Below are 57,671 nucleotides of genomic sequence, written 5' to 3'. Positions count from 1 at the left end.
GGTCGTCCACGGTGACGGCGCCGAGCAGGTGGTTCTGGTCGTCCACCACCGGCCCGCAGACCAGGTTGTAGGCGGCGAAGTAGCGGGTCACCGCGGCCAGCGGAGTCTCCGGCGTCAGCGTCAGCAGGTCGGTGTCCAGGATGCCGCCGACCAGCTCGGCGGGCGGCTCGCGCAGCAGCCGCTGCAGCGCCACGCAGCCCAGGTAGCGACCGGTGGGGGTGGCCGTCGGCGGGCGCGCCACGAACACCATCGACGACAGCGCGGGCGTGATGTCGGCGTCGCGGGCCCGGGCCAGCGCCTCGGCGACCGCGGTGTCCGGCGTCAGCACCAGCGGATCGGAGGTCATCAGGCCGCCGGCGGTGTCGGGGGAATGCGTCAACAGCCGTCGTACCGGGTCGGAGTCGTCGGGATCCATCCGGGTCAGCAGCATCTCGGCGTCGGTCGGGGTGAGCACGCCCAGCAGGTCGGCGGCGTCGTCGGGATCCATCGCCTCGAGCACGTCGGCCGAACGTTCGGTGCCCAGCTGTGACAGCACCTCGGCCTGATCCAGCTCGGGCAGCTCCTGCAGGATGTCGGCCAGCCGCTCGTCGTCGAGCGCCTTGAACACCTCGTAGCGCCGCTTGGGCGGCAGCCCGCGGATGGCGTCGGCGACATCCACGGCCTTGCGGCCCTCGAACTGGTCGAGCAGCTCGGCGACCCCCTGGCCCGGCAATGCCAGCGCCGACGGGGTCAGGCCGTGCACGTTGTGCCAGTCAACGACGTGCACGGGGCCGCGCCGCCCCAGCCGCCGTTGGCTGCGGACGGCGACCCTGCTCACCATCCAGTCCCGGGTGCGGGTCTGCTCGATGCCCAGGTCGGTGATCACGACGTCGGACTTGGCCAGCTCCGGCAGGTCGGGGTCGCTGACCTTGACGGGAGTGTCCAGGATCTGGCCCATCGCCAGCACCTCGCCGGGCCGCTGCTCGAAGTGGCGCAGCGACACGTTGCCGCTGGTCAGCGTCACCGCATTGGGCTCGATCGCGGCGACCCGCAGGATCGGGATGAAGATGCTGCGGCGGGTCGCCAGATCGACCACCAGCCCCAGCACGCGCGGCTGCTGACGGACGATGCTGATGCTGATGACGACGTCTCGGACGCGTCCGAACGATTCGCCGAGTGGACCCAGCACCAACATCCGCGCCAGGCGCGCGACGTACACCCTGTTGACCGATCCCATGGTGATAGAGCCTAAGCAGCGCAGACGAACGCTACGTATACGAGCGCCTGGCGACCGCCACGATGAAGATCAACACCATCAATGCGATGGACAACCCGCTGATCACGATGCCGGCGATGGCCAGGCCGTGGCCGTCCTGGTTGGTCTGCTTGATCTGGTTGAGCGCGACGATGCCCAGGATCAGGGACACGATGCCGACGAGCTGGCAGCACAGCAGGCTGAAGATCGAGGTGACCAGCGAGCCGATCGCCATCCCGTTGGTGCCGATCGGCGCGTAGTAGCCGGCCGAATAGGGGTAGCTGGCCGACGGCGCGATGTAGGGCGGGGGCGGCGGCGGAGGATACGGCTGATACTGCGGGCCGCCGTACCCGGCCGGGTTGGGCGGCGGGTAGCTGGGCGGCGACGGGTATTCGCCGGTGGGCGGGTAGTCGACCGGCGGCGGTTCCCAGGGCTGTTGCTGCGGGGACGGGTTCACGGCGCCGCCCCACCTGGTCTGGTCCGGATCTCCCGACCCCCCGGGCGGCCGGTTGGCCGGATCGTCATGGCCACTGGTGCCGAAACCGCCTGTCATGCTGATCAACTTAGCTCATGCGCCGGGTGTGAGGTACGTCGAAAAGCGTCGGCCGCAGCGCCGAATCCGCAGGTTAACGCGGGCCTCACGCGACGTCATTAGGGTGGAAACGATGCAGGTGTAACGATGGCGGGAGCACAGGAGGATGTGGACCGATGACTAGCCCTTTCCAGCCCGGCCAAGTTCCCGGCCCGACGAGCGGTCCGGCGGCCGGTCGCGGGGTCCCCGGATTGCCCACCCCGCCCAAGGGTTGGCCCGTCGGGTCCTATCCCACCTACGCCGAGGCGCAGCGCGCCGTCGACTACCTGTCCGACCAGGATTTCCCGGTCCAGCAGGTGACGATCGTGGGCGTCGACCTGATGCAGGTGGAGCGGGTCACCGGCCGGCTGAGCTGGCCCAAAGTGCTGGGCGGCGGCGTGGTGAGCGGTGCGTGGCTGGGGCTGTTCATCGGGTTGCTGCTCGGCATGTTCAACCGCAACCTGTGGGCCGTGCTGCCCACGGGCCTGATCGCCGGGGTAGTATTCGGCCTGATCACGTCCGCGGTTCCGTATGCGATGGCCCGCGGCACCAGGGACTTCAGTTCGACCATGCAGTTGGTGGCCGGGCGCTACGACGTCCTCTGCGATCCACAGAACGCGGAGAAGGCGCGGGATCTGCTGGCGCGCCTGGCGATCTGACGTGCGGCGCGCGCGCCGGGCGGCTGCGCTGCTGCTGGCGACGCTGACCGTCGCCGCTTTGGTGTCGGGGTGCGGCTCTGGTGGCGGCGGGCTGGTGCTCAACTTCTACACGCCGGCCACCGACGCCGCGACGTTCACCGAGGTGGCCCGGCGGTGCACCGCGCAGTTCGGCGGCCGGTTTGCCGTCCGGCACGTCAGCCTGCCCCGGGGGCCCGACCAGCAGCGGCTGCAGCTGGCCCGGCGGCTGACCGCCGACGACCACAGCCTGGACGTGATGGCCATGGATGTCGTCTGGACCGCCGAGTTCGCCGAGGCCGGGTGGGCGCTGCCGCTGTCCGACGACCCGGCCGGACTGGCCGAGGCCGACGCGACCGTCGACACCCTGCCCGGCCCGCTGGCGACCGCCGCGTGGCACCACCGGCTGTACGGCGCGCCCGTCACAACCAACACCCAATTGCTGTGGTACCGCACCGATTTGGTGCACCAGGTACCGGCCGACTGGAACGAGATGGTGGCCGAGGCGGCTCGGTTGCACGCCGCGGGGCAGCCGAGCTGGATCGGCGTGCAGGCCAACCGCGGTGAGGGCTTGGTGGTGTGGTTCAACACGCTGCTGGTCAGCGGCGGCGGGCAGGTGCTGTCCGAGGACGGCCGGCACGTCACCCTGGCCGACACCCCCGCACACCGCGCCGCCACCGTCGCCGCGCTGCGGATCATCAAGTCGGTGGCCACCGCGCCCGGGGCCAACCCGTCGATCAACCGGGCCGAGGAGGACAGCGCGCGGCTCGGCGTGGAGCAGGGCCGCGGCGCGCTCGAGGTCAACTGGCCGTACGTGCTGGCCTCGCTGCTGGAGAACGCGGTCAAAGGCGGCGTGCCGTTCCTGCACCTCAACGAGGATCCCGCGCTGGCCGGCAGCATCAACGACGTCGGGACCTTCACTCCCACCGAGGAACAGTTCCGCATCGCCTTCGAGGCCAGCCGCAAGGTGTTCGGCTTCGCGCCGTACCCGGGCGTGTCGCCAGAGCGGCCCGCCAAGGTGACCATCGGCGGGCTGAACCTGACGGTGGCGCGCACCACCCGGCATCGGGCCGAGGCCTTCGAGGCCGTCCGGTGCCTGCGCAGCGCGGCCAACCAGAAGTACGTGTCGATCGCCGGGGGGCTGCCCGCGGTGCGGACCTCGCTCTACTCCGATCCGCAGTTTCAGGCGAAATACCCGATGTACGAGGCGATTCGGCGCCAGCTCACCGATGCCGCGATGCGCCCGGCGACGCCCGCCTACCAGGCCGTGTCGCTGCGGCTGGCGGTGGCGCTGAGCCCGGTCACCGCGATCGACCCGGAGCGCACGGCCGACGAGCTCAGCGTGCAGGTACAGAAGGCGATCGACGCCAAGGGGCTGCTGCCGTGAGTGCCTCGAGTTCGTCCAGCGAGCGACGGTTGGCGTTTTTGCTGGTCGCCCCCGCGGCGACGCTGATGCTGGCGGTCACGGCGTATCCGATCGGCTACGCCGTGTGGCTGAGCCTGCAGCACAACAACCTGGCCACCCCGAACGACACTCGCTTCGTCGGCCTGAGCAACTACCAGACGGTCCTGACCGACCGGTATTGGTGGACCGCGCTGGCGGTGACGCTGGCGATCACGGTGGCGTCGGTGACGCTCGAATTCGTGCTGGGCCTGGCGCTGGCGCTGACGATGCACCGCACCCTGATCGGCAGGGGCCTGGTGCGCACCGCGGTGCTGATCCCGTACGGGATTGTCACGGTGGTCGCCTCGTACAGCTGGTACTACGCCTGGACGCCGGGCACCGGGTACCTGGCCAACCTGCTGCCGCACGGTTCCGCGCCGCTGACCGAGCAGATCCCATCGCTGGGCATCGTGGTGCTGGCCGAGGTGTGGAAGACGACGCCGTTCATGTCGCTGCTGCTGCTGGCCGGGCTGGCGCTGGTGCCCGAGGACCTGTTGAAGGCCGCCGAGGTCGACGGCGCCGGCGCCTGGCGGCGGCTGACGCGGATCACCCTGCCGATCATCAAGCCGGCGGTGGTGGTGGCGCTGCTGTTCCGGACGCTGGACGCGTTCCGCATCTTCGACAACATCTACGTGCTGACGGCGGGGCAGAACAACACCGAATCGGTGTCGATCCTGGGCTACGACAACCTGTTCAAGGGTTTCAGCGTGGGGCTGGGCTCGGCGATCAGCGTGCTGATTTTCCTGTGCGTGGGCATCATTGCGGTGGTGTTCATCAAGCTGTTCGGTGCGGCGGCGCCGGGGGCCGGCGCCGGCGGGCGCCCATGAGCACCGTACCCGTGCGGCGCGTGGCGTTTTGGGCCGTGGTCGACGCTCTGGTGCTGGTGTACGCGCTGCTGCCGGTGCTGTGGATCCTGAGCCTGTCGCTCAAGCCGTCGTCGTCGGTGCGCGACGGCAGGCTGATCCCGTCGTCGGTGACCCTGGACAACTACCGCGGCATCTTCCGCGGCGAGTTCTTCAGCAGGGCGCTGATCAACTCCGTGGGAATCGGGCTGATCACCACCGTGATCGCGGTGCTGCTCGGTGCGATGGCGGCGTATGCGATTGCCCGGTTGGACTTTCCGGGCAAGCGGCTGCTGATCGGGGCGGCGCTGCTGATCACCATGTTCCCCGCCATCTCGCTGGTCACGCCGTTGTTCAATATCGAACGCGCCGTGGGTCTTTTCGATACCTGGCCGGGGCTGATCCTGCCCTACATCACCTTCGCGCTGCCGCTGGCCATCTACACGCTGTCGGCGTTCTTCCGCGAGATCCCATGGGATTTGGAGAAGGCCGCGAAGATGGACGGCGCGACGCCGGGGCAGGCGTTCCGCAAGGTGATCGTCCCGCTGGCCGCGCCCGGGCTGGTGACGGCCGCGATCCTGGTGTTCATCTTCGCGTGGAACGACCTGTTGCTGGCGCTGTCGCTGACCGCCACCAACGCGGCCGTGACCGCGCCGGTGGCGATCGCGAACTTCAGCGGCAGTTCGCAATTCGAGGAGCCGACGGGGTCGATCGCGGCCGGGGCGATCGTGATCACGGTACCGATCATCGTCTTTGTTCTAATCTTCCAACGACGCATAGTCGCCGGGTTGACCTCCGGCGCCGTGAAGGGATAGCGGATGGCCGAGATCGTGCTGGAGCACGTCGGGAAGAGTTATCCCGACGGTCACACCGCGGTGCGTGACCTGAGCCTCACCATCGCCGACGGCGAATTCCTGATCCTGGTGGGACCGTCCGGCTGCGGCAAGACCACGACGCTGAACATGATTGCGGGGCTTGAGGATATCTCGTCGGGCGAGCTGCGCATCGGCGGTGAGCGGGTCAACGAGAAGGCACCCAAGGACCGCGACATCGCGATGGTGTTCCAGTCGTATGCCCTGTACCCGCACATGACGGTGCGGCAGAACATCGCGTTTCCGTTGACGTTGGCGAAGATGAAGAAGGCCGAGATCGCCGCCAAGGTCGCCGAGACCGCTCGGATTCTGGACCTGGTCGCGCTGCTGGACCGCAAGCCGTCGCAGCTGTCCGGTGGGCAGCGGCAGAGGGTGGCGATGGGGCGGGCAATCGTGCGGCAGCCCAAAGCGTTTCTGATGGACGAGCCGCTCTCCAATCTGGACGCCAAGCTGCGGGTGCAGATGCGTGGCGAGATCGCCCGCCTGCAGAAGCGGCTGGGCACCACGACCGTCTACGTCACGCACGACCAGACCGAGGCCATGACGCTGGGCGACCGCGTGGTGGTGATGCACGGCGGGGTCGCGCAGCAGATCGGCACGCCCAGTGAGCTTTACGAGCGTCCGGGGAATCTGTTCGTGGCGGGCTTCATCGGCTCGCCGGCGATGAACTTCTTTCCCGCCACGCTGACCGCTTCGGGTGTCGCGTTGCCGTTCGGTGAGGTGACGCTGGCGCCCGAGACTCTGCAGGTGATCGCGGGGCACCCGGCGCCGCGCAACGTCATCGTCGGGGTGCGGCCCGAGCACATCGCGGATGCGGCGCTGATCGACGACTATCAGCGGATCAAGGCGCTGGTGTTCCCGGTGACCGTCGAGTTGGTCGAGTCGTTGGGCGCCGACGAGTACGTGTACTTCGCGACCTCCGCGCCGGCGGTGCATGCGGCCCAGCTCGACGACTTGGCCGAGGAGTCCGATGCGGACAAAAGCCTGTTCGCGGCACGGGTTCCCGCCGAATCCAGGGCCGCCCTCGGGCAGCCCCTCGAATTGGCCGTCGACCCCGCGAAGGTCGCCGTCTTCGACGCCGACACCGGGGTGAATCTGACGGTGCCCGCTTCGTGACGCTGGACGCGGTGCGTGCGCACCTGCGAGCGCATTTCGACGTCGAGCCCGATTCGGCGAGCGTGACGTTTCTGGGCACCGAGCCGATAGAGGTGCTGCGCTTCCCGACGGCTTCGGTGGTGCACTACGTGTCGCTGGGCTGCTCGCGCCACGCGATGGTCGATCCGGCGGCGGTGGTCGCCGATCCGTTGCGCGGCCCGCGCGCCGAAGTCGTTCTGCGGCTGCGCGATTCCGGCGCGGTGCGCGGGCTGGCGCGCAGCCTGGCCGTCGTCGCCGCCACCCCGGCGGTCGAGGGGGTGGTGCTGCGCGCCGACGGGCTGATCGACCTCGGCACGCCGATGTGGAAGGGCGCTGCGTTCACCGCGGTGTTGTTGGGTTTGAGCGACGTTCCCGATCTGGCGCTTCCGCCGCCGCGGGAGCCGGTGCGCTTTCTGTCGCTGACCCCGCTGTCCGCGACGGAGGCGGCGTGGGTGCGGCTCAAAGGCGCCGAGGCGATGCGGCAGACGTGGCGCGACGACGGGGTGGATGTGCTGGACCCGCGTCGGTGAGTTCTGGGGCGTGTGTGCTTTTGCCCGCCTCACAGCGACACTGCTGTGGGGCGCGGGTTTTCATCGCGTGAGTCGACGGCGGCGGGCACGGACCGTGGCCCCCCGGTGCGTCGAGTCTGCGGTGGCGGCGCCGAGCCTGCGCTCAGGGCGCGGTCGAGCGTGAAAACGACGCCCTCAGCGCAGATTCGACGACGACGGCGGGTTTAAAGCCAGCCGCGCTTTCGGAAGCTGAAGTACAGGAACACGCAGACCAGCGACATCAGGGTGATCACCGTCGGGTAGCCCCACTGCTCGTTGAGCTCGGGCATGAATTTGAAGTTCATGCCGTAGATCCCGGCGACCATGGTCGGCACGGCGATGATGCCGGCCCAGGCGGAGATCTTGCGCATGTCGCTGTTCTGCTGCATGCCGGTGCGCGCCAGCGCGGCCTGCACCAGCGTGTTGAGCATGTCGTCGTAGGCGGCGATGTGGTCGGCGGCCTCCGTCTGGTGATCGGCGACGTCGCGCAGATAGCGCCGGACCTCCTTGGAGATCAGGTCCTTGTTCTCCGTCTGCATGCGCTGGAACGCCCCCGACAGCGGGCTCACGCAGCGGCGCAGCTCGACGACCTCGCGCTTGAGCAGATAGATCGGCTCGACGTCGACGTTGCGGGCGGGGGCGAAAGCCACCTCCTCGGCGCTGTCGACGTCGAATTCCATCAGGTTGGTCACCTCGACGTAGTGATCCACCACGTAGTCGGCGATGGCGTGCATCACCGCGTACGGTCCCAGCCGCAGGTGCACCGGGTCGTTGTCCATCCGCTTGCGCACGTCGGCCAGCCCGCCGTGTTCGCCGTGGCGGACCGTGACCACGAAGTCCTTGCCGACGAAGATCATGATCTCGCCGGTCTCCACGATCTCGCGGGCCAGCACCACCGACTCGTGCGGCACGTAATTGACGGTTTTCAGCACCAGGAACAGGGTGTCGTCGTAGCGCTCCAGCTTGGGCCGCTGGTGGGCGTGCACGGCGTCCTCGACCGCCAACGGGTGCAGCCCGAAGACGTCGGCGACTTCCTGCATGTGCGACTCGTCGGGCTCGTGCAACCCGATCCAGACGAACGCGCCCTGGCCCGTCAACTCGATCTCGCGCACCGTGCTCAGCGCCTGCGCGTAGGAGTATTTGCCGGGCTGCCGCCGGCCGTCGACGTACACCCCGCAGTCGATCAGGGGCTGGGCGGGTCGGGGCTCGGGATGGACGTGCTCCGTCGAATTCTTCGGACGGGCGACGGGTCTCAGCGCCTCCGGCAGCGCGTCAAAGCCAGGGAACACATCAACCTCCTCCGATCGCCGATGCGAGCTGACCGAGCGGTGCTTCATGCTACGCGGCTTGGCGTAATGCGGCCTGTGAAAAGCCGGCCGCCCGCGGTGCGCTAGTTTCGACCCGAGCAGAACTGTCCAACGAAGGAGCATCCCGACGTGAGCGCAAGTCCTCTGAAGGTCGCCGTCACCGGCGCTGCCGGCCAGATCGGCTACAGCCTGTTGTTCCGCCTGGCCAGCGGCTCACTGCTGGGCCCCGAGCGCCCGATCGAGCTGCGCCTGCTCGAGATCGAGCCCGCGCTCAAGGCGCTCGAGGGCGTCGTCATGGAGCTCGACGACTGCGCGTTCCCGCTGCTGGCCGGCGTGGAGATCGGCGCGGACGCCAACAAGATTTTCGACGGGGTCAACCTGGCGCTGCTCGTCGGCGCGCGGCCGCGCGGCCCCGGCATGGAGCGCGGCGACCTGCTGGAGGCCAACGGCGCGATCTTCACCGCCCAGGGCAAGGCGCTGAACTCCGTCGCCGCCGACGACGTCCGCATCGGCGTGACCGGCAACCCGGCCAACACCAACGCGCTGATCGCGATGACCAACGCGCCTGACATCCCGAAGGAGCGGTTCTCCGCGCTGACCCGGCTGGACCACAACCGGGCGATCAGCCAGCTGGCCGCCAAGACCGGCGCCAAGGTCACCGATATCAAGAAGATGACGATCTGGGGCAACCACTCCGCCACGCAGTACCCGGACATCTTCCACGCCGAGGTGGGCGGAAAGAACGCTGCCGAGGTGGTCAACGACCAGGCCTGGATCGCGGACTACTTCATTCCCACCGTCGCCAAGCGCGGCGCGGCGATCATCGACGCGCGCGGTGCGTCGTCGGCGGCGTCGGCCGCGTCGGCGACCGTCGACGCGGCGCGGTCGTGGCTGCTGGGCACGCCCGACGGCGACTGGGTGTCGATGGCCGTCGTCTCCGACGGGTCCTACAGCGTGCCGGAGGGGCTTATCTCGTCGTTCCCGGTGACCACCAAGGACGGCAACTGGTCGATCGTGCAGGGGCTGGAGATCGACGAGTTCTCCCGCGCCAAGATCGACGCCTCCACCGCGGAGCTGGCCGACGAGCGCAAGGCCGTTACCGAGCTGGGGCTGATCTAGCCGGGGCCGTCTGGCGAGCGTGCACGCTCAGCGCCGACTGTGAGTTCCCTACCCGGCGCGGCGGCCGGATTGTTTTTCGACGACTTCGCCTACACCGGCTCGGGAGGTTCCCGGCTGGGCGAGCGCGGCTGGACGGTGCGTTCGGGCATCGGCGGCCCGGGTATCCCCGGCGCTCGTTGGTCGACGGGCGCCGTCAGCTTCCCGACGATGAACGGGAACCCGGTGCTTCGGCTGGAATCGGTTACCGACGGCACCGCGGCGGGCACCGTCCACGCCGAGGTGTATCAGCGGCGCAAATTCCGCGAGGGGACCTATGCGGCACGAATCCGGTTCAGCGATGCTCCGGTGTCCGGTCCCGACGGGGACCGGCTGGTGCAGGCGTTCTTCACGATCAGTCCGTTGGCCCACGACATGGATCCCGACTACAGCGAACTCGACTTTGAATACCTGCCCAATGGCGGGTGGAACGAGCCGGTCAGCGCCCTCTACGCCACATCATGGGAGACCTACGGCACCGACCCCTGGCGGGCCGTCAACGCCCAAACCGCGGTCCGGGCAAGTTACGGCGGCTGGCACGACCTCGCGATCCAGGTCGCCGATAGCCGAATCAGGTACTACGTCGACGGACGGCTCTTTGCCGATCACGGCGAGCCCTACTATCCCGAAAGCCTGATGTCGATCAACATCAGCCAGTGGTTCATTGCGGGCGGCCTGCTGGACAGTGCCGCGCCACGCGCATACCGCGTGCATGTCGACTACGTCTACTTCGTCAAGGATCACGTCCTGGCTCCCGCCGAGATCGCGGGCCAGATCGCACGCTATCGCGCCGCCGGTATCACTCACGTCGACACCGTCTGACCACTTCGCGGGCGTCGTCTCTAGACCCGGATGATCGTCAGGCCGGCGACTCCGTCCAGCGGATCGAAGTCGTCGTCCTGGGTGACCACCGGCAACCGTCGTGAAGCGGCAATTGCCGCGATCCACAGATCGCTCACCCGGACCCGACGACCGGTCTCCGCCAGGTGGATCCGAAGTCGCGCCCACATCCGGGCTGCCTCGTCGTCGACCGGTAGAGCGACAAGGTCGGCGATCGCGTCCAGTGTCGCCAGTCGCTTAGCGCGAACGTCCGCCGTCGCGGCTGCGAGCACGCCGAGGTTGAGTTCGGCCACCGTCACTACGGTCGTCGCGACTTCGTCAGGCACCGGCGACGCGGCAAGCCGGCGACCGCTCTCGCGCGCGATGAATACGGACGTATCGAGCACACCGGCGGAAGTCATAGGTCGTCGGTGGTGTCACCCGCGAGCTCGGCGAGCTCCTGACGCAGGGCCGGGTCGGCTTGGGCGCGGCCGAGCCTGTGCAGCAATTCGTCGCGACTCAACCACCTGTGCCGGGTCGATTGACGTGCGGATATCGTGGCCGCCGCGGTAGCGATTCCCGGATTGGGAGGTCGGCTTAGTACCCTGGGGGCCGTGTCGGAAACGTTGGAGAGCCCGCAGGTCGTCATCACCGACGAAGAGATCTTTGAGGCCCACGTAGGCGGCAAGCTTTCGGTAGGACTGACGGCGCCGGTGGACAGCCAGCGCGCCCTGTCCATCGCGTACACGCCCGGCGTCGCCCAGGTCAGCCGCGCGATCGCCGCCGACCACACCCTGGCCGCCCGCTACACCTGGGCGAACCGGCTGGTGGCGGTGGTCAGCGACGGCAGCGCGGTGCTCGGTCTCGGTGACATCGGGCCGGCGGCGTCGCTGCCGGTGATGGAAGGCAAGTGCGCGCTGTTCAAGGAATACGGCGGGCTGGACGCGATCCCGATCGTGCTGGACACCAAGGATCCCGACGAGATCGTCGAGACCCTGGTGCGGCTGCGGCCGACGTTCGGTGCCGTCAACCTCGAGGACATCTCCGCGCCGCGCTGCTTCGAGATCGAGCGACGCGTCATCGAGGCGCTGGACTGCCCGGTCATGCACGACGACCAGCACGGCACCGCGATCGTCGTGCTGGCCGCGCTGATGGGCGCCAGTAAGGTGCTGGGCCGGGACATGTCGACGCTGCGGGTGGTGGTCTCCGGAGCCGGGGCCGCCGGCGTCGCTTGCACGAATCTTCTTCTGGCCAGCGGGGTTTCGGACATCACGGTGCTGGACTCGCGGGGCATCGTGCGCACCGGCCGCGACGGCATGAACAGCGTCAAGGTCGACCTGGCGCGGCGCACCAACCCCGCCGGTCGCAGCGGCGGACTCATCGAGGCCCTCGACGGCGCCGACGTGTTCCTCGGCGTGTCCGGCGGCGTCGTCCCCGAAGAGCTGATCGCCACGATGGCGCCCGACGGGATCGTCTTCGCGCTGTCCAACCCGGACCCCGAGATCCACCCCGAGGTGGCCGCCAAGCACGCCGCCGTGGTGGCCACCGGCCGCAGCGACTTCCCGAACCAGATCAACAACGTGCTGGCGTTCCCCGGGCTGTTCCGCGGCGCGCTGGACGCCGGAGCCCGACGGATCACCCAACCGATGATGGTGGCCGCGGCCGAGGCGATCTTCTCCATCGTCAGCGACGACCTGGCGCCCGACCGCATCGTGCCGAGCCCGCTGGATCTGCGTGTCGGGGAAGCGGTCGTGGACGCGGTGGTCCGCGCGGCCTTGTCCTGAGGCGCGTGAAACTCGGCAGGCTCTTGCTGGCCGCCGCTCTGGTGTTGGCCGGTTGTGGGTCCGGCGGGCGTGCCGCGCCGGACGTGGTGGTCGGGTATTCGGGCCCGCCGCTGCTGGCGGACATCTACGTCTCGGCGTTGCGGGGATACGGCTTCCCGGCACACAGCGAAGCCGCCGCCGATCCGATGGCTGAGCTGGACTCCGGCCGGTTCACCGTGCTGCCGTCGTTCACCGGCCAGGTGCTGCGGCGGCTGAAGCCCGGCGTCGCGGTGACGACCGACAGCCAGGTCTACCGGGTGATGGTCTCGATGCTGCCGGAGGGAATCGTCGCCGGTGACTACACCATTTCCGCCGATGACAAGCCCGCGCTGGTGGTGACTCCGGCAACCGTCGCGGCGTGGGGTGGCCGCGACCTTTCCGCGTTGCGTTGCGACGGGCTGGTGGTCGGGGCGGTGGCGGGCGCTTCTGCTCCGCCTTTCGTCGGTTCGTGCCGCATGCCGGCGCCGCGCTCGTTTGTCGACAGCGCGGCGCTATTCGCCGCTCTGCGGGTGGGGGAGGTTGCGGCGGCCTGGACGACGACGGCCGCGGCGGGGATTCCGGGCGATTTGGTGGTGCTGTCCGATGTCAAGCCGCCGCTGATCCAGGCCGAGAACGTGGTGCCACTGTATCGGCGCAACGCTTTATCGACGCGGCAGTTGCTGGCGCTCAACGAGGTGGCCGGTGTGCTGGACACCGCGGCGTTGGCCGACATGCGCCGGCAGGTCTTGGCGGGCGCCGACCCGCAGGCCGTGGCCGACGCGTGGTTGAGCGAACACCCTCTGGGGCGAAGCTAACTGCTGCTGGGCCGAATGTGCTCTGAGGGCGAGTTTTGGGCGTCGGGTTCATGCGGGCGCCCGGTTTCGCGCTGGCTTCACGCTCAGCGAGGGGCGGGGCTCGCGGTGGCGGACTGACGCGGTGGCGGCGTCGAGCATGCGGCTGAGGTCACGCTCGGCGAGTTTGGGGCGCCGTGAGCGCAGGCTCGGCCAGGGGCCAGGGGCATTCTGATAGCCGAACAAGTTGCTGATTATGGGCGTGTTTCGATATTGGCCGCCCAGCGCCTTCGGGTCCCGCTGTCGATTGATGCGGCTACAAAATAATCTGTGCTACAACGCAATTCGCAAATTGACCGACAAATCTTTTCGGCATTGCGGTGTTCGCTGGCCCGGTGGGCTGGTCCTTGAGGTCGCGGATCGCCGTTAGCGTGGTCTGGTCGGGCTGACCGAAAGGGACGCGCAACAACCGAATTAGGAAGGCCAGCCATTGAACAGCCATTTTCTTTGCGACACCACGATGGTGTTCTTGTCACTCGGCGTCATCGGCGCGGGCATTTTGGGCGCCAACGTTTTTGGTGATTCCACGGAGCGTGTTACCCAATCCTTATCCAAGCCAGTATCTTTGAACGACCCAGACCTGCCTGCCCCGCCGCCGCCACCACCGGCGTATCCCGCCGTGCCGATGCCGCCGGCACTGCCGGCGCCGCAAGTACCGCCGGCGGGATCGTAGGCATCGGGTCGGCACGTCGCGACGGCCAGAGGGCGTTCAAATAGCCGCCGAATGCGGACTTGATACATGTCACGCAACCAAATGCGTGCGAAAAGTCCACATTTGGCGCCACGCCTAGAGGCGCCGGACGCCTAGTGCCCCAGCGTGGGCAACATCCGGCTCAGGACGGGGCCGAACAGCCGCTGATACCCGGAGCCGGTCAGCCGGACCAGGATGTCGAGGATCTTGGCGTCGGCGCCGACGAGCACGCGGGCCCGGTTCTTGCGCACCGCGTCCAGGATGATGCGCGCGGCGGCCTCAGGGCTGGTGCGGGCGAGCCGCTTGTCGAACAGCTTGGCCAGCTGCTCGGGGTCGAGCCCCTCGACGGCGGTGGCGTTGCGGGCGATCGCGGTCTTGATGCCGCCGGGGTGCACCGTGGTCACGCCGACGGGATGGCCGGCGGCGACCATCTCCTGGCGCAGCGCCTCGGTGAAGCCGCGGACGGCGAACTTGGCGGCGTTGTAGGACGCCTGCCCAGGCACCGCGAACAGCCCGAAGACACTGGACACGTTGACCACATGGCCGTCACCGGAGGCGATCAGGTGCGGAAGGAACGCCTTGGTGCCGTTCACCACGCCCCAGAAATCGACGTCCATCACTCGTTCGATCTCCTTGAACGAGCTGACCTCGATGTCGCCGGTGTGGGCGATGCCAGCGTTGTTGTAGATCTGGTTCACCTTGCCGAAGTGCTCTTTGACGGCGTCGGCGTAGAGCAGGAAGGCCTCACGCTCGGTGACGTCGAGCCGGTCGGACTTGACCGACGCGCCGATCGCCTTCAGCCGCGCCTCGGTCTCCGCCAGCCCCTCGGTGTTGACGTCGCTGATGGCGACCTTGGCGCCCGACCGGCCCAGTTCGATGGCCAGCGCCTGCCCGATACCCGAGCCCGCGCCGGTGATCACGGCGACTTTTCCGGCGAACCCCTGCATGAGCACCCTCCTCGTTTCTGCTCCGTCGAGGTTAGCTGTTACCGGCGGTCCCCCCTACTGGCGGGTGCCGATCCCGCGCGAGAAGACGCAATAGCCCCTCGTTTCCGCAGGGGCTATTGCTGGGGGCACCTCCCGCTTGCGGGGGACCTGCTCGCCAAGCTAGGCGAACGCGGTGTCCAGGATCTCCTGCTGCTCGACGGCGTGCACCTTCGACGAACCCGACGACGGCGCCGACATCGCCCGACGCGAGATGCGCTTGATGCCGCTGAGCTTGTCGGGCAGCAGTTCGGGCAGCTCTAGGCCGAACCGCGGCCAGGCGCCCTGGTTGGCCGGCTCCTCCTGGACCCAGAAGAACTGCTTGGCGTTCTCGTAGCGGTCCAGCGTGTCGCCGAGTCGCCGCCGCGGCAGCGGGGCCAGCTGCTCGATGCGCACGATCGCGATGTCGTCGCGGCCGTCCTTGGCCTTGCGGGCGGCCAGCTCGTAGTAGATCTTTCCGCTGGTCAGCAGGATCCGGCTGACCTTGCTGCGGTCGCCGTCGCCCTCCTCGTAGGTGGGCTCCTCCAGCACCGAGCGGAACTTCGTCTCGGTGAAGTCCTTAATGTCGCTGACCGCGGCCTTATTGCGCAGCATGGACTTCGGCGTAAACACGATCAGCGGGCGGCGCACGCCGTCCAGCGCGTGCCGTCGCAGCAGGTGGAAGTAGTTGGCCGGGGTCGACGGCACCGCGATCGTCATCGAACCCTCGGCCCACAGCTGCAGGAAGCGTTCGATGCGGCCGGAGGTGTGGTCCGGTCCCTGGCCCTCGTGGCCGTGCGGCAGCAGCAGCACGACGGTGGACAGCTGGCCCCACTTGGCCTCGCCGGAGCTGATGAACTCGTCGATGATCGACTGCGCGCCGTTGACGAAGTCGCCGAACTGCGCCTCCCACAGCACCACGGCCTCCGGGTTGCCCACGGTGTAGCCGTACTCGAAGCCCACCGCGGCGTACTCCGACAGCGGCGAGTCGTACACCAGGAACTTGCCCCCGGTGGGGGTGCCGTCCTTGTTGGTGGCCAGCAGCTGCAGCGGCGTGAACTCCGCACCGGTGTGCCGGTCGATGATCACCGAATGCCGCTGCGAGAAGGTGCCGCGCTTGCTGTCCTGTCCGGAGAAGCGCACCAGCTTGCCCTCGGACACCAGCGAGCCCAGGGCCAGCAGCTCGCCGAACGCCCAGTCGATCTTGCCCTCGTAGGCCATCTCCCGGCGCTTTTCCAGCACCGGCTGCACCCGCGGGTGCGCGGTGAACCCGTCGGGCAGGGCCAGGAAGGCATCCCCGATGCGGGCCAGCAGCGACTTGTCGACCGAGGTGTCCAGCCCCGCCGGGATCATCTGGTCGGACTCCACCGACAGGCTGGGCTGCGCGCCGTGCTTCTCCAGCTCGCGGACCTCGTTGAACACCCGCTCCAGCTGGCCCTGGTAGTCGCGCAGGGCGTCCTCGGCCTCCTTGATCGAGATGTCGCCGCGGCCGATCAGGGCTTCGGTGTAGGCCTTGCGGGCGCCGCGCTTAGTGTCGACGACGTCGTACATGCCGGGGTTGGTCATCGACGGGTCGTCACCCTCGTTGTGCCCGCGGCGGCGGTAGCACAGCATGTCGATGATCACGTCTTTGCGGAACCGCTGCCGGAAGTCGACGGCCAGCCGCGCCACCCAGTCGCACGCCTCGGGGTCGTCGCCGTTGACGTGGAAGATCGGCGCGCCGATCATCTTGGCGACGTCGGTGCAGTACTCGCTGGAACGGGAGTATTCCGGCGCGGTGGTGAAGCCGATCTGGTTGTTGACGATCAGGTGGATGGTGCCGCCGACGCGGTAGCCGGGCAGGTGCGCCAGGTTCAGCGTCTCGGCGACCACGCCCTGGCCGGCGAAGGCGGCGTCGCCGTGCAGCATCAGCGGTACCACCGAGAAGGCCTTCTCGTCCGCGCTGTCGTCGGCGCCGTGGTCCAGCAGGTCCTGCTTGGCCCGGACCAGGCCCTCCAGCACCGGGTCGACGGCCTCTAGGTGCGACGGGTTGGCGGTCAGTGACACCTGAATGTCGTTGTCGCCGAACATCTGCAGGTACACGCCGGTGGCGCCCAGGTGGTACTTGACGTCGCCGGAGCCGTGCGCCTGCGCGGGGTTCAGGTTGCCCTCGAACTCGGTGAAGATCTGCGAGTACGGCTTGCCGACGATGTTGGCCAGCACGTTGAGCCGGCCGCGGTGCGGCATGCCGATGACGACCTCGTCGAGGCCGTGCTCGGCGCACTGGTCGATGGCGGCGTCCATCATCGGGATGACGCTTTCGGCACCCTCGAGCGAGAACCGCTTCTGCCCGACGTACTTGGTCTGCAGGAAGGTCTCGAACGCCTCGGCGGCGTTGAGCTTGCTCAAGATGTACTTCTGTTGGGCCACAGTGGGTTTGACGTGCTTGGTCTCCACCCGCTGCTCGAGCCACTCCTGCTGTTCGGGGTCGAGGATGTGGGTGTACTCCACACCGATGTGGCGGCAGTAGGCGTCGCGCAGCAGGCCCAGCACGTCGCGCAGTTTCTTGTACTCCGCGCCGGCGAAGCCGTTGACCTTGAACACCCGGTCGAGGTCCCACAGCGTCAGGCCGTGCGTCAGCACCTCGAGGTCGGGGTGGCTGCGGAACCGGGTGGTGTCCAACCGCAGCGGGTCGATGTCGGCCATCAGATGCCCGCGGTTGCGGTACGCCGCGATCAGCTCCATCACGCGGGCGTTCTTGTCGACGATCGAGTCCGGGTTGTCCGTGCTCCAGCGCACCGGTAGGTAGGGAATGGACAGCTCGCGGAAGATCTCGTCCCAGAAGCTGTCGGAGAGCAGCATCTCGTGGATGGCGCGCAGGAAGTCACCGGATTCGGCGCCCTGGATGATGCGGTGGTCGTAGGTCGAGGTGAGGGTGATCAGCTTGCCGATACCCAGTTCCGCGATGCGTTCGGCGCTGGCGCCCTGGAACTCGGCCGGGTACTCCATGGCGCCGACGCCGATGATCGCGCCCTGGCCGGCCATCAGCCGCGGCACCGAGTGCACGGTGCCGATGGTGCCGGGGTTGGTCAGCGAAATCGTCACTCCGGCAAAGTCTTCGGCGGTCAGCTTGCCGTCGCGGGCGCGGCGCACGATGTCCTCGTAGGCGGAGACGAACTCCGCGAACCGCAGCGTCTCGCAGCCCTTGATGCCGGCCACCACCAGGGCACGCTTGCCGTCCTTGCCCTGCAGGTCGATGGCCAGGCCGAGATTGGTGTGGGCCGGCGTGACCGCCGTGGGCTTGCCGTCGACCTCGGCGTAGTGCCGGTTCATGTTCGGGAACTTCTTGACCGCCTGCACCAGCGCGTAGCCCAGCAGGTGCGTGAAGGAGATCTTGCCGCCGCGGGTGCGCTTGAGCTGGTTGTTGATGACGATGCGGTTGTCGATCATCAGCTTGGCCGGAATGGCCCGCACGCTGGTGGCCGTCGGCACGTCCAGCGACGCGGACATGTTCTTGACCACAGCCGCCGCGGCGCCGCGCAGCACCTGGACCTCGTCGTCTGCGGCGGGTGCGGGGGCGCTGGATTTCGCGCGCTCGGCGGCGCCGTTGCCGGCGGCCGGCTTGGCGGCCGGGGCCGCGGCGGGTTCGGCCTTTGCCGCGGGGGCGGGCTTGGCGGGCTCAGCCGGGGCTTTCGGCGCGGGGGCGGGCTGGGTCTTCGGCGCGGTGGGCGGGGCCAGTTGGCCGTCACCGGCCGGGGCCGGTTCGGCTGCGGCGTCCGGGTTGTAGTCGACGAGGAACTCGTGCCAACTCGGGTCGACCGAGGACGGGTCGTCGCGGAACTTGCGGTACATCTCCTCGACCAACCACTCGTTCTGCCCGAACGGTGAACTTACGTTGCTCACGGCCGCTGCTCGCCTCAATTCTTTTGTCGTGCAGTGTCGCTAGGGGGTATCAAACCGGCCTGGTAGGGGGGCCGCCCCATAAAGGCTAGCGCTTTGCCAACGTTTAGCGAGAGAGACCGAGCAACCGCGCGCTAGCCGGCCCAGCCGGCCTCGTGGACGGGCGGCAGCAGGTGCAGGGTCACCGGCCAACGCGCCGGCGGGAGACCGAACGCCTGGCGGGCATTCTTGACGATCTTCCTGCCCACAATGCGGTTGCCGGCACCGCCGATCGCGGCGCCGACGCCGACCGGCAGCATCTTGCCGAACAGCAGCGCGCCGCGCTTCACGGTGTATCGCTTGACGGCGTATTTGAGCATCCGCGTGTTCAGCCGCGACAGCGTCGACATCGGCAGCGAGGCCATGCCCTCCGCCAGCCAACCGCCGTTGGTGCGGCCGGGGCCGATGAGCTCGCCGATGGCGCGCTTGCTGTCGTCGCCGACCAGCACCGCCAGCACCAGCGCGCGCCGGCGCTCGTAGTGATCCAGCGGGATGCCGTACACGTCGGCCGTCGCCAACACATACAGGGCGGTGGCTTCCAGGAAGAACACCGTCTCCCCGGCGCCGGCGGACAGCGCCGCCAGCGTGCCGACCCCGGGGAACGTCGCCGCCGAACCCACCGCCGCGCCGCTGGCGGTCAACGCCGCCAGGTAGCGCTTTTCCAGCTTGTAGGCGATCTCGGCGGGGCCGGCGGCCGGGTGCGCGCGCCGCAGCCGCGCCACATAGGCCTGCGCCGCCGGGGCCTGCACCCGCGAGCTGCGCTCGATGACCTGCGCCAATGCCCGCGCAGACGCCTTGGGTTTGCCGTCTGTGGTGGCCGGCAACTCGTCCGGCTTGGACCTGCTGCGTCGGGCGCTCATATTGCCTCTCCTGGGACGGACTGCTCCCTTGTTAATCCCTAGGCTAACGCGCGACGGGCCGGCCGAGTGCCCGCGCGGCGTCAGCCGTCGAACCGAGATAGGGTCGGGGGCGACGCGGGCCGTTGTCGGTCCGCATTCGTGGGCACCTACCCCCTCTTGCCTGCCGATGTCGCTGGGCGGTCCCTGCTCGGCGTCGACAGCGAAATGGACGGTGGACGCATTGACCACGGCTCGACGTCGCGGCACGAAAAACCCGTGGAACACGCTATGGGCGATGATGATCGGGTTCTTCATGATCATGGTCGACTCGACCATCGTCGCGATCGCGAACCCGACCATCATGGCCGCGCTGCATACCGGCTACGACGACGTCGTCTGGGTGACCAGCGCGTACCTGCTGGGATTCGCGGTGGTGCTGCTGGTGGCCGGCCGGCTCGGTGACCGGTTCGGCCCCAAGAACGTCTACCTGATCGGCCTGGTCGTCTTCACCGCCGCGTCGATGTGGTGCGGGCTGTCGGGCAGCGTCGCCATGCTGATCGCGGCCCGGGTGGTGCAGGGTGTGGGGGCCGGGGTGCTCACCCCGCAGACCCTGTCCACGATCACCCGCATCTTCCCGCCCGCGGGGCGCGGCGTGGCCGTCAGCGTGTGGGGGGCCACCGCGGGCGTCGCCAGCCTCGTGGGCCCGTTGGCCGGTGGCCTGCTGGTCGACGGGCTGGGCTGGGAGTGGATCTTCTTCGTCAACATCCCGGTCGGCATCGTCGGGATCGCACTGGCATTGTGGCTGGTCCCGGCGCTGCCGGTGCAGTCGCACCAGTTCGACCTGCTCGGCGTCGCGTTGTCCGGGGTGGGCATGTTCCTGATCGTCTTCGGCCTGCAGCAGGGCCAGCGCGCGCACTGGGGCCTGTGGATCTGGGCGGTGCTGGTGGCCGGGGCGGGGTTCATGGCGGCGTTCGTCTACTGGCAGTCCGTGCACACCGGCGAGCCCCTGATCCCGCTGGACATCTTCGCCGACCGCGAATTCAGCGTGTGCAGCGTCGGCGTCGGCCTGGTGGCCTTCGCGACGACGGCGATGATGCTGCCGCTGACCTTCTACGCGCAGGAGGTGTGCGGGCTGTCGCCGACGCGTTCGGCGCTGCTGATCGCGCCGATGGCGGTGGCCAACGGGGTGCTGGCGCCGTTGGCCGGCCGAATCATCGACCGACACCATCCGGTGCCCGTCCTGGGCTTCGGCTTTTCGGCGTTGACGATCTCGCTGACGTGGCTGTCGTTCGACATGGCGCCTGGCACGCCGATCTGGCGGCTGGTGCTGCCGTTCTTCGGCGTCGGCACCGGGATGGCGTTCGTCTGGTCGCCGCTGACCGCGACCGCCACCCGCAACCTGCCCGCGGAGGTGGCCGGCGCGAGCTCCGGGGTGTACAACGCCGTGCGGCAGCTGGGCGCGGTGCTCGGCAGCGCCGGCATGGCCGCCTTCATGACGACGCGGATCAGCGCCGAAATGCCTTGGCAGGTCGAGCGAACCGGACTGCTGCTGCCCGAGTTCCTGCGCGAGCCGTTCGCGGCGGCCATGTCCCAGTCGGTGCTGTTGCCCGCGTTCATCGCGCTGCTGGGTATCGTCGCCGCGCTGTGCCTGGTCCGGCCGTCGGCGCGGGATTACCAGGACGACCGGGACGATGTGGAGGAGCCCGTCGGCGAGGACTACGACGACGACCCGTACGTCGAGTACCTGCTGGTGCGCGAACCGGACGTCGGCGGACGCCCGCCTGCGCGCACGGCGGCCGTCGCGCCCGCGCGACCCGGGCCGAGGCCGTCGCCGCAGGGCAGATCGATTAGCCTGGCCCACAACGGATCTCACGCCGATGGCGCGCCGCAGGTCGCGCCCGCGGTGACGCAGCGGATCTGGCTCGGCGATCGGTTTGCGCCTCGGTCCGCGTCCCGCCCGCCCTGGGTCGAGGGGGCGCGTGCCACATTTCGAAGCGTTGCCCGGTGAGACGTTGGCTCAGGATGGGCGCAGCAGACGCGGCGCCCGGCGACCGGCAGTCGTCAGGCTTCGCCGCCTAAGTTCTGCGTATTAGTGGCGTTTCCCCGGAGGATCGTGTGAAATTCGCAAGTACGGACGCGACATCTCGCCGCGTTTGGCAGACTATGTGCACCGCGGCAACTGATACCGCCACGGATGATCGACAGGGGGCCCGGGAACATGTTGCAGGGGGGCCGGGACGAATGACCAACAAGCTTCCGGAGCAGGCGAAGCGGTGCACACCGCGCTGATTCTGTGGCCTTTCAGCGCCGCCGCGGCGGCGCGAGCGGCGAGCATCATTCCTGGGGACGAAGCCTGGGAGACCACTCCGACGGCGGAGGCAGCGGTGCACGAGACCAGGCGCACCACGCTGCAACTGCTTCCGGAGACGCGCACTGCCCTCAAGCGGCGCGCTCTGGATGGCGAGACCACGATGGGGCACCTGATTCGTGCCGCCATCAACTCGGCACTGAAGGATCCGTCGGGCCTTGCTGAGGCATCGAAGGTGCGGCGTGGGACTGGCGTCGGCGTGCGGACCACGCTGGACCTGCCCCGCGGTGTGCATCGAACGCTCAAGCGGTTGGCGGCCGACGAGGATACGAGCCTGCAGGCGCTTATCGTGGCCGCCATCCTGCAGGCGCACCCCGACCTGGGCTAGGGGCACTTCGCCCGAGTAACGGCGACCTCCACAGGCGTCTGACTGATACCGGCTCGCGTGGCGCACCGCGTGCCGATACGGCCACGGCCTGGCGACTCGGAATAAAGGCCGAAATGGCGTTCTTAACTCTGGGTGAATAGATTCCTCAATGCCCTGGAAAGGCATCTTTATGGGGACACTGAAATGCATATTTATGGAAATATATACGCGCGTCAAGATGCGCGGGCATCGGCCCGCCTACCTGTGCCGCAGACTACCCCACCAAGGGCCTTCTACCTGGGATTTCTTGGCTGATACGGCTCTTCAGGGGTAAGGGAACCGCGCCGGCTGAAAACGCCGATTGAAATGTTGCCAAATCCGCCCCAAACCAAATCTGGCAGGCGTAAAGTCCCGACCGCCTGTCTTTAGGGACATTTGTGGTTTGGCCACCATTCGGGGGATTGGAGTGTGCAACATGTCGTCTAACCTGCTCGCAGCACCTGAGGCTTTGGCCGCAGCATCGGCTGAGCTGACCGGGATCGAGAACGCGATCAGGCAAGCTACGGCGGCCGCAGCTGCACCGACAACCGGGATCCTGCCGTCCGCACTCGACGAGGTGTCGGAGGCGATCGCCCGCTTGTTCGGCACGTACGGTCAGGATTTCCAGTCGCTGAGCGCACAAGCGGCGCAGTTCCATGCCCGGTTTGCGCAGTTGTTGTCCTCGAGTGGGACTGCGTATGGGCTCGCGGAGGCGGCCAACGCGGCCGCGCTGCCGACGGCCGCGGCTCAGGACCCGTTGACAGAGTTGGTCGGTCTCGCGCAGCCCTATGGGATTTTCTCGCCAGTCCAGGCGATTACGGGCCGCGCGCTGTTCGCCAACGGCGCCAACGGGACCAGTGGTGCTGCTCCCGGGGCGAGTGGCACGGCCGGTCAAGACGGCGGGTGGATCGTCGGCAACGGCGGTAATGGAGGTAACGGTGCCGCCGGTGCGAGCGGCGGGGCCGGCGGCGCGGGCGGTAACGGCGGGCAGGCAGGTCTGTGGGGTGCCGGCGGCGACGGCGGGAGCGGCGGGGCCGGCGGCCAGGGCACCGCCGCGACCGGCGGGTTCGGTGGGACTGGGGGTCGCGGCGGGACCGGCGGGGCAAATGGGTTTATCGGCGGTGGCGGCGGCGGTAACGGCGGCATGGGCGGCGCCGGCGGAGTCGGGGGCGGACCTGCGGGAGTCGGCGGTATCGGTGGCGGCGGCGGCGACGGCGGTGCCAACAGGCAGCTGTTCTCGTTCAATGGTCATGGCGGGGACGGCGGGGCCGCCGGGACCGGTGGGGCCGGTGCAACCGGGGTGGCGGGCAACGACTCCGCCACCGCGCCCACCGCGGGTGCTACGGGCGGCATGGGTGGCGCTGGCGGCGCCGCCGGTGACGGTGGGGCCAACCAGGCGATCCTAGGCGGCACCAGTGGTTCCGGCGGCCAAGGCGGTGACGGTGGCCAGGGCGGCACCGGCGGCGCAGGCGGCAACTACACCGGCGCTACCGGCGACGGTGCCGACGGCGGCCAGGGCGGCCAGGGCGGTATTGCCGCCGGGCCCGGTGGGGCTGCCGGTGTCAACCAGGCGGTGCTGTTTGGCAACGCCGGTGCGGCGGGTCACGGTGGCACCGGTGGCACCGGCGGCACGGGTGGGGCCGGTGGCGAGGGCAGCGCCCGCGGCCACGGCGGGACCGGCGGCGCCGGCGGCGCCGGCGGGGCGCATAGCGTCGGCAACGGCGGAAGCTTCGGTGCCGGCGGCGACGGAGGACAGGGCGGAGCGGGCACCAGCTCCGGTACCGGTGCGACCGCAGGGGCCGCCGGGGCCGGTGGGGCGGGCGCTGCCGCCACCGCCACCGGGCCCGGGTACGGCGGTGGCGGCGGCGGTGGCGGCGGTGGCGCCTTTGTCCAGGGCGGTAATGCCACCGGCACGGCCACCGGCGGAAACGGCGGGAGCGGCGGCGCCGGCACAGCCACCGCGACCGGCGGGCATGGCGGGGCCGGAGGCGCCGCCAGCATCACCGCCGACAGCGGAGGTTCCGTCGCCGGCGGCAGCACCGCCACCGGCGGCAAAGGCGGTGCCGGCGGCGCCGACGGCGCTATCGGCGGGGCCGGAGGCGACGCGGCGGTCCGGTCCGATGGCGGTGGATCCGTCACTGCCGGTATCGCGAAGGGCGGCGACGGCGGGGCCGGCATCAACGCTGGTATCGGTGGTGCTGGCGGAGCGGCGTCGGTGGAGGCCAGCGGTACGGGTAGTACCGCGACCGGCACCGCCACCGGCGGTGCCGGGGCTGCCGGTGTCGACGGCGGCCAGGGTGGTGCGGGTGGCCGCGGCGTCGTGTGGGGCGGTTACGGGAATGCCGGTGATCCGGGCATCGCCAGCGGTACCGCTACTGGCGGTGCCGGTGCTATGGGCACCGGCGCCGGCAGCATCGGCGGTGCCGGCGGCAACGCGTATGTCGTCGCCGCCAGTGGATACACCCACGCAGCCAGCGCCAGCGGTACGGCCCTCGGCGGCGCCGGGGGTGGTGCCTACAGCGGCGGCGTCGGCGGCAAGGGCGGCACCGGCTTGGTCGACGCCGGCGCTGGTGGCGCCTACAGCGGCGGCACCGTCACTGGCGGTTACGGCAAGGGCGGGGCCGGCGGTAAGGGCTTCGACGGCGGCCGTGGTGGTGACGGCGGCAGGGGCGGGGTCTTCGGCGAGTACGGCACGACCACTGAGAACAGCAAAGCCATCGGTGGCGTGGGAGGCAACAGCGGCGCCGGCATCGGTAATGGCCGCGGCGGCAACGGCGGCTATGGCTACGTGTTGTCGGCCACCGACGTCTCGGGCGGCAGCGCCCTCGGTGGCGACGGCGGGTTCGGTGGGGCCGGCGGCCAAAACGGTGCGATCGGCGGCGCCGGCGGCGGCGGGGGCAACTCGCACCTGTGGTTTGGCACCGACAACACGTCCCACGGCGGCGACGGCGGGCTGGGTGGTGCCGGTGGCGACGGTCTGGGCCACGACGGCGGCGCGGGAGGCGCGGGCGGCAATGCTGATGTGAACGGCTACGGCCCCGTCAACTCCATCACTGGCAGCACCGCGCACGGCGGCGGCGGCGGAGCCGGCGGGAATGGCACCGCCAGCGCGGCCGGCGGCCAGGGGGGCACCGGCGGTGAGGCCCTTGTCGATGCCACCGGTGGAGGCGTCGTCTCGACCAGCACCGCCCAAGGTGGGCTCGGCGGTGCCGGCGGCACCAACGGTGCTATCGGCGGGGGCGGCGGCAACGCGGCCGTCACGGCAGACAGCGGTGGCTCGGTCACTGGCAGCACCGCGACCGCCGGCGCAGGCGGTGCCGGCATCGACGGCGGCATGGGCGGCGCCGGAAGCGACGCCACCATCTCCGCCAGCGGCGTCGGCAGCTCCGTCACGAGCGGTCATGCCATTGGCGGGGCCGGCGGGTATGGCGACGGCTCGGGCAGCATCGGCGGCGCCGGGAACTACGCGACCATCTCCGCTAACGGCGTCGGCAGTACGGCTGGCGGGACCGCCCAAGGCGGCGCCGGCGGCTACGCCAAGCTTGGCGGCGCCGGAGGTCTCGGGGGTTACGGCCTGATCCATACCACTGGCGATCATGGCACCGCTGAAGGCACCGCCACGGGTGGCGCCGGCGGGTATGGCGTTGACCACGGTATCGGCGGCGCCGGCGGCGGTGGCTTAATTCAGGCGTCTCAGGGCGGGTACGCCAACGGGACCGCGACGGGCGGCCTCGGCGGGACCGCATCCGGTGCCGGCAGTGTCGGCGGTGACGGTTTTGACCCCATCTATGGCAGCGGCTTCGTCCAAGCCGGCTACGGCGCTATCGTCGGCGGCAACTCGACCGGCACCGGAATCGGCGGCAACGGCGGCAATGCCACCGGCGGCGGCCATGGTGGTCACGGCGCGTACGGAGGGGTGTTGACCGGAGGGACCGACGGGGTGGCTAGTGGCACCGCCACCGGTGGCGACGGGGGAGCAGCCAGCGCCAGCGGTGCTACCGGCGGTAACGGTGGTGGGGCCCAGGTCACGGGCTTGTTCGGTAGTGCCAGCGGTGACGCGACCGGCGGCAACGGCGGTGTGGGTCGCGGCGGCGACGGCGGTGATGGCGGTTACGCATGGACTGCCGTCAATACCGACAGCAGCCCGCAAGGCACCACGATTGTGAACGGCCACTCATTCGGCGGTAACGGCGGTGACGGTGGTCTCAACAACGGCCTTGCGCATGGCGGGGCTGGCGGTGACGCTGTCGCGGGCAGGCTGGTGCCCGCCGGCGGCACCGACTCCACCAATATCACCGTTCACGGCGGAAACGGCGGTACCGGCGGTAACGGCGGCACCTACGTCGACCCGTTGAACCCCGGCACCGGCGGTGTCGGCGGAAACGGTGGGGAAGGACAGTCACTGGGACTGACCAACGCCACCGCCGGTGACGGCGGACCCGGTGACGTCGGCGGACCGACGGGTGCGATTGGAGGGGGTGGAACCACGGGCGCAAGCGTGTTCAACCCCTAGTAATCGTCATGGGGCGCAGCGGGATTCGGGCCTGCTGCGCCCCACGGGTACGGTCAGGGCGGTAATGCGGGGTCGAGGCATTTCATCGATGCTCCCTATCGGTCGGGGTCTTTTCCCGTCAATACACTTGCGGTCCGAAATCCAGACGCCTCAACTCGCACGTCCTCCTGGACATCGATCGGCCGGGTCCCGCAGGCAACATCACCGGCAGAGTAAGAGAGGGACCTGTGTCAAGCATTCACTTCATCTCGGGTCTGCCGCGATCGGGTTCGACGTTGCTGGCCGCGTTGCTGCGGCAGAACCCGCGGTTCGAGGCGGGCATGTCGGGCCCGCTGGCCGGCCTGTTCGGTGCCCTGCTGCGGGAAATGAGTGGACTGAACGAGTTCTCGGTGTTCATCGACGACAGGAAGCGCGAGCGAATCCTGCGTGGGTTGTTCGACAACTTCTATGCCGAGTGCACCGCCGAGGTGATCTTCGATACCAGCCGCGCTTGGTGTGGGTGGATGGCGGCCATCGTGCGGCTCTTCCCGGACGCGAAAGTGATTGCGTGCGTTCGTGAACTGCAGTGGGTGGTCGACAGTGTCGAGCGGTTGATTCAACGCAACGTCTTTAGTCCGTCGTCGATTTTCAACTACAGCGCTGGGGGCACGGTCTACACCCGCGCCAAGAGCCTGGTAGCACCCGAAGGCATGGTCGGCGCACCCTACGACGCGTTGAAGCAAGCCTGCTACGGCGCGCAACGGGATCACCTATTGCTGGTCCAGTACGAAACGCTGAGCACCGACCCGGCCAAGGCCATGCGGGCCATCTACTCGTTTATCGGCGAGCCGGTGTTCGACCACGATTTCGGCAATGTCGACTACGACGTCAGTGAGTTCGACGCGCGGGCCGGCACGCCGGGACTGCACACCGTGCGGACCACGGTCGAGGCCGACGTGCGCGAGTCGTTGCTGCCACCGGACCTGTTCAGCCGTTTCCTGAACGACGCCTTCTGGCGTGATCCGCAGAAAGTTCCGCCGCGGCTGCAGATCGTATGAGTCCGGTGGGGCCTGCCTGCGGCGGCTGCCGGCGGCCCCCCGGTCGGCACTCCGCCTGACGTGTGAATTACGTATGCAATTGTTTATGTTGTATTCAACGAGTTTGCTGTGATCTTGGTTTCTGGTGGCGCTGGCACGCGCATTTGGTTGTAGCGCTAGGCATTGCGCCGCGATGGTGGACGGATTCATGTTGAATACATGGGACTTTCCGCGCCTCGTCGGGTGAAGGGGTGCAGGGGCCGCCGCCGATCCCGTCGTCAATGACACGCAGCCGCTTATTTGCCTAATTTGCCCCCCAAGTCAATTCGGCGAGCGTACAGTCCCGAGCCTCAGGCCTTAATTTGGTCGTGTCACGCTGCGGTGATTGGAGCCTAAAGATGTCGTCTTTCCTGGTTGCTGCTCCGGAAGCGCTGGTTTCGGCGTCGTCGGATTTGAGTGGGATCGGGGAGGCGCTGCGGACGGCTGCTGCGACCGCGTTGCCGTCGACGACGGGGGTGGTGCCGGCGGCGGCGGATGAGGTGTCGGGGGCCATCGCGCGGTTGTTCGGTGGGTTCGGGGCGGAGTTTCAGGAGTTGCAGGCGCAGTCGTCGGCGTTTCATGCGCGGTTCGCGGCGTTGTTGACTTCCGGTGGGTCGGCGTATGCGGCGGCGGAGTCGGCGGCCAGCACGGACCTGTTGACGACGCTGGTCGATCTGGCGCAGCCGTTCGGGATCCTGTCGCCGGTGAAGGCGATCACGGGGCGTTCGCTGTTCGTCAACGGCGGCAACGGGGCGGCGGGCACGAGCGGCGGCGCGACCGGGGGTGCCGGCCAGAACGGCGGCTGGCTGATCGGCAACGGTGGCACCGGCGGCACCGGTTACAACTCGACGACCGCGGGCGTGGCCGGCGGTACAGGTGGCGCGGGCGGGCAGGCGGGCCTGTGGGGCGCCGGCGGCTCGGGCGGCACGGGTGGTTCCGGTGGTGCGGGCGCGCAGGGCGGTCACGGCGGGGCCGGCGGGGCCAACGGCGTGTTCGGCGGCGGTAACGGCGGCGTGGGCGGCATGGGTGGCACCGGCGGTACCGGCGCCCTGGGCGGCACCGGCGGTACCGGTGGGGCGAATGCCCAGTTGTTCTCGCTGAACGGTTCTGGCGGTAGCGGCGGCATCGGCGGCACGGGTGGCGCGGGTGCCAATGGTCTCGATGGGGGCATGACGGCGGCCCAGCTGACGGGCGCAACCGGTGGCGGCGGCGGTGCGGGCGGTGTCGGTGGGGCCAACAGTTCGCTGTTCGGTGGGTCGGTGGGCAGCGGCGGTCACGGCGGCACCGGCGGCGTGGGCGGCAACGGTGGTGCGGGTGCGGCCGGGGTGACCGGCGGTGATGCGGGCACCGGTGGCGACGGCGGGCAGGGCGGCAACGCGGGTGGTGCCGGCGGCGCGGCGGGCACGGGTGGCGACGGCGGTGCGGGCGGTAAGGGCGGCACCGGAGGTAGCAGCGCGTCGCAGGCGGCCGACGGCGGTACCGGCGGTAACGGCGGCAATGGCGGTTTGAAGGGCAGCGTCGGCAGCGGCGGCGCAGTGGGTGGGGGTGGCGCCGGCGGCACCGGTGGCACGGGTGGCGCCGGTACCGACGCCGCGGCGGGCAGTGGACTGAACGGCGGCTACGGCGGCGGCGGTGGCGAGGGCGGCAACGGCGGCAAGGCGGCCGACGCGACCGGGATCGCGGGCGCCGGTGGGGCGGGCGGTGTCGGTGGTGTCGGCGGCGCGGGCGGTTCCGGGTCGAGCGGTACCGCGGTGGACGGCGGCTTCGGGGGCTTCGGCGGCAAAGGTGGCGGCGGGGGCGGGGGCGGTGACGCCGGGACGATCGGTACGGGCGGGATCGCCGGCAAGGGCGGCGCCGGTGCGGCCGGCGGCGTCGGTGGTGCCGGCGGTAACGCCGACGCGGGCTACGTGGCGGGCGACGGCGGCCTGGGCGGCCGCGGCGGTGACGGCGGTCTCGGCGGCAATGGCCCCAGCGGCGGGACGGGTGGTAAGGGCGGCAACGGTGCCATGGGCGGCGCCGCCGGGATCAGTGCCGACGGCTCCGCCGGAGGCAATGGCGGCTTCGGTGGTGACGCCGGCCAGGGCGGCAAGGGCGGCGTCGGCCTCACCGGAGTCGGCGGCACCGGCGGTGACGGCGGTACGGGCGGGGCCGGAAGCGGCGGCGCCAAGGGCGGCACCCTACTTCAGGGGCACGCCGGCTGGGGTGGCCGCGGCGGTGACGCCGGCGACGGCGGCGCGGGTGTTACGACGGGCGGTCAGGGCGGCACGGGCGGTACCGGCGGGGAGGGCGGCAAGGGCGCCGACCAGGGGCTTGGCTCCATGGCCGGCTACGGCGGCTGGGGCGGTGACGCCGGGAACGGCGGCGACGGCGGCACAGGAAATGTCGGCGGCCACGGCGGGCAGGGCGGTGTCGGCGGCGCCTCCGGCGACGGCGGCGCGGGCGAGAACAGCCAGGCCGGTACATACGCCGGCACCGGTGGCGCCGGCGGCAAGGGCGGCGACGGTGTCACTACGGGCGGCGCCGGTGGTCAGGGTGGTGTCGGCGGTGCCGGCGGCAACGGCGGCGACGGCGCCAACTCCCCCTCCAGCATCAGCGCGGGCGGAAACGGCGGCGCCGGCGGTGTGGGCGGCGACGGCGGCAAGGGCACCGGGGTGGGGGCCGTGGGCGGCAACGCCGGGACCGGCGGCGCCGGTGGCGCCGGTGGCGCGGGCGGAAACATCGGCATCAACGCAGAGCAGAGTGACGGCGGCCAGGGCGGTACCGGCGGCGGCGGCGGTACCGGCGGCGAGGGATCCACTGGCGGCACCGGTGGCGGCGGCGGCGTGGGCGGCGTCGGCGGCAACGCCGGGACCACCCCCGGAGGCTTCAGCGAGGCCGGCGCCGGCGGTGACGGCGGCCTGGGCGGTGACGGCGGCAAGAGCACCGGTGCGGGCGTCGCGGGCGGCAACGCCGGCACCGGTGGCGTCGGTGGTGCCGGAGGGAATGGCGCCGCGGGTTTGGTGAGCTATGGCGGCGTCGGCGGCGACGGCGGTGGCGGCGGCACTGGCGGCGAGAGCGTCACGGGTGTCGGCGGCAAGGGCGGCGGCGGCGGCGCGGGCGGTACCACCGGCACCGCCGGCGCCAGCGTCCAATACACCTACGGCGGCGACGGTGGCTCCGGCGGCGACGGTGGTACTGGCGGCGCGGGCGCGCTCGGCGGCGGTGCGGGTGGCGCCGGCGGCGTCGGGGCCACCGGCGGCACCGGCGGCAACGGCGCCCAGTACTCCGTCGGTGGCTACGGCGGTGACGGCGGCCGGGGTGGTGACGGCGGCCAGGCCACCGGAAACGGGGCCGCGGGTGGCCAGGGCGGTGCGGGTGGCGCCGCCGGTGCCGGCGGAGACGGCGGAGCCGTGGCCGGCGTCGGCGCAGGCAGCGAGGGCGGCATAGGCGGTACCGGCGGCGCAGGCGGCGGGGGCGGCAACGACAACGGCCTCGTCGGCGGTGGCAACGGCGGCGGCGGAGGCGCCGGCGGCCGGGGTGGCGACGGCGGCCACGTCGTCGGCGGCGGCCAGTACACCGGCGCGGGCGGCGGCGGTGACGGCGGTGCCGGCGGCGACGGCGGCTCAGGGCACCTCGGCGGCGGTGCGGGCGGCAAGGGTGGCGTCGGCGGCGACGGCGCCGACGTGAGCACCGGAAGCCTCGGCGCCGGCGCGAGCACCGGAGCCGGTTCCGGCGGCCGAGGCGGTGCCGGTGGCGCTGGCGGTGCGGCGACCGGTGCCGGCACGACGGCCGGTTCCGGCGGAGCCGGTGGCGCAGGCGGCAGCGGCGGCAGCAACCTGGTCGGCGGAAATACCGACGTCACGGCCTCGAGTAATGCCGGCTTCGGTGGCGCCGGTGGCGATGGCGGGGCCGGCGGGGCCGGCGTGGGCATCGACGCCAACGGTGGCAATGCGGGCGCCGGCGGTGCCGGTGGCAAGGCCGGCACCAACCTCTTCGGAGCCAACGCATACGGCGGCGGCGGCGGTGCCGGCGGCAACGGGGGTACCGGCGGCGACAGTAATGGCCTGGGCCACAACGGCGACGGCGGGGCGGGTGGCCAGGGCGCCGACAGCTCCGCCGCCTTCGGCGGCGGCGGCGGGATCAACGGCGGCAACGGTGGCGACGGCGGCAATGCCGGAAGCGGCGGGGTCGGCGGCAACGGTGGCAAGGGCGGCAACGCCGGCGCCGCGAGCAACGGCAGCGACGCGCTGGCCGGCAGCGGTCAGGACGGCGGGTTTGGGCTCTCCCTCACCGACAACGCCGGCAATGGTGGCAACGGCGGGGATGGCGGTGTCGGCGGCCTCAACGGTGACGGCGGCAACGGCACCGCGGGCGCCAACGGCGGCAACGGCGCCGGAGGCGGTGCGCCCAGCTTGCGTGGCGGCGACGGTGGCTGGGGCGCCGATGGCGGAAGCGGCGGTAACGCGGGCAACGGCAGCGGCGCTATGGGTGGCTCCGGCGGCAACGGCGGGGCCGGCGGCAACGCCGGCAACGGCGGCAACGGCCTCGATGGCACCGGCGCGTGGGGCGGCAACGGCGGGCACGGCGGTAACGGCGGCGCGGGCGGTAGCGGGCAGGTCACCAACGGCAACGGCGGCGCGGGCGGCGCCGGCGGGAAGGGCGGCGTCGGCGGTTCCGGAACGACGGCCAGCGGCGCCGACGGCGGCCTCGGCGGTACCGGTGGCGACGGCGGCTTTGGCGGTACCGGCGGCGCCGCGGGCGCCGGCCTCGGCACGCCCGGCACCGGCGGCAACGGCGGTACCGGCGGCGCCGCGGGCGCCGGCGGGGCCGGCGGTGCGGCCAGCAACGCCAACACCGGCGGCCTCGGCGGCTTCGGCGGCTTCGGCGGCTGGGGCGGCGACGCGGGTGCCACCGGCATCGGGACCGGCGCGACCGGAGGCGACGGCGGCGCTGGCGGCGCCGGCGGCGCCGGCGGGGCGCACACGGGTAGCGGGGGCATCGGCGGCCAGGGCGGTACCGGCGGGGGCGGCGGTACCGGCGGCAACGGTACGGGTACCGGGTTCGGCGGGCATGGGGGCGCCCTTGGCGGCGCCGGCGCCGGCACCGACGGCGGTGCCCCCGGAAGCCCCGGCAACGTCGGCGTCGACGGGAATCCGCCGCCTCCGCCCACTCCGTAATACGGGGCGCGGGATCGGCCTCGGCGGCACGGGCGGGCTTGAGGGCCGTGGCCGCGAGCGCGCTGCTGTGAGCGGGCGGCGAGCGGCCTCAAATTGCGGGTTCGGCGCGTGAGGGGCCTCAAATTGCCGGCGATTGGGCCGTGAGCGGCCTCAAATTGCGGGCGATTGGGCCGTGAGCGGCCTCAAATTGCAGGTTCGGCCGACGAGCGGCCTCAAATTGCAGCTCCGGGCCGTGAGCGGCCTCAAATTGCGCGTGAGCGGCCTCAAATTGCCGGTTCGGCCGACGAGCGGCCTCAAATTGCAGCTCCGGGCCGTGAGCGGCCTCAAATTGCAGGCAATTGGGGGGTTTTGCCTCACTTTTGAGGCCCCTCGCGCTCAGCGGCTGCCCTCGCGCTCGGCGGCTGTCGCCAATCGGCGCTCGCGCTCAGCGGCTGCCCCTCGCGCTCGGCGGCTGTCGCCAAGCGGCTGCCCCTCGCGCTCGGCGGCTGTCGCCAAGCGGCGCTCGCGCTCGGCCGCGCCCGCTGGGCGACTCGCCAAGCTGCGCGCGCCCTCGCCGCTGCTCCACCCCCGGGACGGTCGATCCGCAGGTTTGTATTCAATGAATTTGCTGTGATCCTCCCGTGCAGGTTGTGCAGGCCGGCGAATCGCCCGATGGCGCACGCACGATTCATGTTGAATAAAGGCCTTTTCCGCGATTCGTCGGTTGCGACAACGCGCCTGCCGCGACGGATCCCGTCATTGGCAACACGCAGCCGCTTGTTTGCCGAATTTTGCCGCGAAGTCAAGTTGGCGGGCGTACAGTCCCGTCCACCGCGAGGCTTGAGGAGTATCAACGATGTCGTCTTTCCTGTTCGCAGCACCCGACGCGCTGGCGTCGGCATCGGCGGATCTGAGCGGGATCGGGGAGGCGCTGCGACAGGCGTCCGCGGAGGCGTTGCCGTCGACGACGGCGGTGGCACCGGCGGCGGCGGACGAGGTGTCGGCGGCTATCGCGCGGCTCTTCGGCGGGTTCGGCGCGGAGTATCAGCAACTGCACGCGCAGACCGCCGCCTTCCACGGGCAGTTTGTGCGGTTGCTGACCTCCGGCGGGTCGGCCTACGCGGCGGCGGAGGCGGCAAATGCTCAGCCGCTGGCGGGCCTACAGGATCTCGGGTTCTTTTCGCCCGTGAAGTTGCTGACCGGCCGGCCGCTGTTCGGCGACGGCGCCAACGGCGCTACCGGCACAGGCAAGGCAGGTGGCGACGGGGGCTGGATCTTCGGCAATGGCGGCAATGGCGGTTCGGGAACGGCGGACGGGGGTGCCGGCGGGGCCGGCGGGTCGGCGGGGCTGTGGGGCAAGGGCGGCAACGGAGGTGAAGGCGGTGACGCCACCACCACGGGCGTCCAGGGCGGTCGTGGGGGTAATGGCGGGGCGAACGGGCTGATCGGCGGCGGCAACGGCGGCGTGGGCGGCATGGGTGCCACCGGCGGTACCGGCGCCCTGGGCGGCACCGGCGGCGCCGGTGGTGCCAACGCGCAACTGTTCTCGCTTAATGGCAGCGGCGGTAGCGGCGGCATCGGCGGCACGGGTGGTGCGGGTGCCAACGGACTTGACGGGGGCATGACGGCGGCCCAACTGACGGGCGGACACGGCGGCGGCGGTGGTGCGGGCGGTACCGGCGGGGCCAATAGCGCGCTGTTCGGCGGTTCGGTCGGCAGCGGCGGTCACGGTGGTACCGGCGGCGTGGGCGGCAACGGTGGTACGGGTGCGACGGGTGTGACCGGCGGCAATGCGGGTACCGGGGGCGACGGCGGGCAGGGCGGCAGTGCGGGCGGTGCCGGCGGCGTGGCGGGCACTGGCGGCGACGGCGGCGCGGGCGGCAAGGGTGGCACCGGTGGCAGCAGCGCGTCGCTGGCGGGCGACGGCGGAATCGGCGGCAATGGGGGCAACGGCGGGTTGAAGGGCGCCGTCGGCAGCGGCGGCGCGGTGGGCGGCGGCGGTGCGGGCGGCGCCGGCGGCACGGGCGGCACTGGCACCGATGCCCCCGCGGGCAGCGGACTAAACGGTGGTATCGGTGGCACCGGCGGCGAGGGCGGCAACGGTGGCAAGGCGGCCGACGCCACCGGGATCGCGGGCGCCGGTGGAGCGGGCGGTTCCGGCGGCCACGGCGGCGCCGGTGGCTCCGGCAGCACCACTGTCGGCTTCGACGGTGGGTCCGGCGGCTTCGGCAGTGCCGGTGGCGGTGGCGGCGCGGGCGGCGACGCCGGAACTGTGGGCACCGGCGGGATCGCAGGTACGGGCGGTGGCGGCGGCGCCGGTGGCGTCGGCGGTGCCGGTGGTGACGCCGACGCGACGCCGGGCATCAGGGGCGGGATCGGCGGACTGGGCGGTCACGGGGGTGACGGCGGCGCCGGCGGCACCGGCCCGAGCGGCGGCGAGGGCGGCCTCGGCGGCAACGCGGGCAAGGGCGGCGACGGCGGCAGCACAGACAGTGGTGCCAACGGGGGCGCCGGAGGCTTCGGCGGCGATGCGGGCAAGGGCGGCGACGGCGGCACGGGCACAACGGGCGTCGGCGGCGCGGGTGGCGGCGGCGGGGTCGGGGGCGCCGGCGGCAGCGGTGCCACGGGTGCCGACAACCTGGGGCACGGCGACGCCGGCTGGGGTGGCGCTGGCGGAGACGCCGGCAAAGGCGGCGACGGACTAACCCAGGGCGGCCAGGGCGGGACCGGCGGTCAGGGCGGTCAGGGTGGCCAGGGCGGCGACCAGGGCGCCGGCAACCGGGCCGGCAGCGGCGGCTTTGGCGGCGCGGCCGGTAAGGGCGGCGACGGCGGCACCGGCAACATCGGCGGCCACGGCGGGCAGGGCGGCGTCGGTGGCGCCTCTGGCGACGGGGGCGCGGGCGACAACAGCGAGGCCGGCACGTTCGGCGGCGTCGGCGGCGACGGTGGTAACGGTGGCGTCGGAATCACTGCGGGCGGCGCGGGTGGCGATGGCGGCGTCGGCGGGGCCGGCGGCAATGGCGGCGACGGCACGACGACTACCGGCAGCACCAGCTTGGGCGGCAATGGCGGCGGCGGAGGCTTTGGCGGCGAGGGCGGCAAGGGCACGGGCGCGAATGCCGTGGGCGGCGACGGCGGCGTGGGCGGCGCTGGGGGCGCCGCGGGTGACGGCGGCAACATCGCCTCCAACAACGCGAGCCGCGGCGGCACCGGCGGCAACGGCGGCGGCGGCGGGCACGGCGGGGAGGGCTCGACCGCCGGCACGGGCGGCGTCGGCGGCGTGGGCGGGGTCGGCGGCGACGGCGGCACCGCGCCGAACGGCTACAGCGAGGCCGGCACTGGCGGTCGCGGCGGCACGGGCGGTGACGGCGGCAAGAGCACCGGGGCGGGAGTCGCGGGCGGCGTCGCCGGTGCCGGCGGGGTCGGCGGGGCTGGCGGGGTCGGCGCCGCAGGTGCGGTGAGTTACGGCGGCGTCGGTGGCGCCGGCGGCGACGGCGGGTCCGGCGGAGAAAGCGACGCGGGCGTCGGCGGCGTCGGCGGTCGCGGCGGTGACGGTGGCGCCAGTGCGGGCGCGGGCGCCGTTACCAACTACACCCACGGCGGTGACGGCGGCTCCGGCGGATCGGGCGGCAACGGCGGCGACGGGGCCCTTGGCGGCGGCGTCGGCGGCGTCGGAGGTGCCGGTGCAAACGGTTCCACGGGCGGTACCGGGGCGAACCAGTCCAGCGTCGGCGGCAACGGCGGCGACGGAGGCCATGGGGGTTGGGGCGGCAACGCCACCGCGGCCGGCGCCGCGGGCGGTCGCGGTGGCAACGGCGGCGCCGGTGGAGTCGGCGGAGACGCCAGCGATGTGACTGGCGGGCCCGGAAGCGGGACGTCCGGCGGCGACGGTGGCCGCGGCGGCACCGGCGGCGGCGGCGGCAACGACTTCGGCCTGGACGGGGGCGGCAAGGGCGGCGCCGGCGGCGACGGCGGGAATGGCGGCGCTAGCGGCCACGGCGCCAGCGGCGGCCAGTACACCTACTCGGGCTTCGGCGGCGACGCGGGCTCCGGCGGCGTCGGCGGCGATGGCCACGCGGGCGGCGGCGCGGGCGGTAAGGGCGGTGTCGGGGGTAACGCCGCCGACATCAGCACCGGAAGCCTCGGCCTGGGGGCCGACACCGAGGCGGGCAACGGCGGCAACGGCGGCAACGGCGGCGCCGGTGGCGCCGGAACCGGCGCGAACTCGACGAGCGGAGCCGGCGGTGCCGCCGGCGCGGGCGGTACGGGCGGCAGCATCCTGGTCGGCGGAAACATCGACGTCGCCGGTTCCGACAGTTTCGCTGGCGGCGGCGGTCAGGGCGGGGTCGGCGGCGCCGGCGGGGCCGGTACCGGTGTGGCGGCCAACGGTGGCAACGCCGGCGCCGGAGGTGCCGGTGGCAACGCCGGCACGAATGTCCTGGGCGCGAATGCGTACGGCGGCGTCGGCGGTCAGGGCGGCGACGGCGGAACCGGCGGCAACAGCAACGGCGGCGCCAACGGCAACGGCGGGGCCGGTGGTCATGGCGGCAACAGCACCGACGCCTTCGGTGGCGGCAACGCCGTCAACGGCGGCAACGGAGGCAACGGCGGCAACGCCGGGACCGGCGGGACAGGCGGGGCCGGCGGCGACGGCGGCGACGCAGGTACCGCCGGTAACGGGGGCGATGGCCTGGCCGGGACCAGCCAGAACGGCGGTAACGGCTTCAGCTTCACCGGCAACGAGGGCAACGGTGGCAACGGTGGCAACGGCTCCGGAGGACTCAACGGCAACGGCGGTGACGGCACCGCCGGTGGTAAAGGCGGCGCCGGCGCCGTTGGCCCGGCGCCCGACGGTGGCATCGGCGGCAACGGTGCGAAGGGCGGAAACGGCGGCAATGCAGGCTCCGGCGGGACCGACGGTAACGGTGGCGACGCGGGCGCCGGCGGCGCGGGCGGCCGTGGCGGCGACGGTGTCACCGACGGAGGCCACGGTGGCAACGGCGGTAATGGCGGTAACGGAGGTAACGGGGGCAACCTCGGGACCGCAGGCCAAGGCGGCAACGGCGGTGCGGGCGGCGCGCTCGGCGACGGCGGCGACCCCAACGGCATCAACGGATCCGGCGGCACGTCAGGCTCCCACGGTTCCCCCTGACGCCGCGGTTGCGGGTGTTCACGTGACGATGCCGGCGCCGGCGGCGCTTACACCCTGCCCGGCGCCGGCGGCCGGGAATCCGCCGCCCCCGTGATGGCCGTGACGAGCCGAATTAGGTGAGACTGGGGCGCAATAAATCCGCCGGCCGCGACATTCTTTGTTAGCCGGTCTTTTTGGGTTCGTAGGGTGTGTACCACCACCAGTCGGCGCGTTCACCCAAGGGCCCGTTCCAGGGCGGAACATCGGGTGGGGGTCCGTTGGGTGGTCGGGCCAGGGATCGGTTGTCCAGGGTGTGGCCTTCGCTGTCGGTGACGGTCAGATCCTCGGCGGTGCCGGAGATGGTGATGCCGCCGCGGTGGTGCAGGCGGTGGTGATACGGGCATAGCAGCACCAGGTTCGAGAGCTCGGTGGGGCCGCCGTCTTCCCAGTGCACCAGGTGGTGGGCGTGCAGCCCGCGGGTGGCCCCGCAGCCGGGCACCGCACACGTGGAGTGGCGGTGCTCGAGCGCGCGGCGCAGCCGGCGGCTGATTTGACGGGTCTCCCTCCCCGCCCCGATCGGTTGTCCGTCGCGCTCAAACCACGCCTCAAAGGTGGCATCACAGGTCAGATACCGGCGTTCGGCGTCGGAGAGCAGCGGGCCCAGGTGCAGGGCGGCGGCGCGCTGGGCGACATCGAGGTGCACCACCACCGTGGTGTGCGCGCTGTGCGGGCGCTGGGCGGCATCGGCGTCCCAGCCGGCGTCCACCAACCGCAGAAACGCATCCACTGTGGACGGTATCGGGGGCCGCTGCTCGTCGGTGCTGTCGGTGTGGTCGCGTGTCCAGCCCGCGATCAGCGCATCCCGGTGCGAGGCCAGCGCGGCGTCGAACGTCGCCGCCTCCAACCGGTCCAACGTGATCCGGTAACACGCCCCGGTCTCGGTGCCGGTCTTGGTGAACGAGGATTCCGGTGCCGGGCGCGGTTCGGGGTCGGGGCGGGGCTCGAGCTTGACCGCGGTGCGTAACTGGTTGACCGTGGCCACCGCCGCCAGCTCCGCATAATGCTCATCGGAACCCGCACCCGCCCCGGCGGCGATCACCCCCACCTGATCCAGCGACAACCGGCCCGCCGCCATCGCCTCGGCGCACAGAGGGAACTCTGCGATCCGTCCCGCGACCGTGGTGATCGTGGACGCGGTCGACGAGGACAAACCCAGCCGCCAGGCCACCAACGCCTTGACCGAGCGCGCCCCGGTCATCCCGCACAACCCGTCGCGCTCAATCTCAGCCACCCGCGCCACGATCTGGGCGTCAATCGCGTTGCGCTGACCCGCCAACTCCGCGAGCTCCTCGAACAACACCTCCAAACGATCCATCGGCCTGTTCGCCGGCACGGGCACAAGAGGCGTTGGGGGAAACGACGACATAACCCCATCAAAGCAGCCACCTACGACAACTTTCGGCGACCAAATCCGCGCCCGGGCGCGACCGCGCCGCTATGACGACCACGGATCCCGAACCCGGTATGTGAAAGACCTCCGCCGTCGAGGTTTGCCCCGATTCCCATGGTGCGCTCTGACCCGACATTTGGGTTAGATGTGCAATAAATTTGATGTATTCAATATGTTTGCTGTGATGTTGGTCTGGCGGAGGGCGCCTCCCATGGTCCGGCTGGCGGCGTGCACCTATCACGCCGTTTGACATGCTGATTCTGCGTCCCGCCGAGTGTTAGTGGAAACTTTGGCGACATGCTGGGCTCGTTTATGAAATTTGCTCCGAATGCGATGTGGTCGGCGTACAGTCCCGTGCCTCAGGTCTTTGTTTGGTCGTGTCACGGTGCTGTGATCGGAGTCCGAATATGTCGTTTTCCCTTCTTGTCGCTCCGCAGGCCGTGGCCTCGGCGTCGTCGGACCTGAGCGGGATCGGTGAGGCGCTCCGGCAGGCGTCGGCGGCGGCGCTGCCGTCGACGACGGGGGTGGCGCCCGCGGCAGCGGATGAGGTGTCAGCGGCCATCGCGCGGCTGTTCGGCGGGTTCGGGGCGGAGTTTCAGGAGCTGCAGGCGCAGAGCGCCCAGTTTCATGCGCGATTTGTCCAGCTGTTGGGTGCGGGCGGATCGGCGTATGCGGCGGCGGAGGCGGCGGCCAATGCGGATCTGTTGACGACGCTGGTCGATCTGGCGCAGCCGTTCGGGATCTTGTCGCCGGTCAGGGCGATCACGGGGCGCTCGCTGTTCGTCAACGGCGGCGACGCCCCGGCCGGTGCGGGTGCGGCCGGCCACGACGGCGGCTGGTTGATCGGCAATGGCGGCGCGGGCGGTTCGGGCACCCAGTCGGTCACCCCCGGCGTGGCCGGCGGTACCGGCGGCGCGGGCGGGAAAGCGGGCCTGTGGGGCGCCGGCGGGGACGGCGGCGCGGGTGGGTCTGGCGGTGTGGGGGCGGCGGGCGGAAATGGCGGGGCGGGCGCCGCCAACGGTGTGTTCGGCGGCGGCAACGGCGGCAACGGCGGCCAGGGCGGCACCGGCGGCCAAGGCGGGCAGGGCGGCCAGGGCGGCGCCGGCGGCGCGAACAGGCAGCTTTTCTCGACGCAGGGCGCGGCCGGGGCCGGTGGCGCCGGCGGCGACGGCGGAGTGGGCGACACGGGTGACTCGGGTGCGGCGCCGGGCGCCGGGGGTACCGGTGGCCACGGTGGTCAGGGCGGGCGCGGCGGGGCCAACAACGCGCTGCTGGGCGGGACGGTCGGTGCCGGCGGCGACGGCGGAGCCGGCGGTGAGGGCGGTCGGGGCGGCGACAGCACCTCAGCCGCTGCCGGGGGTGCCGCGGGCCAGGGTGGTGACGGCGGGCAGGGCGGCAGCGCGGGCGGCATCGGCGCCGCCGCGGGTGACGGCGGCGTCGGCGGCACCGGCGGTACCGGTGGCCTGGGCGCCACCGGCGGCCTGACCTCGTCCGACGGCGGGTCCGGCGGCAAAGGCGGCACCGGCGGATTGGCCGGCCTCGTCGGCACGCCCGGGGCGGTCGGCGCAGGGGGCGCCGGCGGCAGCGGCGGTCAGGGCGGCGCGGGCGCCACCGCGCCCGACGGCAGCGGCCTGAACGGCGGCAGCGGCGGCAAGGGCGGCGCCGGCGGCCTGGGCGGCGACGCCGGTGACACGACCGGCGTCGCGGGTTCGGGCGGGGCCGGCGGCGCCGGCGGTGACGGCGCCGCGGGCGGTAGCGGCACGTCGGTCGCGGGCTCCAACGGCGGCGCCGGTGGCTTCGGCGGTAATGGCGGTGACGGCGGTGTGGGCGGTAACACCGGAGCCGTCGGTACCGGCGGGATCGCCGGCAAGGGCGGGGCCGGCGGGGTCGGCGGCAGCGGCGGCGACGGTGGCGCGGCGGATGCGGGTTTCCGCGCCGGTGACGGCGGTCTGGGCGGCAAGGGCGGCACCGGCGGCGGCGGCGGTGACGGCCCCAACGGCGGTGCGGGCGGTACGGGCGGCAACGGCGGCGTCGGCGGGGCCGGGGGGACCAGCGCGGACGAGTCGGCCGGCGGCAACGGCGGTTTCGGCGGCGATGCCGGCGGCGGCGGCAAGGGCGGCCTCGGGTTGTCCGCGCTCGGCGGCACCGGTGGCGACGGCGGCAAGGGCGGTGGCGGCGGTGCGGGCGCCAACGGCGGCGACGTGGTCCAGGGCCACGCCGGGTGGGGTGGTCGGGGCGGCGACGCCGGTGACGGTGGCGTCGGCGCCATGACGGGCGGCCAGGGCGGCACCGGCGGCGCGGGCGGCGACGGCGGCCACGGCGGTGACCAAGGGCTGGGCAGCCAGGCCGGCAGCGGCGGCTGGGGCGGTGACGCCGGCAGGGGTGGCTACGGCGGCACCGGCGACGTGGGCGGCGACGGTGGTGCGGGCGGGGCCGGCGGCGCCTCGGGCGACGGCGGCGCGGGCGCGAACAGCGAGGCCGGCCTGGCTGCCGGCGCGGGCGGTGCCGGCGGCAAGGGCGGCGACGGCCTCACCACCGGCGGCGCGGGCGGCACGGGCGGAGCCGGCGGCAAGGGCGGCGACATGGGTGACGGCCCCATCCCGGACAACACCACGGGCTTCGGCGGGGCGGGTGGCATCGGGGGCCGCGGCGGTGACGGTGGCATCGGCCTCGGCATCGGAGCCGTCGGCGGTGACGCCGGTGGCGGCGGTGAGGGTGGCGCTGCTGGCGCGGGCGGCGACGTCGGCGCCTTGGCGTACAGCTCTGGCGGCTACGGCGGCGCCGGTGGCCAAGGCGGCACGGGCGGTGCCAGCGGTCTTGGCCAGGCCGGCGCCGGCGGCCAGGGCGGCCTCGGCGGTGCCGGCGGTGCCAGCGGAGTCGGGCAGGGGAGCACGGGCGGTGGGGGCGGCATGGGCGGCGGGGGCGGCCTGGGCGGCGACGGCGCTACCGGCGGCAAGGGCGGCGTCGGCGGTGGCGGCGGCCACGGCGGCCTGGGCGTCGACCTGCCGGCCGGTGGCTTCACCGGCGGCGGTGACGGCGGCACGGGCGGAGCCGGTGGTGCCGGCGGCGAGAGCACCGGGACCGGCATCGCGGGCGGCAACGCCGGGGCGGGGGGCCGCGGCGGAGACGGCGGCTACTCCGGTGCCTCCAACTCGAGCCACGGCGGCTACGGCGGCCAGGGCGGCACCGGCGGCAAGGGCGGTACCAGCCTCAGCGGCACCGGCGGTACCGGCGGCGACGGCGGAGCCGGGGGCACCGGGGCCGACGCCGGCATCGCCGGCCACAGCCATGGCGGCGGTGGCGGCTTCGGTGGTACCGGCGGCGAGGGTGGCGTCGGCGCGACGCACGGCGGCCACGGCGGCGGGGGCGGCGACGCCGGTCAGGGCGGCACCGGCGCCAACCTCACCGCGCCGGGCAGCGAGAGCGTGGGTGGCGACGGCGGCAATGGCGGCACCGGCGGTGCCGGCGGATCCAGCGCCACCGGTCTGGGCGGTGACGGCGGCGACGGCGGCGACGGCAGTTCCGGTCGCAGCCCCGGGACGGGCTTCACCTTTATGTCCGGCGGCTGGGGCGGCGGCGGTGGCACCGGGGGCGCCGGCGGTACCGGCTTCACCGGCGGCGGCGAGGGCGGCAACGCCGGCGCCGCGGGCAACGGCGGCAGCGTCACCGGCTCGCCAGGCGACCCCAACGGCTCGGCCGACGGCGGCTGGGCGGGTAACGGTGGTGCCGGCGGCGCGGGCGGCACCGCCACCGACCTCGGGGCCGCGGGCGGCACCGGCGGCACCGGTAGTGCGGGCGGCAACGGCGGCACGGTGGCTCCGGGCGGCTGGGGCGGGGGCGGGGCCGGCGGCGTCGGCGGCGCCGGCGGAGCGGGCGGTAACAGCAACGGCGGGAACAACGGCAACGGCGGGGACGGCGGCCACGGCGGCAACAGCGCCGACAGCTTCGGCGGCGCCGACGCGTACAACGGCGGAAACGGCGGAAACGGCGGCAACGCCGGCACGGGCGGCACCGCGGGCAACGGCGGCGACGGCGGCGACGCCGGCACCGCGGGCAACGCCGGCAACGCCGCCGACGGCACCGGCGCGACCGGCGGCTACGGGCAGAGCTTCAACGACTGGAGCGGCAACGGGGGCAACGGCGGCAATGCCGGCTCCCCGACTGGCCACAACGGCAACGGCGGAAACGGCACCACCGGCGCCAACGGCGGCGACGGCGGCGACGGCGGTGCGGGCAGCCCCCAGGGCGGCAACGGGGGCTGGGGCGCACCCGGCGGCAGCGGCGGCAGCGCGGGCACCGGTGGCACCGGGGGCATCGGCGGAAACGCCGGCGCCGGGGGCAGCGGCGGCGACGCCGGCGACGGCCTCGACGGCACCGGCGCGCTGGCCGGCAACGGCGGCTGGGGAGGCAACGGCGGCAACGGCGGTAGCGGTTTGGGCGCCAACGGCAACGGCGGCGCGGGCGGCGTCGGCGGGACCGGCGGCGTCGGCGGTTCCGGGACGACGGGCAGCGGCGTCAACGGCGGCACCGGCGGGCTGGGCGGCGACGGCGGTTGGGGCGGCCTGGGCGGCGACGCGGGTACCGGTTCGGGCACCGCGGGCACCGGCGGCGACGGCGGCGCGGGCGGCCAGGCAGGCGCGGGCGGCGCCGGTGGCGCGGCCAGCGGCGCGTTCACCAGCGGTGTCGGCGGCACCGGCGGCGAGGGCGGTTGGGGCGGCGACGCGGGTGACCCCGTTGCGACCGGCGGCGACGGCGGCGGCGGAGGTGCGGGAGGCGCCGGCGGGGCGCACCCCGGCGGCGGCACCGGCGGGCAGGGCGGCAACGGCGGCGGTGGCGGTGCGGGCGGCAACGGCACCGGTACCAGGCCCGGCGGCCATGGCGGCGCCGGCGGGGATCCCGGCAGCGGCACCGACGGCGGCGCCAACGGCATCGCGGGCGGCGACGGCCCCGACGGAGTCCCGCCGCCCCCGCCGTGATCGATGGGAGCCTGCGATGCCGTCGTTCCTGATTGCCGCTCCAGAGGCTTTGGCCGCGGCGTCGTCGGCTCTGACTGGGATCGGGGAGGCGTCTCCGGCGTTACCCCGGGCGGCGCGGGCGGCGCGGGCGGCGAAGCCGGGGGTGGCATCGGCGGCAACAACGGAACCACCGGGACGCGCGGATCAGGCTCTGCCGCAGGCACTTTCGGCATCGGCGACTCCGGCCCTCGCCCCGGCCCCAGCAGCAGTCCCGCGGTCGGCGGCGCCGCGGGGACCCCGCAGCCCACGCCTTCGATGAGAACGATTGGACTTTGCCGGAATTTGCTGCAAAGTCAATTTACGCGGCGTACAGTCCGCCCTGTTGCCTTTACTTAGCCCGTTTACAGGTCGTCCGACTTTGACGTGATGGGAGTCTGAAATTGTCGTTTTTCCTGGTGGCTGCCCCGGACGCATTGGCGTCGGCGTCGTCGGATTTGAGTGGGATTGGGGAGGCGATCCGGCAGGCGTCGGCGGCGGCGTCGCCGTCGACGACGGGGGTGGTGCCGGCGGCGGCGGATGAGGTGTCGGGGGCGATCGCGCGGTTGTTCGGTGGGTTCGGCGCGGAGTTCCAGGAGTTGCAGGCGCAGAGTGCGGCGTTTCATGCGCAGTTTGTCCAGTTGTTGACGTCGGGTGGGTCGGCGTATGCGGCGGCGGAGGCGGCGGGGGCCTCGCCGTTGGCGGGGCTAGGTGACCTCGGGTTTTTTTCGCCGGTGAAGGTGTTGACGGGTCGGCCGTTGTTCGGTGATGGGGCGAATGGGGCGGCGGGCACGGGTAAGGCCGGTGGTGATGGGGGTTGGGTCTTCGGTAACGGCGGTAAGGGTGGTTCGGGTGCGGCGGATGGGGGTGCCGGTGGTGCTGGTGGTTCGGCGGGGTTGTGGGGTCGTGGGGGTGATGGCGGCGCGGGTGCTGACGCCACGTCGGCGGGTGTGGCGGGTGGTCGTGGGGGTAATGGTGGGGCGAATGGGCTGATCGGCGGCGGTAATGGCGGTGTGGGCGGTGCCGGTGGGCAGGGCGGCGCCGGCGCCTCGGGCGGCAACGGCGGTAGCGGTGGCGCGAACGCGCAGTTGTTCTCCACGCAGGGCGCGGCCGGGACCGGCGGGGCCGGCGGCACCGGCGGCGTGGGCATCAGTGGCACCGACGGGGCGATGACGGCAGCCGGACTGGCCGGCGGTAACGGCGGGTCCGGCGGTGTCGGCGGCACCGGCGGCGCCAACCATGCGCTGGTGGGCGGCGCCGTCGGCGCGGGCGGCGACGGTGGTGCCGGAGGCGCCGGCGGCCAGGGCGGCACGGGCGCGGCGGGGCTTACCGGCGGCACCGCGGGCAACGGCGGCAACGGCGGGCAGGGCGGCAGCGCGGGCGGCGCGGGCGGCGCCTCCGGCAGCGGCGGCCTCGGCGGCGAAGGTGGCATGGGCGGAACCGGCGGGACCCAGGCCGTCATCTCGGCGGACGGCGGCCGCGGCGGCAATGGCGGCACCGGCGGCCTGGCGGGCGCGGTCGGTACGGGCGGAACCGTGGGCAACGGCGGCGCCGGCGGGGTCGGCGGCACCGGCGGGGCCGGCACGCACGGCACGGACAACGCCGGCGGGGCCGGCGGAAACGCGGGCTACGGCGGCAGGGGCGGCGACGGCGGCAGCGCCGGTGACGCCAGCGGCACCGCCGGCAGCGGCGGAGCCGGCGGGGCCGGCGGCGGTGGCGGCGTCGGGGGCACCAGCCTGACGACGGCGGGCGACGGCGGCGACGGCGGCGGCGGCGGCCTGGGCGGCCAGCGCGGCGCGGTCGGCAGCGGCGGAGCCGTCGGCAATGGCGGCGCCGGTGGCAGCGGCGGCACCGGTGGGGCCGGACTCGACGCGGGCGACGGCAGCAGCGGCACGGGCGGCAGGGCCGGCGGCGGCGGTGACGGCGGCAAGGGCGGCGAGGCCGCCGACGGGAGCGGTGTCGCGGGCGCCGGCGGCGCGGGCGGCAACGGCGGCCAGGGCGGCCAGGGCGGCAGCGGCATCACTCTCGGCGGCGCCGACGGCGCGTCGGGCGGTACCGGCGGTGCGGGTGGCGGCGGCGGTTCGGGCGGCGACGCGGGGAGCGTCGGCACCGGCGGGATCGCCGGCAAAGGTGGTGACGGCGGCGCCGGTGGTGGCGGCGGTGATGGCGGCGACGGTGACCCGACCAACGTCGGTGGCACCGGTGGCACCGGCGGTCAGGGCGGCGACGCCGGGCGAGGTGGCAACGGTCCCACCGGCGGCACCGGTGGCACCGGCGGAGGCGGCGGCGCCGGTGGCGCGGGCGGATCCACAGGCAACCCCGTCGGCGGCGGCTTCGGCGGTCTCGGCGGCCACGCGGGCGCGGGCGGTGACGGCGGCACCGGGCTCACGGGCGTCGGCGGCACCGGCGGTGGCGGCGGGACCGGCGGCGCGGGCGGTAACGCCGGGGCCGGCAGTGACTTCGCCGTCGCGTACGGCGGCAGCGGCGGCGACGGCGGCGACGCCGGGGCCGGTGGCGCGGGTGCCACCGACGGCGGCCTGGGCGGTCACGGCGGCCTGGGCGGCGCGGGCGGTCGCGGCGGCGACCAGATCGGCGTCGGCCTGCAGGCCGGGTCCGGCGGCGCGGGTGGCAACGGCGGCCTGGGCGGCGACGGCGGCGTCGGCAACACCGGGTTCGGCGGGACCGGCGGCACCGGCGGCACAGGCGGGCGGTCCGGGGACGGCGGCTTAGGCGACTACAGCGAGGGCGGCTTCAGCGGCGGCGCTGGCGGTGGCGGCGGCACGGGCGGCAACGGCCACGCCGGCGGCGGCACGGGCGGTGACGGCGGCCTCGGCGGCAACGGTGGCGACGGCGCTGGCGGTGCTGCCACCGGCACCTACAGCATGGGCGGGACGGCCGGGAGCGGCGGCCGCGGCGGCGACGGCGGCATCGGCACCGGCGCCGAAGCCGCCGGGGGCAACGCCGGTGCCGGTGGCGACGGCGGTGTCGGCGGCAACGGCGGCAACGTCGCGATCGGCGCGGAGACCATCGGCGGGCAAGGCGGATTCGGCGGCGACGGCGGCGACGGCGGTGCCAGCGTCAGCGATGTCGGCGGCAAGGGCGGAGCCGGGGGCGACGGCGGCCTCGGCGGCAACTATGGCCCCGGGGGCAGCTACTTCCTCGGCGGCAGCGGCGGATACGGCGGAAACGGCGGCACGGGCGGCGATGGGTACATCGGCGGTGGCGCCGGCGGTGCCGGTGGCACCGGCGCGACGGGCATCAACGTGGGCGTCAGCAGCTTCGATCTCAACACCGGAACCCTTGGCGGCTTCGGCGGAGCCGGCGGCAACGGTGGCGCCGGGGGCAACGGCACCGGCGCCAACTCCTTCGGCGGAAACGGCGGCGCGGGCGGGGCGGGCGGCGACGCCGGGACGGTCATCGACGGTCACTGGTCCTTCGGCGCTCCCGGTGGGTACGGCGGCGCCGGCGGGGCCGGCGGCAACGCGACCGGCAGCGGCCTCAACGGGTTCGGCGGCGACGGCGGCCACGGCGGCAACAGCTCCGAGGGCTACGGCGGTGGGCGCGCCTACAGCGGCGGTGACGGTGGCCGGGGTGGCGACGCCGGTACCGGGGGCACCGGCGGCAATGGCGGCGACGGCGGCAATGCAGGCACCGCGGGCAACGCCGGTGACGCCCTCGCCGGCACCGGCGAAGACGGCGGCCACGTCTTCTCAGGCGGCGGCAACGCGGGCAACGGCGGGGACGGCGGCAACGCCGGCTCCGCGACCGGCCTCAACGGCAACGGCGGGAACGGCACCGCCGGCGGCAACGGTGGCGACGGTGCCTCCGGTGGCGACTACGGCGGGTACGGGGGTCAAGCCTCTCCCGGCGGCAGCGGGGGCAATGCCGGCCACGGCGGCCTGGGGGGCAACGGCGGCAACGCCGGTGCCGGCGGATCCGGCGGCGACGGCGGCGACGGCGCAATCTCCGGCGGCAACGGCGGCGATGCCGGCAACGGCGGCAACGGCGGCGAGGGCGGCAACGGCGGCACCCAGGGCACCGGCGGCAACGGCGCGCCCGCCGGCAACCCAGGCGCTGCCGGTGATCCTGGCGGCACCCCGGGTGCAGGCGGCACCGACGGCCAGCACGGGAATCCGTGACACCGTCGGTTGCTGCCGCCCTTTGTCCGTACCAATTCGTCGAAGACATGAATTTATTGCCGGCGGTTGAAAAAGTGGGTGCGAACATATGAATTGCCAATGAGTAATGCGCATTTGCTGGACGTGGGGTGAGCGCTCTGATCGCCCGCTGCCCCGCGTTGCGGCCCCCGATTGGCCGCGCGGATCGATCTTGTTGAGCAGCAACCTGATTGGTGATTGGGCGAATTTGCCCCGAAGTCAATTTGGTCGGCGTACAGTCCCGTCCACCGCATGGCCTTGAGGAGGGCTCAACGATGCCGTCTTTCCTGTTCGCAGCACCCGAAGCGCTGGCGTCGGCGTCGTCGGATCTGAGCGGTATCGGGGAGGCGATCAGGCAGGCTTCGGCGGCGGTGTTGCCGTCGACGACGCAGCTGGCTCCGGCGGCGGCCGACGAGGTGTCGGCGGCGATCGCGCGGCTGTTCGGTGGGTTCGGCGCGGAGTTCCAGGACCTGCAGGCGCAGTCGGCGGTGTTTCATGCGCGGTTCGCGCAGCTGCTGAGCGCGGGCGGTTCGGCGTATGCGGCGGCGGAGGCGGCGGGTGCCACCCCGCTGGCGTCGCTGGGCGACACCTTGCAGAGCCTGGCGGTGTTTCAGCCGGTGAAGCTGCTGACGGGTCGGCCGTTGATCGGGAACGGCGCCAACGGCGCGGCGGGTACGGGCGATGCCGGCGGTGACGGCGGGTGGTTGTGGGGCAATGGCGGTGACGGGGGCTCGGGGACCGTCGGCGGCGCCGGCGGTGCCGGCGGGTCGGCGGCGTTGTGGGGTCGTGGCGGCAAGGGGGGTGCCGGTGGCGCCGCGACCGCCGTCGGGGCCACTGGAGGCGCCGGGGGCGCCGGGGGTGGGAACGGGCTGATCGGCGGCGGCAGCGGCGGCAATGGCGGCGCAGGGGGCACCGGCGGTGCCGGCGGCAGTGGCGGTGACGGCGGCGCGGGGGGCGCGAACAACCAGTGGCTGTCGCTGACCGGCACCGGCGGTGATGGCGGTGCGGGGGGTCAGGGCGGGGCGGGTGCGCAGGGAACGTCGAACGCGGCGTCGGCCGGCGTGGCCGGGGGCGTCGGCGGTAGCGGCGGCAATGGCGGCAACGGGGGTGCCGGTGGGGTCAGCCACGCGACACTGAGCGGCACCGCCAGCGGTGGCGGCGCCGGCGGCGAGGGCGGCCAGGGTGGCAAGGGTGGCGACGGCGGTGCCGGGGGCGCGGGCGCGGTCGGCGGGGATGCGGGCAGCGGCGGCGCGGGCGGTAAGGGCGGCAACGCCGGCCAGGGCGGCACCGTCGGCGCGGTGGGCGACGGCGGCCAAGGCGGCGCCGGGGGCACGGGCGGCGCCGGCGGCAATGGCGCCACGGCCAGCCTCGGTGCCACGGACAGCGACGGCGGTAGCGGCGGCCGCGGCGGCAACGGCGGAACCGGCGGCCTGGCAGGCAGTTTCGGCACCGGCGCCGGGACCGTCGGCGCCGGTGGGGCCGGCGGCTCGGGTGGCCTCGGTGGCGACGGAGGCAACGCCGTCGACGGCGCCAGCGTCAGCGGCGGCAACGCGGGCCACGGCGGGGCCGGAGGCAACGGCGGCAGCGCTGGCAACGCCCTCGGCGTCGCGGGTGATGGCGGTAAGGGCGGCGTCGGCGGCAAGGGTGGCGACGGCGGCACCGGCGTCAACGGAGTCGGTCATGCGACCGACGGCGGTGACGGTGGCGCCGGCGGCATCGGCGGCGACGGGGGTGGTGGCGGCAACGTCGGGGCCGTCGGCAACGGCGGAATCGCCGGCAAGGGTGGCGACGGCGGCAACGGTGGCGTCGGCGCGGCGGGCGGCAACGCCGATGCGGGCCAAGTCAGCGGCGTCGGCGGCATGGGGGGCGCGGGCGGCGACGCGGGTGATGGCGGTAACGGCCCGACCGGCGGCGCGGGCGGCGCCGGCGGAAACGGCGGCAACGCGGGGCAGGGTGGCACCACCGGGGCGAGCCAGGGCGGTGCTTTCGGCGGCCGAGGCGGCGACGCCGGGGACGGCGGCCGCGGTGGCACCGGGACCGGGCCCGATGGCGTCGGCGGCCTGGGCGGCGACGGCGGCCTCGGCGGCAACGCCGGCAGCGGCGGAAATGGCTCCAGCTTCGGTTCCGGCGGCGGCGGCGTGGGCGGCGACGGCGGTGACGCAGGCCGAGGCGGCGACGGCGCCAAAGACGGCGGCAGCGGCGGCATCGGCGGACAAGGCGGTCAGGGCGGCACCGGCGGTAAGTCACTGAGCGTCACCGCCCCCGCCGGCACCGGCGGCACCGGCGGCAACGGCGGCGCGGGCGGCGCCGGCGGCAATGGCACGACCGGCGTCGGCGGTGACGGCGGGCTGGGCGGCAACGGCGGCGCCAACGGCACCGGTGGCGCCGGAAATTCCAGCCAGGGCGGTTCCGGCGGCGGCCAGGGCGGCGCTGGCGGCGCTGGCGGCGATGGCGCCGCAGGCGGCGGCACGGGTGGCGACGGCGGGGTCGGCGGCGCGGGCGGCAACGGCGGCGACGGCGCCACCAACGGAACCCTCAGCAGAGGCGGAAACGGGGGTCAGGGCGGTCACGGCGGCGACGGGGGCAACGGCACCGGGGCCGGCGCGGTGGGCGGTAACGCCGGCGCGGGCGGCGCCGGCGGCGTCAGCGGCATCGGCGGCATGGTGAACACCGCCAATGCCACCAGCTACGGCGGCGTCGGGGGCGAAGGCGGCGCCGGCGGGTCGGGCGGCTACGGCGTGGCCGGCGGCGGCTCGGGCGGCGCCGGCGGCGCCGGTGGCAACGGCACCAACGCCCTCGACGGATCCGGAAGGGACAGCTACGGCGGCGTCGGCGGAACCGGCGGCCGGGGCGGCGACGGCGGCCACAGCCTCGGTGTCGGGACCGCCGGCGACGGCGGTATCGGGGGCGCCGGCGGCAACGGCGGTAACGGCGGCGTCGCCGGGAGCCTGGGCAACAGCATCGGCGGTACGGGCGGCGACAGCGGCGCCGGTGGCAACGGCGGCCAGAGCGCCGGCGGCATGGGCGGAAGCGGCGGCGACGCCGGTGCCGCCGGTGTGGGTGGCGCCGCCGCCAAGGGCCGTTTCAGCTACGGCGGCGACGGCGGCTGGGCCGGCAACGGCGGCGATGGCGGCGACGGCTTGACCGGCGGCGGCGCGGGTGGTGCCGGCGGCGCGGCCGGCAACGGGGGAGCGGGCGCCGACGGTATCGCAACGCGCAGCATGGGCGGCGACGCCGGCTACGCCGGCGCCGGCGGCAAGGGCGGTAACGGCGTCGGCGCCGGGGCCTTGGGCGGCCACGGAGGGGACGGCGGCGCCGGGGGCGACGGCGGTTCCGCCGGGAACGTCACCAACGTCGCTGGCCAGAGCCTGGGCGGTGGGGGCGGTGCCGGCGGCGCCGGCGGCGCCGGCGGTGACGGTGTCGGCGGCGGCGGTGCGGGCGGCGACGGTGGAACCGGCGGGCAGGGCGGCGCCAGCGGCAAAGCCGCCAGCGATAGCAGCCTCAGCAACGCCGGCGTGGGCGGCGACGGCGGCGTCGGCGGCGCCGGCGGTAACGGCACCGGAACCGGAGCCGCGGGCGGCAACGGCGGAGCCGGCGGCGCCGCGGGCGGCGGCGGCAAGTCGGCCGACGTCAGCGGCCACACCTCCGTAACCCAGGGCGGCCAAGGCGGTAACGGCGGCGACGGCGGCGCCGCCGGTTACGGCGCGGGCGGGATAGGCGGTGCCGGCGGCGCCGCGGGCGCGGGCGGTGCCGGTGGCGACTCCGGAAACGGCGGCGGATACAGCTACGCCGGCAACGGTGGTAGCGGTGGCGTCGGCGGCGCAGGCGGCGACGGCTTCGCCGGCGGCGGTGCAGGCGGCGACGGCGCCCTGGGCGGCAACGGGGGCACCACGGGCACCGGCACCACCGGCCTTGGCGGCCTCGGCGGCAGCGGCGGCAGCGGCGGCGCCGGAGGCGCGGGGCTCTACGGCTCCGGAAGCTCCGGCGGCCACGGTGGTGCGGGCGCCGACGGCGGCGCTGGCGGCTCCGGCGGCACCACCGGTGGCAACGGTGGCCTCGGCGGCATCGGTGGCACCGGCGGTAGCGGCGGTAGCGGTGATCCGCTGCTGAACGCCGACGGCGGCAAGGGCGGCGACGGCGGCGGGGGTGGCGACGGCGGCACCGGCGGTCACGGCGGCACCACGGGCGGCGCCGGAGGCAACGCGGGCGGCGGCGGCGCGGGCGGCGCCGGCGGGCTGGCGGGCGGCACGGGCCACGGCGGCAACGGGGGTGACGGCGGTGACGGCGGCGATGGCGGCGACGGCAACAGCGGCGCGGCCGGCGGCCAACGCGGCCTGGGTGGAGCGTTCGGCCCCGGCACCGCACCCGGCGGGGTCGACGGCACCACGGGGCAGAACGGCTCACCCGGGGCGCCCTGACGCGGGGGCGTCGGGCAGGGGCGCATCACGCCCTCACGGGCTCGACTTGGCAGAAGCTGACCGCGATCTGTGAAACGGCTCACACACCTAAATGACGCGGCGTACAGTTTGCTGGGCCGCCGAAATGCACGGCGTCTTTCGTGGTGTCGCCCCAGCGGATTGGAGCCTGAAAAGATGTCGTCTTTCCTGATCGCGGTACCGGAGGCCTTGGCGTCGGCGTCGGCGGATTTAAGTGGCATCGGGGAGGCGCTCAGGCAGGCGTCGGCGGTGGCGGGACCCTCGACGACGGCGTTAACACCGGCGGCCGCGGACGAGGTATCGCACGCGATAGCAGGCCTGTTCGGCGGCTTCGGGCAGGAGTATCAGGCGCTGCAGCAGCAGTCGGCGCAGTTTCATGCGCGGTTCGTGCGGTTGTTGAGCGGCGGGGGTGCGGCGTATGCGGCGGCGGAGGCGGCGGGTGCGTCGCCGTTGGCATCGCTGGGCGATGCGTTGCAGAGCCTCGCGGTGTTCGAGCCGGTGAAGTTGCTGACGGGCCGCCCGATAGCCGGCAATGGCGCTAACGGGGCGGCCGGTACGGGTGCGGCCGGCGGCGACGGCGGCTGGCTGTGGGGCAATGGCGGCAACGGCGGGTCTGGAACGACGGGGGCCGACGGCGGCAAAGGCGGCGCGGGTGGATCGGCGGCGTTTTGGGGTCGCGGCGGCAACGGCGGTCAGGGCGGAACAGCGACCAATCCCGGCGGTCACGGGGGACAAGGCGGTGCCGGGGGCGGAAACGGGCTGATCGGCGGCGGCAACGGCGGCAACGGCGGAGCGGGCGGCACCGGCGGCGCGGGCGGCAACGGCGGTGACGGCGGCGCCGGCGGCGCAAACAACCAGTGGCTGTCGCTGAGCGGTGTCGGCGGTGATGGCGGCGCCGGCGGTCAAGGCGGCGCGGGCATCGCGGGCACCTCCAATGCGGCCTCGGCGGGGGTGGCCGGCGGTATCGGCGGCGACGGCGGCCACGGGGGCAACGGCGGCGGTGGCGGTGTGAGTCACGCGACGCTGAGCGCGGCGGCCAGCGGCAGCGGCGCGGGCGGGGACGGCGGTCAGGGCGGCACCGGCGGCGATGGCGGCGCCGCGGGCGCCGGCGCGAACGGCGGCAATGCGGGCAGCGGCGGCGTGGGCGGCCACGGCGGAAGCGCCGGGAGTGCCGCCGCCGCCGTGGGCGACGGCGGGGCGGGCGGCAAGGGCGGCACCGGCGGCGCCGGCGGCAGTAGCACCGCGACCAGCGACGGCGGCGACGGCGGCCGCGGCGGAAACGGCGGAACAGGCGGCCTCGCAGGCACTTTCGGTACCAGCGGAGCGACCTCGGGCGCCGGCGGTGCCGGCGGCATGGGCGGGACCGGGGGCGACGGGATCAATGCCCTCGCCGGCACCGGCGCCACCGGCGGCAACGCGGGTAACGGCGGTGCCGGCGGCACCGGCGGCAAAGCCGGTGACGCGCTGGGTCTCGCGGGCGTCGGCGGCGCCGGCGGGACGGGTGGCCACGGCGGCAACGGCGGCAGCGGCGTCAGCCAGACCGCCGTCGGCGTCGACGGCGGCACCGGCGGTAGCGGCGGCGTCGGCGGCAACGGCGGAGCGGGCGGCGGCGCCGCGTCCGTCGGCCTCGGCGCGACCGGCGGCAGGGGAGGCGACGGTGGACTCGGCGGCGACGGCGCGAAAGGCGGCAGCGCCGATGTGAGCGCCGCCGGCGGCGCCGGCGGCACGGGCGGCGCGGGCGGCCACGCGGGCAGTGGAGGCATCGGCCCGGTCGGCGGCGCGGGCGGCACCGGCGGTGGCGGCGGCAGCGGCGGCGCGGGCAATTCGAGCGGCGCGGTCGCCGGAGGTGGCGCGGGCGGCCAGGGTGGGAAGGCCGGCAGCGGCGGCGATGGTGGCTTCAGCACGGCCGGCGTCGGCGGCACCGGCGGTGACGGCGGCGTCGGCGGCCAGGCCGGTAGCGGTGGCTTGGGCGCCGGCAACTCCGACAGAGCCGAGGGCGGAACGGGCGGGGCCGGCGGCGACGCCGGCAGGGGCGGCAACGGGCTCACCGACGGCGGCCAGGGCGGACACGGCGGCCAGGGCGGCCTGGGCGGCGTCGGGGGCGGCCAGGTAGGTAGCGGTGCGGCCGGCATAGGCGGGCTGGGCGGTCGCGGTGGCGGGGGCGGCGACGGCGGCACCGGCATCACCGGCCACGGCGGCAACGGCGGGGTGGGCGGCACCGGCGGCGTGTCCGGTGCCGGCGGCACCGGCGACTACAGCTACGGCGGCCCCTACGGCGGCCAGGGCGGTGACGGCGGCAACGGCGGCGCCGGAATGACCGGTGGCGGCAAGGGCGGCGACGGCGGTGTCGGCGGAGCGGGCGGCAACGGCGGCGACGGCGCCACCAACGGTGCGGCAAGCCAGGGCGGTAACGGCGGTTTCGGCGGAGCGGGCGGCGCGGGCGGCGCCGGCACCGGGGCGGGGGCCGTCGGCGGGGCGGGTGGTACCGGCGGCCTAGGTGGCGCCAGCGGCACCGGCGGCAAGGTGGACACCGCAAGTTCGGGGAGCTACGGCGGAACCGCCGGCCGCGGCGGCGACGGCGGCCTGGGCGGCGACGGCGTCGCGGGCGGAGGGGCCGGCGGCGCCGGCGGCTTGGGCGGCGACGGCGCCGATGGCATCAACGGCGCCGGCTACTCCATCGGCGGCGGCTATGGCGGGGACGGAGGCACGGGCGGCGCCGGTGGCACCGGCACCGGCGCGGGAGCCGCGGGTGGCGCCGCCGGTAACGGCGGCGGTGGCGGCAACGGCGGTACCGGCGGAAACGTCGCCAGCGGCGCGGGCTACACCTGGGGCGGTGACGGCGGCTACGGCGGCCAGGGCGGCCAGGGTGGCCAGAGCCTCAGCGGCCTCGGCGGAAAGGGCGGCGACGGTGGTGCGGGCGGTGCCGGTGCCATCCCCGGGACGGGCGGCGATTCCAGCTACGGCGGCTACGGCGGTAACGGCGGCTGGGGTGGCACCGGCGGCGACGGCAGAGCCGGTGGCGGTGCCGGTGGCGCAGGCGGCGCGGGCGGTGAGGCCGCCGCGTCCGGTACAGGCTCGAGCGTCAACTACGGCGCCGACGGGGGCCGTGGCGGCCGCGGCGGCGACGGCGGTGCCGGCACGGGTGTTGGTGCCCTCGGCGGCGACGGCGGGGCGGGCGGCGCGGGTGCCGGCGGATCTGGCGGCGGCGATGTGACCGCCGCGAATGGCAGAAGCTACGGCGGCTACGGCGGCTACGGCGGCGACGGTGGGACCGGTGGGGCCGGCGTCGCCGGCGGCGGTAACGGCGGGGACGGTGGCGCCGGCGCCCAAGGCGGCGATGCCGGCAGCACCACGGGCAACGCCGGCAGCAATTCTGCCGGTGGCGGCGGGTCGGGTGGCGACGGCGGGTACGGCGGCCAAGGCACCGGCGCCGGTGCCGTCGGCGGCGATGGCGGCGCGGGCGGCATTGGCGGTGCGGGCGGTGCCGGTGGTGCCATCGGTGCGAATGGTCAGTCCTTGGGAGGCTCGGGCGGTTCCGGTGGTAGTGGCGGCGGCGGCGGTGACGGGGCCGGCGGCGGCGGAGCCGGTGGCGCGGGCGGGGGCGGCGGACACGCCGGAAGCGGCGGCGATGGAACCGGCGCTGCGACCTACAGCCAAGGCGGCCGAGGCGGCAACGGCGGCTACGGCGGCTCCGGCGGCTCAGCCACGGATCCCGGGGCCGCGGGTGGCGCCGGGGGTGCCGGGGCCGACGGTGGTGCAGGCGGTGCGGGCGGTACCGTGACCGGCTTGAATTCCGCGAGCGTGGGTGGCAACGGTGGCGGCGCCGGCGACGGGGGCTGGGGAGGTTCCAGCGCGCAAGGGATTGGCGGCAACGCCGCCGACGGCGGCAAGGGTGGCGACGGCGGCGGGACCGGCGTGGGCGCCAATGCCAGCTCCGGCGGCTCCGGCGGTGAAGGCGGTGACGGCGGCCGGGGCGGCGACGGGGTCGTCAGCGGCGGCAAGGGTGGCGCCGGTGGTAGCGCCGGCAACGGCGTCGATGCCGGAGATGCGGTGATATTCAGCCAGGGCGGCACCGGGGGCCAAGGCGGCGCCGGCGGTACCGGCGGTTCCGGCAGCAGTGCCGGCGACGGGGGTGCCGGCGGCGCGGGCGGTGACGCGGGTATCGGAGGCGATGTCGGCGCCTCGGGTAGCAGCTACGGCGGTAGCGGCGGCGCCGGCGGCTCGGGCGGCTTCGGTGGCCAGGGCGCAGTTACCTCCGGTGCCGGTGGTGCGGGCGGCGCGGGCGGTGACGGCGGTGCGGCGGGGCCTGCCAGCCAGAGTTACGGCGGCCCCGGTGGTGCCGGCGGCGCCGGTGGTGGTGGCGGTGACGGCATCGACGGCACCGGCGCGGCGGGCGGCAAAGGCGGCGCAGGCGCCCAGGGCGGCC

At 73.5% G+C, this 57,671-nt stretch carries 28 protein-coding genes (2 of these 28 cut by a window edge); 20 read left to right on the top strand and 8 right to left on the bottom strand.

The features are described from left to right. Together AC5Y5V_RS12685 and AC5Y5V_RS12680 are read right to left on the bottom strand one after the other, a co-directional pair. Positions 1–1,216, bottom strand: partial view of a magnesium transporter MgtE N-terminal domain-containing protein gene (locus AC5Y5V_RS12685; RefSeq protein ID WP_499935206.1) — the 5' portion only. The gene continues 95 nt to the left of window position 1, outside the view; only the first 1,216 of its 1,311 coding nucleotides appear in the window; it begins with the start codon at positions 1,214–1,216; its stop codon lies beyond the left edge, outside the window. Positions 1,217–1,247: 31 nt separating this feature from the next. Continuing rightward, positions 1,248–1,787: a DUF4190 domain-containing protein gene (locus tag AC5Y5V_RS12680; RefSeq protein WP_499935204.1), complete on the bottom strand. Its 540-nt coding sequence runs from the start codon at positions 1,785–1,787 to the stop codon at positions 1,248–1,250. Between the two features lie 155 nt (positions 1,788–1,942). Between AC5Y5V_RS12680 and AC5Y5V_RS12675 the strand changes: the two genes are divergently transcribed. Genes AC5Y5V_RS12675 through AC5Y5V_RS12650 form a run of 6 tightly spaced genes read left to right on the top strand, consistent with a single transcriptional unit; the run spans position 1,943 to position 7,301 of the window. Further along, positions 1,943–2,464 carry a YflT domain-containing protein gene (locus tag AC5Y5V_RS12675; RefSeq protein WP_499935201.1) on the top strand — a complete coding sequence of 174 codons (522 nt, stop codon included), beginning with the start codon at positions 1,943–1,945 and terminating at the stop codon, positions 2,462–2,464. Position 2,465: 1 nt separating this feature from the next. Next, complete coding sequence (locus tag AC5Y5V_RS12670; protein ID WP_499935196.1) at positions 2,466–3,866, top strand: extracellular solute-binding protein; 1,401 nt, start codon at positions 2,466–2,468, stop codon at positions 3,864–3,866. Next, positions 3,863–4,750 (top strand): carbohydrate ABC transporter permease, encoded by an 888-nt coding sequence (locus AC5Y5V_RS12665; RefSeq protein ID WP_499935191.1) that lies wholly within the window; start codon positions 3,863–3,865, stop codon positions 4,748–4,750. The genes AC5Y5V_RS12670 and AC5Y5V_RS12665 overlap by 4 nt, the downstream gene beginning before the upstream one ends. Beyond that, positions 4,747–5,580: a carbohydrate ABC transporter permease gene (locus AC5Y5V_RS12660; RefSeq protein WP_499935187.1), complete on the top strand. Its 834-nt coding sequence runs from the start codon at positions 4,747–4,749 to the stop codon at positions 5,578–5,580. Before AC5Y5V_RS12665 ends, AC5Y5V_RS12660 begins: the two co-directional genes overlap by 4 nt. A gap of 3 nt (positions 5,581–5,583) precedes the next feature. Then, a complete protein-coding gene (locus tag AC5Y5V_RS12655) occupies positions 5,584–6,753 on the top strand; it encodes an ABC transporter ATP-binding protein (RefSeq protein WP_499935182.1) in 1,170 nt (389 codons plus the stop codon). 2 nt (positions 6,754–6,755) lie between these two features. Next, positions 6,756–7,301, top strand: coding sequence for a suppressor of fused domain protein (locus AC5Y5V_RS12650; RefSeq protein WP_499935351.1), 546 nt, complete (start codon positions 6,756–6,758; stop codon positions 7,299–7,301). A 203-nt stretch (positions 7,302–7,504) separates the two neighbouring features. Here the strand turns inward: AC5Y5V_RS12650 and corA are convergent, their stop codons facing one another. Beyond that, positions 7,505–8,608, bottom strand: a complete 1,104-nt coding sequence (gene corA / locus AC5Y5V_RS12645; protein ID WP_499935178.1) for a magnesium/cobalt transporter CorA — start codon at positions 8,606–8,608, stop codon at positions 7,505–7,507. Between the two features lie 147 nt (positions 8,609–8,755). On the opposite strand from corA, the gene AC5Y5V_RS12640 reads away from it, so the two are divergent. Both AC5Y5V_RS12640 and AC5Y5V_RS12635 read left to right on the top strand, forming a co-directional pair. Beyond that, positions 8,756–9,745 (top strand): malate dehydrogenase, encoded by a 990-nt coding sequence (locus AC5Y5V_RS12640; protein ID WP_499935173.1) that lies wholly within the window; start codon positions 8,756–8,758, stop codon positions 9,743–9,745. 39 nt (positions 9,746–9,784) lie between these two features. Then, positions 9,785–10,603: a glycoside hydrolase family 16 protein gene (locus AC5Y5V_RS12635; RefSeq protein WP_499935169.1), complete on the top strand. Its 819-nt coding sequence runs from the start codon at positions 9,785–9,787 to the stop codon at positions 10,601–10,603. Positions 10,604–10,623: 20 nt separating this feature from the next. Here the strand turns inward: AC5Y5V_RS12635 and AC5Y5V_RS12630 are convergent, their stop codons facing one another. Next, positions 10,624–11,022: a type II toxin-antitoxin system VapC family toxin gene (locus AC5Y5V_RS12630; RefSeq protein ID WP_499935166.1), complete on the bottom strand. Its 399-nt coding sequence runs from the start codon at positions 11,020–11,022 to the stop codon at positions 10,624–10,626. 192 nt (positions 11,023–11,214) lie between these two features. Here AC5Y5V_RS12630 and AC5Y5V_RS12625 point away from each other — a divergent pair, with 192 nt between their 5' ends. Together AC5Y5V_RS12625 and AC5Y5V_RS12620 are read left to right on the top strand one after the other, a co-directional pair. Further along, positions 11,215–12,384 carry an NAD(P)-dependent malic enzyme gene (locus tag AC5Y5V_RS12625; protein ID WP_499935162.1) on the top strand — a complete coding sequence of 390 codons (1,170 nt, stop codon included), beginning with the start codon at positions 11,215–11,217 and terminating at the stop codon, positions 12,382–12,384. Between the two features lie 5 nt (positions 12,385–12,389). Beyond that, positions 12,390–13,217: a glycine betaine ABC transporter substrate-binding protein gene (locus AC5Y5V_RS12620; RefSeq protein WP_499935159.1), complete on the top strand. Its 828-nt coding sequence runs from the start codon at positions 12,390–12,392 to the stop codon at positions 13,215–13,217. An 840-nt stretch (positions 13,218–14,057) separates the two neighbouring features. Here the strand turns inward: AC5Y5V_RS12620 and AC5Y5V_RS12615 are convergent. From AC5Y5V_RS12615 to AC5Y5V_RS12605, 3 genes are all read right to left on the bottom strand, one after another. Beyond that, a complete protein-coding gene (locus AC5Y5V_RS12615) occupies positions 14,058–14,891 on the bottom strand; it encodes an SDR family NAD(P)-dependent oxidoreductase (protein WP_499935155.1) in 834 nt (277 codons plus the stop codon). A gap of 159 nt (positions 14,892–15,050) precedes the next feature. Next, positions 15,051–18,788, bottom strand: coding sequence for a multifunctional oxoglutarate decarboxylase/oxoglutarate dehydrogenase thiamine pyrophosphate-binding subunit/dihydrolipoyllysine-residue succinyltransferase subunit (locus AC5Y5V_RS12610; RefSeq protein WP_499935152.1), 3,738 nt, complete (start codon positions 18,786–18,788; stop codon positions 15,051–15,053). Between the two features lie 131 nt (positions 18,789–18,919). Beyond that, positions 18,920–19,684 carry a hypothetical protein gene (locus AC5Y5V_RS12605; RefSeq protein WP_499935150.1) on the bottom strand — a complete coding sequence of 255 codons (765 nt, stop codon included), beginning with the start codon at positions 19,682–19,684 and terminating at the stop codon, positions 18,920–18,922. 274 nt (positions 19,685–19,958) lie between these two features. Between AC5Y5V_RS12605 and AC5Y5V_RS12600 the strand changes: the two genes are divergently transcribed. The 6 genes from AC5Y5V_RS12600 (at position 19,959) to AC5Y5V_RS12575 (ending at position 38,232) form a co-directional block, all read left to right on the top strand. Next, positions 19,959–21,671: an MFS transporter gene (locus AC5Y5V_RS12600; RefSeq protein ID WP_499935349.1), complete on the top strand. Its 1,713-nt coding sequence runs from the start codon at positions 19,959–19,961 to the stop codon at positions 21,669–21,671. 265 nt (positions 21,672–21,936) lie between these two features. Continuing rightward, entirely contained in the window at positions 21,937–22,359 is a 423-nt protein-coding gene (locus AC5Y5V_RS12595; protein WP_499935148.1) for a hypothetical protein, read from the top strand. A 454-nt stretch (positions 22,360–22,813) separates the two neighbouring features. Beyond that, positions 22,814–26,890: a PE family protein gene (locus AC5Y5V_RS12590; RefSeq protein WP_499935145.1), complete on the top strand. Its 4,077-nt coding sequence runs from the start codon at positions 22,814–22,816 to the stop codon at positions 26,888–26,890. Positions 26,891–27,117: 227 nt separating this feature from the next. After that, positions 27,118–27,927 carry a sulfotransferase family protein gene (locus tag AC5Y5V_RS12585; protein WP_499935141.1) on the top strand — a complete coding sequence of 270 codons (810 nt, stop codon included), beginning with the start codon at positions 27,118–27,120 and terminating at the stop codon, positions 27,925–27,927. Between the two features lie 377 nt (positions 27,928–28,304). Continuing rightward, positions 28,305–33,101, top strand: coding sequence for a PE family protein (locus AC5Y5V_RS12580; protein ID WP_499935137.1), 4,797 nt, complete (start codon positions 28,305–28,307; stop codon positions 33,099–33,101). 835 nt (positions 33,102–33,936) lie between these two features. Beyond that, the gene (locus AC5Y5V_RS12575; RefSeq protein WP_499935135.1) at positions 33,937–38,232 is read left to right on the top strand and encodes a PE family protein; all 4,296 of its coding nucleotides are present in this window, start codon (positions 33,937–33,939) and stop codon (positions 38,230–38,232) included. Between the two features lie 160 nt (positions 38,233–38,392). Here AC5Y5V_RS12575 and AC5Y5V_RS12570 read toward each other — a convergent pair whose 3' ends face one another. Next, on the bottom strand, positions 38,393–39,637 hold the full coding sequence (locus tag AC5Y5V_RS12570; RefSeq protein ID WP_499935133.1) for an HNH endonuclease signature motif containing protein: 1,245 nt from the start codon (positions 39,635–39,637) through the stop codon (positions 38,393–38,395). A gap of 431 nt (positions 39,638–40,068) precedes the next feature. Between AC5Y5V_RS12570 and AC5Y5V_RS12565 the strand changes: the two genes are divergently transcribed. The 4 genes from AC5Y5V_RS12565 to AC5Y5V_RS12550 form a co-directional block, all read left to right on the top strand. After that, the gene (locus AC5Y5V_RS12565) at positions 40,069–44,637 is read left to right on the top strand and encodes a PE family protein (RefSeq protein ID WP_499935131.1); all 4,569 of its coding nucleotides are present in this window, start codon (positions 40,069–40,071) and stop codon (positions 44,635–44,637) included. 419 nt (positions 44,638–45,056) lie between these two features. Beyond that, positions 45,057–48,791 (top strand): PE family protein, encoded by a 3,735-nt coding sequence (locus tag AC5Y5V_RS12560; protein ID WP_499935129.1) that lies wholly within the window; start codon positions 45,057–45,059, stop codon positions 48,789–48,791. Positions 48,792–49,084: 293 nt separating this feature from the next. Then, positions 49,085–53,227, top strand: coding sequence for a PE family protein (locus tag AC5Y5V_RS12555; RefSeq protein WP_499935127.1), 4,143 nt, complete (start codon positions 49,085–49,087; stop codon positions 53,225–53,227). Positions 53,228–53,401: 174 nt separating this feature from the next. Beyond that, a protein-coding gene (locus tag AC5Y5V_RS12550; protein ID WP_499935125.1) for a PE family protein crosses the window boundary here: on the top strand, positions 53,402–57,671 show its 5' portion. 551 nt of this gene lie beyond the right edge of the window; only the first 4,270 of its 4,821 coding nucleotides appear in the window; the start codon lies at positions 53,402–53,404; its stop codon lies off the right edge, out of view.

The organism is Mycobacterium sp. NGS68 (assembly GCF_059812195.1).
The sequence above is the reverse complement of the archived record's forward strand: the minus strand, read 5'-3'. Positions and strand labels throughout refer to the sequence as shown.

Excerpts from the sequence above, each read along its gene's own strand:
- AC5Y5V_RS12600 (WP_499935349.1), top strand. The coding sequence starts at position 19,959 with ATGATGATCGGGTTCTTCATGATCATGGTCGACTCGACCATCGTCGCG.
- AC5Y5V_RS12570 (WP_499935133.1), bottom strand. The coding sequence starts at position 39,637 with ATGTCGTCGTTTCCCCCAACGCCTCTTGTGCCCGTGCCGGCGAACAGG.
- AC5Y5V_RS12675 (WP_499935201.1), top strand. The coding sequence starts at position 1,943 with ATGACTAGCCCTTTCCAGCCCGGCCAAGTTCCCGGCCCGACGAGCGGT.
- AC5Y5V_RS12680 (WP_499935204.1), bottom strand. The coding sequence starts at position 1,787 with ATGACAGGCGGTTTCGGCACCAGTGGCCATGACGATCCGGCCAACCGG.
- AC5Y5V_RS12575 (WP_499935135.1), top strand. The coding sequence starts at position 33,937 with ATGTCGTCTTTCCTGTTCGCAGCACCCGACGCGCTGGCGTCGGCATCG.
- AC5Y5V_RS12615 (WP_499935155.1), bottom strand. The coding sequence starts at position 14,891 with ATGCAGGGGTTCGCCGGAAAAGTCGCCGTGATCACCGGCGCGGGCTCG.
- AC5Y5V_RS12590 (WP_499935145.1), top strand. The coding sequence starts at position 22,814 with ATGTCGTCTAACCTGCTCGCAGCACCTGAGGCTTTGGCCGCAGCATCG.
- AC5Y5V_RS12630 (WP_499935166.1), bottom strand. The coding sequence starts at position 11,022 with ATGACTTCCGCCGGTGTGCTCGATACGTCCGTATTCATCGCGCGCGAG.
- AC5Y5V_RS12605 (WP_499935150.1), bottom strand. The coding sequence starts at position 19,684 with ATGAGCGCCCGACGCAGCAGGTCCAAGCCGGACGAGTTGCCGGCCACC.
- AC5Y5V_RS12660 (WP_499935187.1), top strand. The coding sequence starts at position 4,747 with ATGAGCACCGTACCCGTGCGGCGCGTGGCGTTTTGGGCCGTGGTCGAC.
- AC5Y5V_RS12580 (WP_499935137.1), top strand. The coding sequence starts at position 28,305 with ATGTCGTCTTTCCTGGTTGCTGCTCCGGAAGCGCTGGTTTCGGCGTCG.
- AC5Y5V_RS12655 (WP_499935182.1), top strand. The coding sequence starts at position 5,584 with ATGGCCGAGATCGTGCTGGAGCACGTCGGGAAGAGTTATCCCGACGGT.
- AC5Y5V_RS12555 (WP_499935127.1), top strand. The coding sequence starts at position 49,085 with ATGCCGTCTTTCCTGTTCGCAGCACCCGAAGCGCTGGCGTCGGCGTCG.
- AC5Y5V_RS12565 (WP_499935131.1), top strand. The coding sequence starts at position 40,069 with ATGTCGTTTTCCCTTCTTGTCGCTCCGCAGGCCGTGGCCTCGGCGTCG.